44 protein-coding genes, 1 tRNA gene and 2 pseudogenes (1 of these 47 only partly in view) are annotated in these 55,086 nt (G+C 70.4%); 13 read left to right on the top strand and 34 right to left on the bottom strand.

From position 1 onward, the window contains the following. The 12 genes from AB0I94_RS37465 to AB0I94_RS37410 form a co-directional block, all read right to left on the bottom strand. Window positions 1–3,908, bottom strand: a 3,908-nt coding sequence (locus AB0I94_RS37465) for an amino acid adenylation domain-containing protein (protein ID WP_363314265.1), incomplete at its 3' end; no start/stop codon positions are given. Window positions 3,909–4,194: 286 nt separating this feature from the next. Then, window positions 4,195–5,700, bottom strand: a complete 1,506-nt coding sequence (locus AB0I94_RS37460) for a UbiD family decarboxylase (protein ID WP_363314264.1) — start codon at window positions 5,698–5,700, stop codon at window positions 4,195–4,197. Then, entirely contained in the window at window positions 5,697–6,479 is a 783-nt protein-coding gene (locus tag AB0I94_RS37455; RefSeq protein WP_363314263.1) for an indole-3-glycerol-phosphate synthase, read from the bottom strand. Before AB0I94_RS37455 ends, AB0I94_RS37460 begins: the two co-directional genes overlap by 4 nt. Then, complete coding sequence (locus tag AB0I94_RS37450; protein ID WP_363314262.1) at window positions 6,460–7,167, bottom strand: N-(5'-phosphoribosyl)anthranilate isomerase; 708 nt, start codon at window positions 7,165–7,167, stop codon at window positions 6,460–6,462. The genes AB0I94_RS37455 and AB0I94_RS37450 overlap by 20 nt, the downstream gene beginning before the upstream one ends. A gap of 4 nt (window positions 7,168–7,171) precedes the next feature. Then, entirely contained in the window at window positions 7,172–8,536 is a 1,365-nt protein-coding gene (locus tag AB0I94_RS37445; protein WP_363314261.1) for a TrpB-like pyridoxal phosphate-dependent enzyme, read from the bottom strand. Between the two features lie 59 nt (window positions 8,537–8,595). Further along, entirely contained in the window at window positions 8,596–9,270 is a 675-nt protein-coding gene (locus AB0I94_RS37440; protein WP_363314260.1) for a transglutaminase-like domain-containing protein, read from the bottom strand. A 58-nt stretch (window positions 9,271–9,328) separates the two neighbouring features. After that, entirely contained in the window at window positions 9,329–10,468 is a 1,140-nt protein-coding gene (locus AB0I94_RS37435; RefSeq protein WP_363314259.1) for an acyl-CoA dehydrogenase family protein, read from the bottom strand. A gap of 51 nt (window positions 10,469–10,519) precedes the next feature. After that, a complete protein-coding gene (locus tag AB0I94_RS37430) occupies window positions 10,520–10,894 on the bottom strand; it encodes an ectoine synthase (protein ID WP_160508959.1) in 375 nt (124 codons plus the stop codon). 42 nt (window positions 10,895–10,936) lie between these two features. Continuing rightward, on the bottom strand, window positions 10,937–11,773 hold the full coding sequence (gene trpA / locus AB0I94_RS37425; protein ID WP_363314258.1) for a tryptophan synthase subunit alpha: 837 nt from the start codon (window positions 11,771–11,773) through the stop codon (window positions 10,937–10,939). Continuing rightward, the gene (locus AB0I94_RS37420; RefSeq protein WP_363314257.1) at window positions 11,763–12,839 is read right to left on the bottom strand and encodes a hypothetical protein; all 1,077 of its coding nucleotides are present in this window, start codon (window positions 12,837–12,839) and stop codon (window positions 11,763–11,765) included. Before AB0I94_RS37420 ends, trpA begins: the two co-directional genes overlap by 11 nt. 2 nt (window positions 12,840–12,841) lie before the next feature. Beyond that, entirely contained in the window at window positions 12,842–13,102 is a 261-nt protein-coding gene (locus tag AB0I94_RS37415) for an acyl carrier protein (protein ID WP_160508957.1), read from the bottom strand. A 126-nt stretch (window positions 13,103–13,228) separates the two neighbouring features. Continuing rightward, on the bottom strand, window positions 13,229–14,755 hold the full coding sequence (locus AB0I94_RS37410; RefSeq protein WP_363314256.1) for an AMP-binding protein: 1,527 nt from the start codon (window positions 14,753–14,755) through the stop codon (window positions 13,229–13,231). 454 nt (window positions 14,756–15,209) lie between these two features. On the opposite strand from AB0I94_RS37410, the gene AB0I94_RS37405 reads away from it, so the two are divergent. Then, the gene (locus AB0I94_RS37405) at window positions 15,210–16,208 is read left to right on the top strand and encodes a helix-turn-helix transcriptional regulator (RefSeq protein ID WP_363314255.1); all 999 of its coding nucleotides are present in this window, start codon (window positions 15,210–15,212) and stop codon (window positions 16,206–16,208) included. A gap of 652 nt (window positions 16,209–16,860) precedes the next feature. Here AB0I94_RS37405 and AB0I94_RS37400 read toward each other — a convergent pair. Then, window positions 16,861–17,028: pseudogene (locus tag AB0I94_RS37400) on the bottom strand (VapC toxin family PIN domain ribonuclease); the annotation flags it as partial. A 105-nt stretch (window positions 17,029–17,133) separates the two neighbouring features. Between AB0I94_RS37400 and AB0I94_RS37395 the strand changes: the two are divergent. The 3 genes and pseudogenes from AB0I94_RS37395 to AB0I94_RS37385 all read left to right on the top strand — a co-directional run bounded on the left by AB0I94_RS37395 (window position 17,134) and on the right by AB0I94_RS37385 (window position 19,533). Next, window positions 17,134–18,819 (top strand): ribonuclease J, encoded by a 1,686-nt coding sequence (locus AB0I94_RS37395; protein WP_363314254.1) that lies wholly within the window; start codon window positions 17,134–17,136, stop codon window positions 18,817–18,819. Window positions 18,820–18,883: 64 nt separating this feature from the next. Continuing rightward, window positions 18,884–19,038 (top strand): annotated as a pseudogene (locus AB0I94_RS37390) (spermidine synthase); the annotation flags it as partial. 198 nt (window positions 19,039–19,236) lie between these two features. Next, window positions 19,237–19,533 carry a hypothetical protein gene (locus AB0I94_RS37385; RefSeq protein ID WP_363314253.1) on the top strand — a complete coding sequence of 99 codons (297 nt, stop codon included), beginning with the start codon at window positions 19,237–19,239 and terminating at the stop codon, window positions 19,531–19,533. 511 nt (window positions 19,534–20,044) lie between these two features. Here AB0I94_RS37385 and AB0I94_RS37380 read toward each other — a convergent pair. Beyond that, window positions 20,045–20,118 (bottom strand) — tRNA-Pro (locus tag AB0I94_RS37380). Between the two features lie 130 nt (window positions 20,119–20,248). Between AB0I94_RS37380 and AB0I94_RS37375 the strand changes: the two genes are divergently transcribed. Continuing rightward, window positions 20,249–20,968 carry a transketolase gene (locus AB0I94_RS37375; RefSeq protein WP_363314252.1) on the top strand — a complete coding sequence of 240 codons (720 nt, stop codon included), beginning with the start codon at window positions 20,249–20,251 and terminating at the stop codon, window positions 20,966–20,968. Between the two features lie 185 nt (window positions 20,969–21,153). Then, window positions 21,154–22,074 (top strand): transketolase, encoded by a 921-nt coding sequence (locus AB0I94_RS37370; protein ID WP_363314251.1) that lies wholly within the window; start codon window positions 21,154–21,156, stop codon window positions 22,072–22,074. Between the two features lie 124 nt (window positions 22,075–22,198). On the opposite strand, the gene AB0I94_RS37365 is transcribed toward AB0I94_RS37370, so the two are convergent. The 3 genes from AB0I94_RS37365 to AB0I94_RS37355 all read right to left on the bottom strand — a co-directional run bounded on the left by AB0I94_RS37365 (window position 22,199) and on the right by AB0I94_RS37355 (window position 25,453). Further along, complete coding sequence (locus AB0I94_RS37365) at window positions 22,199–23,467, bottom strand: MFS transporter (RefSeq protein ID WP_363314270.1); 1,269 nt, start codon at window positions 23,465–23,467, stop codon at window positions 22,199–22,201. 416 nt (window positions 23,468–23,883) lie between these two features. Continuing rightward, a complete protein-coding gene (locus AB0I94_RS37360) occupies window positions 23,884–24,264 on the bottom strand; it encodes an MmcQ/YjbR family DNA-binding protein (RefSeq protein WP_363314250.1) in 381 nt (126 codons plus the stop codon). Between the two features lie 106 nt (window positions 24,265–24,370). Then, on the bottom strand, window positions 24,371–25,453 hold the full coding sequence (locus tag AB0I94_RS37355; RefSeq protein ID WP_363314249.1) for an alpha/beta hydrolase: 1,083 nt from the start codon (window positions 25,451–25,453) through the stop codon (window positions 24,371–24,373). Window positions 25,454–25,942: 489 nt separating this feature from the next. Here AB0I94_RS37355 and AB0I94_RS37350 point away from each other — a divergent pair, with 489 nt between their 5' ends. After that, window positions 25,943–29,491 carry a ThuA domain-containing protein gene (locus tag AB0I94_RS37350; protein WP_363314248.1) on the top strand — a complete coding sequence of 1,183 codons (3,549 nt, stop codon included), beginning with the start codon at window positions 25,943–25,945 and terminating at the stop codon, window positions 29,489–29,491. Window positions 29,492–29,511: 20 nt separating this feature from the next. Continuing rightward, window positions 29,512–30,381: a sugar phosphate isomerase/epimerase gene (locus AB0I94_RS37345; RefSeq protein WP_363314247.1), complete on the top strand. Its 870-nt coding sequence runs from the start codon at window positions 29,512–29,514 to the stop codon at window positions 30,379–30,381. On the opposite strand, the gene AB0I94_RS37340 is transcribed toward AB0I94_RS37345, so the two are convergent. From AB0I94_RS37340 to AB0I94_RS37320, 5 genes are all read right to left on the bottom strand, one after another. Then, a complete protein-coding gene (locus AB0I94_RS37340) occupies window positions 30,351–30,947 on the bottom strand; it encodes a GNAT family N-acetyltransferase (protein WP_363314246.1) in 597 nt (198 codons plus the stop codon). The two genes, AB0I94_RS37345 and AB0I94_RS37340, sit on opposite strands and share 31 nt — an antisense overlap. Next, window positions 30,944–31,507, bottom strand: a complete 564-nt coding sequence (locus AB0I94_RS37335; RefSeq protein ID WP_363314245.1) for an XRE family transcriptional regulator — start codon at window positions 31,505–31,507, stop codon at window positions 30,944–30,946. The genes AB0I94_RS37340 and AB0I94_RS37335 overlap by 4 nt, the downstream gene beginning before the upstream one ends. 108 nt (window positions 31,508–31,615) lie before the next feature. After that, window positions 31,616–32,449 (bottom strand): ABC transporter ATP-binding protein, encoded by an 834-nt coding sequence (locus tag AB0I94_RS37330; protein ID WP_363314244.1) that lies wholly within the window; start codon window positions 32,447–32,449, stop codon window positions 31,616–31,618. 14 nt (window positions 32,450–32,463) lie between these two features. Beyond that, window positions 32,464–33,492, bottom strand: a complete 1,029-nt coding sequence (locus AB0I94_RS37325; RefSeq protein ID WP_363314269.1) for an ABC transporter substrate-binding protein — start codon at window positions 33,490–33,492, stop codon at window positions 32,464–32,466. Between the two features lie 135 nt (window positions 33,493–33,627). After that, window positions 33,628–34,491: an ABC transporter permease gene (locus AB0I94_RS37320; RefSeq protein ID WP_363314243.1), complete on the bottom strand. Its 864-nt coding sequence runs from the start codon at window positions 34,489–34,491 to the stop codon at window positions 33,628–33,630. 829 nt (window positions 34,492–35,320) lie between these two features. On the opposite strand from AB0I94_RS37320, the gene AB0I94_RS37315 reads away from it, so the two are divergent. Further along, complete coding sequence (locus tag AB0I94_RS37315) at window positions 35,321–36,319, top strand: LacI family DNA-binding transcriptional regulator (protein WP_363314242.1); 999 nt, start codon at window positions 35,321–35,323, stop codon at window positions 36,317–36,319. Window positions 36,320–36,388: 69 nt separating this feature from the next. On the opposite strand, the gene AB0I94_RS37310 is transcribed toward AB0I94_RS37315, so the two are convergent. After that, the gene (locus tag AB0I94_RS37310; protein WP_363314241.1) at window positions 36,389–37,309 is read right to left on the bottom strand and encodes a LysR family transcriptional regulator; all 921 of its coding nucleotides are present in this window, start codon (window positions 37,307–37,309) and stop codon (window positions 36,389–36,391) included. A gap of 84 nt (window positions 37,310–37,393) precedes the next feature. Here AB0I94_RS37310 and AB0I94_RS37305 point away from each other — a divergent pair, with 84 nt between their 5' ends. Next, window positions 37,394–38,155 (top strand): sulfite exporter TauE/SafE family protein, encoded by a 762-nt coding sequence (locus AB0I94_RS37305; RefSeq protein ID WP_363314240.1) that lies wholly within the window; start codon window positions 37,394–37,396, stop codon window positions 38,153–38,155. Window positions 38,156–38,165: 10 nt separating this feature from the next. Further along, the gene (locus tag AB0I94_RS37300) at window positions 38,166–38,801 is read left to right on the top strand and encodes a hypothetical protein (protein ID WP_363314239.1); all 636 of its coding nucleotides are present in this window, start codon (window positions 38,166–38,168) and stop codon (window positions 38,799–38,801) included. 263 nt (window positions 38,802–39,064) lie between these two features. On the opposite strand, the gene AB0I94_RS37295 is transcribed toward AB0I94_RS37300, so the two are convergent. The 6 genes from AB0I94_RS37295 to AB0I94_RS37270 form a co-directional block, all read right to left on the bottom strand. After that, window positions 39,065–39,964, bottom strand: coding sequence for a LysR family transcriptional regulator (locus AB0I94_RS37295; protein WP_363314238.1), 900 nt, complete (start codon window positions 39,962–39,964; stop codon window positions 39,065–39,067). A gap of 182 nt (window positions 39,965–40,146) precedes the next feature. After that, a complete protein-coding gene (locus tag AB0I94_RS37290) occupies window positions 40,147–41,355 on the bottom strand; it encodes a glycine C-acetyltransferase (RefSeq protein WP_363314237.1) in 1,209 nt (402 codons plus the stop codon). An 85-nt stretch (window positions 41,356–41,440) separates the two neighbouring features. Further along, complete coding sequence (gene tdh / locus AB0I94_RS37285) at window positions 41,441–42,469, bottom strand: L-threonine 3-dehydrogenase (RefSeq protein WP_363314236.1); 1,029 nt, start codon at window positions 42,467–42,469, stop codon at window positions 41,441–41,443. 135 nt (window positions 42,470–42,604) lie between these two features. Further along, complete coding sequence (locus AB0I94_RS37280) at window positions 42,605–43,825, bottom strand: Gfo/Idh/MocA family oxidoreductase (RefSeq protein WP_363314235.1); 1,221 nt, start codon at window positions 43,823–43,825, stop codon at window positions 42,605–42,607. Between the two features lie 57 nt (window positions 43,826–43,882). Beyond that, window positions 43,883–46,156 carry a right-handed parallel beta-helix repeat-containing protein gene (locus AB0I94_RS37275; RefSeq protein ID WP_363314234.1) on the bottom strand — a complete coding sequence of 758 codons (2,274 nt, stop codon included), beginning with the start codon at window positions 46,154–46,156 and terminating at the stop codon, window positions 43,883–43,885. After that, window positions 46,153–47,652 (bottom strand): M1 family metallopeptidase, encoded by a 1,500-nt coding sequence (locus tag AB0I94_RS37270; RefSeq protein ID WP_363314233.1) that lies wholly within the window; start codon window positions 47,650–47,652, stop codon window positions 46,153–46,155. Before AB0I94_RS37270 ends, AB0I94_RS37275 begins: the two co-directional genes overlap by 4 nt. A gap of 258 nt (window positions 47,653–47,910) precedes the next feature. Here AB0I94_RS37270 and AB0I94_RS37265 point away from each other — a divergent pair, with 258 nt between their 5' ends. Next, complete coding sequence (locus AB0I94_RS37265) at window positions 47,911–50,346, top strand: polysaccharide lyase 8 family protein (protein ID WP_363314232.1); 2,436 nt, start codon at window positions 47,911–47,913, stop codon at window positions 50,344–50,346. 51 nt (window positions 50,347–50,397) lie between these two features. Continuing rightward, complete coding sequence (locus tag AB0I94_RS37260) at window positions 50,398–52,284, top strand: DUF2264 domain-containing protein (protein ID WP_363314231.1); 1,887 nt, start codon at window positions 50,398–50,400, stop codon at window positions 52,282–52,284. 3 nt (window positions 52,285–52,287) lie between these two features. On the opposite strand, the gene AB0I94_RS37255 is transcribed toward AB0I94_RS37260, so the two are convergent. The 5 genes from AB0I94_RS37255 to AB0I94_RS37235 form a co-directional block, all read right to left on the bottom strand. Continuing rightward, a complete protein-coding gene (locus AB0I94_RS37255; protein ID WP_363314268.1) occupies window positions 52,288–52,815 on the bottom strand; it encodes a GAF domain-containing protein in 528 nt (175 codons plus the stop codon). Next, window positions 52,812–53,408, bottom strand: a complete 597-nt coding sequence (locus AB0I94_RS37250) for an ATP/GTP-binding protein (protein ID WP_363314230.1) — start codon at window positions 53,406–53,408, stop codon at window positions 52,812–52,814. The genes AB0I94_RS37255 and AB0I94_RS37250 overlap by 4 nt, the downstream gene beginning before the upstream one ends. After that, entirely contained in the window at window positions 53,386–53,757 is a 372-nt protein-coding gene (locus tag AB0I94_RS37245; RefSeq protein ID WP_363314229.1) for a DUF742 domain-containing protein, read from the bottom strand. Before AB0I94_RS37245 ends, AB0I94_RS37250 begins: the two co-directional genes overlap by 23 nt. Before the next feature lie 2 nt (window positions 53,758–53,759). Beyond that, on the bottom strand, window positions 53,760–54,194 hold the full coding sequence (locus AB0I94_RS37240) for a roadblock/LC7 domain-containing protein (protein WP_344524647.1): 435 nt from the start codon (window positions 54,192–54,194) through the stop codon (window positions 53,760–53,762). 67 nt (window positions 54,195–54,261) lie between these two features. Next, window positions 54,262–55,086, bottom strand: partial view of an ATP-binding protein gene (locus tag AB0I94_RS37235; protein ID WP_363314228.1) — the end only. The gene runs 957 nt beyond the window's last position; 825 of the gene's 1,782 nt are visible here — the last part of the coding sequence; the start codon falls outside the window, past its right edge; its stop codon occupies window positions 54,262–54,264.

The following is a 55,086-nucleotide window of genomic DNA, read 5'->3' as shown; positions in this document are numbered from 1 at the left end:
CTCGCCACACCCCGATGCGAAACCACCACACCCTTGGGCCGACCCGTCGACCCCGACGTATAAATCACATACGCCGGATGCGACAACAACAGCGGCTGAGCCCGCTCCTCATCGAGAACGTCGTGGTCAGCGTGGCTACTCAGCAAGGCCGAGGTCTCAGGGTCGTCGAGAACCACAAGCGGTACCTCGGTACCGGTGTCGGCGACCTGCCCGGCAACCGCGGCCGTGGTCAGCACCACCATCGGCTGTCCATCTTCGAGCATGTAGGCGATCCGGTCAGCCGGATACCCCGGGTCCACCGGCAGATACGCCGCACCCGTCTTCAACACCGCCAGCCACGCCACCACCATCTCCACCGACCGCGGCAACGCCAGAGCCACAAACCCCTCCGGCCCCACACCCCGGCCGATCAGATACCGCGCCAGCCGATTCGCCCGCCGATTCAACTCCCCATACGACAGCGAGACCTCACCGAAAACGACCGCCTCCGCACCCGGCGTCCGAACCACCTGAGCCTCAACCAGCCCCGGCAAAGCCAACCCCGCCACCTCACGCGACGTATCGACCCACTCCCCCAGCACCAGCCCACGCTCAACCCGCGACAACACCTCCACCGCACCCACCCGCACACCCGGATCAGAGACCAACGCCTCCACCACCCGCACCAACACCCCCACCAACCGCTCCACCGTCACCCGGTCGAACAGGTCCAGCGAGAACTGCACGCTGCCTTCGAGCCCGGCCGCGGCTCCCTCGGCACCGAAGCGCTCGACCACGTCGACGACCAGGTCGAAGGTGGCGGAACCGGAGTCGATCTCTTCCATGCGGGCGGTCAGACCCGGCATGTGGAGCTCGGCAAGGGGGCTTTCCTGGAAGGAGAGGAGGATCTGGAAGAGGGGGTGCCGGGCCAGCGACCGCGACGGGTTCAGTTCCTCCACCAGACGCTCGAACGGCACATCCTGATGCGCGAACGCCGCCAGATCCGTCTCCCGCACCCGACCCAGCAACTCCACGAACGTCGGATCCCCCGACGTATCCGTCCGCAGCACAAGGGTGTTCACGAAGAGTCCGACGAGGTCGTCGAGGGCTTCGTCGGCGCGGCCCGCGACCGGGGTGCCGATCGGGACGTCGGTGCCCGCGCCGAACCGGGTCAGCGCCACGGCCAGCGCCGACTGCAACACCATGAATGAGGTGACCCCGTGCTCCCGGGCCACCCCCCGGATCTGCTCATGCAAGGCGGCCGGCAGGTTCAGCGGGACCGAGCCACTGCGGAACGTGGGTCGGGCCGGGCGGGCCCGGTCCACCGGCAGGTCCAGCTGCTCCGGCAGGCCGGCCAGAGCCTCCCGCCAGAACACCAGCTGACGGGCGCCCAGGCTGCTTCCATCGCCTTCATCGCCGAGCACCGCACGCTGCCACAGCGCGAAGTCCGCGTACTGCACCGGCAACGGCACCCACGTGGGCGCCACGCCCGCGCACCGCGCCGCATACGCCTGCGAGAGGTCCCGGCCGAGCGGCTCGAGGGACCGGCCGTCACACGCGACGTGATGCACCACGAGCAGCAGCACATGCGCCTGCGGACCGACGTGGAACAGCTGGGCGCGGAGCGGGATCTCAGCGCCCAGGTCGAAGCCCCGGGTGGCGGCGGCCCGCAGGGCCGCGGGCAAGGCGGTTCTGCCGATACGGCCACCGTCGAGCAGGGCGGGGGCAGCCTCGCCGAACGGAAGCACCACCTGGTGCGGCGCGTCGGCCCCCTCGCGGAAGACCGTGCGCAGCACCTCGTGCCGCTCCACCACATCGCCCAGCGCGGCCCGCAGTGCCGCCATGTCGAGCGTGCCGTCGAGATGGAGGGCGAGCGGAACGCTGTAGAGCGCGCCGTCCCGCTCGGCAGCGGGGCCGTCGAAGCGATTGAGGAACCACTGACCGCGCTGCTGAGCCGAGAGCGGCAGCGGCCCTTCGTGCCCGGTGGCCCGGACCAGCGGCGGCATCTCCTGCCCGGCACCATCGACATCACCGGCGCCGCCACCGGTGCCACCGATGAGCGGAGCAAGACCGCGCACCGTCGGTGCGCCGAACAGAGCGGCCACCGTGGGCGCGCTGCCGTGCTCCTTGCGCACGGCACGCAGCAGCCGGACGGCCAGCAGGGAGTCGCCGCCCAGCGCGAAGAAGTCGTCGTCGACGCCGACTTGGGGCAGTCGCAGCGTCTCGGCGAACAGCCCGCAGAGCAGCTCTTCCAGCGGCGTACGCGGCGTACTCGGCGCGGGCCCGGAGCCGGCCGGGCTGCTCGCACCCGGCTCCGGCAGGGCCCCGCGGTCGAGCTTGCCGTTGGCGGTGAGCGGCAGCCGGTCGAGCAGGACCACGGCGGACGGCACCATGTAGGCGGGCAGCCCTGCCGCGGCGTGTTCGCGCAGCGCGGCGCCGGTCACGCCCTCGCGGGCCGGTACCGCATAGCCGACGAGGCGCTTGCTGCCCGGGATGTCCTCGCGTACGACGACGGCGGCATCGGCCACGTCCGGGTGCCCGGCGAGCACCGCTTCGATCTCGCCCGGCTCGATACGGAAGCCGCGGATCTTGACCTGCTGGTCGGCGCGCCCGAAGTACTCCAATTGCCCGTCGGCGGTGCGCCGGGCCAGGTCGCCCGACCGGTACATCCGGCTGCCGCTCTCACCGAAGTACGCGGCGAACGGGTCAGCGACGAACCGTTCGGCGGTCAGCGCGGGCCGGCCCAGATAGCCGCGGGCGACACCTGCCCCGGCGACGTACATCTCACCCGTGACACCCGGCGGTACCGGCCGCAACTCCTCGTCGAGAACGTAGACGCGCAGGTCGGGGATGTTGACGCCGATGCCGCTCGAGGTGCTCGCGGCGGCCGCCGCACGGTCGAGGGCGACGTACGAGACATGCACCGTGGTCTCGGTGATGCCGTACATGTTGACCAGGGTGGGCGTGTCGTCCGCGTGCCGCTCGTACCAGTCGGCGAGTCGGGCGGGTTCGAGGGCCTCACCGCCGAACACGACGTAGCGCAGGGCCAGTTCACTGGCCGGATGCTCGCGGTCGGCGGCTGCCAGCTGGTAGAACGCGGACGGTGTCTGGTTGAGGACCGTGACCTGCTCGCGGGCCAGCAGGGCGCGGAAGTCCGCGGGGTCGCGGCCGGTCAGATACGGCACCACCACGAGCCGCCCGCCGTGCAGCAGGGCGCCCCAGAACTCCCACACCGAGAAGTCGAAGGCGTAGGAGTGGAAGAGGGTCCACACATCCTGCTCGTCGAAGCCGAACCAGTGCTCGGTCGCCGAGAACAGCCGGGTCGCGTTGTGGTGGGTGACGGGGACGCCCTTGGGGCGGCCGGTGGAGCCCGAGGTGTAGATGACGTACGCCATGTCCTCGGCGTGCAGCGGCCGGGCGCGGTCCGCGTCGGTGAGTTCTTCCGGGCTGTACGCGGCGTGGTCCGAGCCGTCCACCAGGATCGCGGGCAGTGTGTTGGCGGGCAGTCCGGGAGCCGTCGCCGTGTCGGTGAGCAGCGCGGCGGGGGCCGCGTCCTGCAGCATGTGGGCGACGCGGTCGGCAGGGTAGTCCGGGTCCATGGGCAGATACGCGGCGCCCGAGGCGGCGACCGCGAGCAGGCCGACGACCAGGTCGAGGGAGCGGGGCAGGGCCAGGGCCACCAGCCGGCCGGGCCCGATGCCTCGCTCGGCAAGGAGGCGGGCCAGGCGGTTCGCCCGGGCGGCCACTTCGGCGTAGGTCAGCGCGTCGGTGCCGCAGCTGACGGCGGTGCGGTCCGGGTGGGCGCGGACGGTCTCCGCGAAGAGCGCGGGCAGCGTGGCGGCGGCCGGCTCCGTGCGGGCGGCGCCGGCCGCTCCGCCGTTCCACTCGACGATGGCGCGGTACTCGTCCTCGTTGAGGCTCTTCGACATGTCCCGGTGCTCCTTCGCGGACGACGCCCGCGCAACGTCTCGTTGTCGTCTGTTGATTCGTCTGCTGCCGGGCCGCGGCGCTGCGGCACGAGCGGGGGGCCGCCTGCGGATCCGCCGGCGTCAGCGGCTGCCGCGGGGTTCGTAGGACGCGGCGGCACAGGGCGCCACGTCCTGACGCGGGCGACTCGGCACGACGGCGTGCTGTTCAGGGCACCGGACAGTCGACCCTAGCCATGCACGGGCATGGTCGGGGTGATGCCGGGGTGCCACAAAGCGGCCATGGCCGCTACAGGCCAGGGGCCGGTCCGCCCGGCACTCGGTCGGGCCGGGGCGCGGGCACGGCGAAGCTGCGTCTGGTCGTCGCGCGCAGGGCGAAGGGGGTGGTCGCGTCGAGGGCCACCCGGCCGGGGATCCGGCCCGCCGCCCGGTGCTCGGCCCAGGCCTCGGTCTGGGAGGGGTCCATCGGTACGGGCCCCAGATCCGTCCACTCCGTACAGTCGGCCGCCAGATTCGAGCGGGTGGTCATCGCCCACAGCACGTCCTCCGTACAGGAGACGGCGATGTCCTCGTCGGTGAGGACGACCGTCTTGACGAAGGGGTGTTGGCGCAGAATCTCGCGGGCGAGGCCGGGCAGGGCGGTGTCCCCCGCGGCGGATGCCTTGCGCACCGCGACGGTGAGCAGCAGCATGCCGCCGCCGGCCGCGGCGAAGTGCAGGTCGTGGACGGCCAGGCCGGGGTGGTGCGGCAGGGAGAGTGCGACGGACAGCGCCCCGGCGGTGCCGAGGAGATACGACTGCTCCCGGCCGGGGCCGACGACCGCCTGGTAGAGGGGGTCGTGGCGGGTGGTGACCGCGGTCACGGTGAGCACCGGCAGGCCGGACCGGGCCCGGCCGTCGTAGCCGAGGAACTCCGGCAGCGAAAGCCCCGGTTCGGCGCCGTCGAGAGCCTCGTCCGCCACCTGGTCGTCGAGGTGTCCCTCGATGACGATCTCGGCCTGGGCGAGCGCGGGCACGGGCTGGGTCAGGCCCGGCGAGAGCTCGATCGCCTCGCCGGCCAGCGCCCCGGCGAGGGCCAGCTTGTCGATCGGGGGCTCGTCCGCCGACGGAGCGTCACCCGGCCCCAGGAAGGCCGTGTTGACCGCGGAGGCCACCATGACGGCGGGCGGCACCCCGATGCTGACGCTGACCGGGAGGCGATCGCCCCGCTCCAGGGCCCGCCGGTGCAGCTCGCCGAGCTTGCGGCCCGGCACCATCCACACGGTGAGCCGGGACCGGTCGAGCACCAGCATGCGGTGGCAGGAGAGCGCGGTCTCCCCGGTGACCGGGTCCTCGGCCCGGATCAGTGCGGTGGTCAGATACGGGCCCGCGTCCCGAGGCGTGCTGGTCAGTACGGGAAGCCGGAGCAGATCGACCTCGTCGCCGACGGCGGCCACCGCACGGCAGGGCGCGTCGGCCACCTCGCGCGGCGCCGTCCGGGCCGCCGCCGCGAGCAGCGGGACCACCGTGTCCGGGGCGGCCCGGTCCGGCAGACCCGGCAGCCAGCGCCGCAGCCGGGCCGCGTCACCGTACAGACCGAGCAGGACCGGGAGTTGGAATCCCTTGACGCCGCGGTAGAGCACCGCGGGCTCGCTGCGGGAGGCCCCGACGGCCGGTACGCCGGCGTGGGCGGCGGCGAAGTGGGCCGCCACCTCCGCCACGGGCATCGGCTCGGTGTACTCGTGCAGTGCCTCGGGCTCCTGGGTTCGCAGCTGGGCCAGTGCGGCGCGCACCGAAAGGCCGGGGTTGCCGGTCATGGAGTGCGCTCCTTACGGGAGTCGGCCCCGGTGGTGTCGTGCGCGCCCGGGGTCCGCAGGGCCCTGAGCTCGCCGAACCAGGCGTCGAGGTCGGCGGCCCGCAGCAGACCCGTACCGATCAGCAGCCCTCGATAGCCCGCGGACAGCAGTCCGGCCGCGTCGCCCGGGGTCTCGATGGCGCTGGCGCTGACCGGTACGGCGGTGCCCGTGGCGCGGACCCGGTCGATCAACCGATGGCTGCGCCCCAGGTCTCCGGTGTCGCGTTCGCGCTGCCGGATGTCCTTGTTGTTGACGGCGATGACACAGTCCTGCCCCTGTTCCACCGTGGCCAGTTCGGCCTCGGAGGCGATCTCGACGAACGGGGTCACGTCGTGCTCCAGACAGATCCCGATCAGCCGGCGCAGCACCGTGCGCGGCAGCACGGTCGCGGTGAGCAGGACCGCGGACGCCCCGGCCGCGGACGCGGCCGCGATCTGCTTCTCCTTGGTGAAGAAGTCCTTTACCAGCAGGGGCAGTGCGGTGGCCGCGGCCACCTCTTCGAGCAGCTCGGGTGTGCCGCCGAACCAGGATCCGGTGACCACGGAGAGCGCGGGCGCGCCGAGCTCCGTGTACCGCGCCACCAGTTCGCCGACCGGACGGCCTGCGAACAGGTCGGCGCCGTGCGCGCTGTTGCGCTTGAGCTCCATGATCACGGGGGTGTCGGCGGTGCGCAGCGCGGCACCGAAGCGTCCGCCGCCGGTGAGCTCGGCGGGTGCGGAGTCAGCTGACGGCGACGGCATGGCGCGGCTCCTCTGTGCGGCGGCGCAGTTCCTCGCTCCAGGCGTGCCGGATCCCATCGATGATCAGCGGGGCGAGCGTGCCGTCGGGCCTGCGCGCCCCGCTGTCCACATCGATGCCGAGGAACCCGTCGTGCCGCAGGGCCGCGCCGTGCTCCTTGGCCGCGTCGGCGGTCAGCCCGCCGGCGAGCAGGAACGGGATCCGTACCGTGTCGAGCACAGGCGCCAGGGCCGCGGGGTCAAGTGGCTTGCCGGTGCTGCCGATCCGCCCGTCGTCGCCCACCGAGTCGAACAGGAACAGGTCGGTGCCCGCACGCTCGAAGGCCGTGACGAAGGGCTTTTCAAGCACTTTGCCGCGGCGCACATGCACCACCTTGAGCAGCACGGCGTCCGGCAGGGCCGCCCGGACCGCGGCCACCTGCTGCGGCGTGGTGTAGCCGTGCAGCTGGACGCGGCGCACCCCCGAAGCCCGTACGGCATCGCGCAGTTGCTCCGGGTCGTCGAGGAGCGTGACCAGGACGGGCTCAAGACCGCGCTCCAGGGCGAGCCCCGCCAGCGTCGTCAGCTCGTCCCGCGTCAGGTCGGCCTTGCCGTCCGGCACTCCGTACCAGAGGCCGACCGTGGTCACCGGGGAGCTGCTCAGCAGTCTGATCTCGCTGGTGCGGGTGAGTCCGCACACCTTCAGCCACACGGGATCAGACCTGGCCGAAGGGAGCGGGGATGCGGGCCAACGAGCGGGCCACCAGCTCCTCGTCGTAGCCCTCGTCCGCCAGCTCATCGGCCATGTACTTCTCGTACGAGCCCAGGTCGAAGTGGCCGTGGCCGGACAGGCCGAACAGGATCGCCTCGGACCTGCCCTCCTCGCGGCAGCGCAGGGCCTCGTCGATGGCGGCGCGGATGGCGTGCGTCGACTCGGGGGCGGGCACGATGCCCTCGCTGCGGGCGAAGGTGAGGCCGGCCTCGAAGCAGGCGGTCTGCGGGACCGCCCGCGCCTCCATCAGACCGTCCTGCAGCGCCTGGCTGACCAGCGGGGCGATGCCGTGGTACCGCAGGCCACCGGCGTGGATGGACGGCGGGACGAAGGAGTGGCCGAGGGTGTGCATCTTGAGCAGCGGGGTGAGCTGTGCGGTGTCACCGAAGTCGTAGGCGACCTGCCCCTTGGTCAGGGTCGGGCAGGCTTCGGGCTCGGAGGCGATCACCCGTACCTGCTTGCCGCCGCGCAGCTGCTCGCCGAGGAACGGGAAGGTGAGACCGGCCAGGTTGCTGCCGCCGCCGGCGCAGCCGATCACGATGTCCGGGTAGTCGTCGGCCATGTCCATCTGCAGCAGAGCTTCCTGCCCGATGACCGTCTGGTGCAGCGCGACGTGGTTGAGCACGCTGCCACCGGCGTAGTTGGTGAACGGGTCGTTCATGGCGACCTCGATCGCCTCCGAGGTCGCGATGCCGAGCGCGCCGGGGCAGTCCGGGTCCTCGGCGAGGATGGCGCGGCCCGCCGCGGTCTCGGTGGAGGGGCTGGGCACACAGGTGGCGCCGTAGGTGTGCATCAGGGCCCTGCGGTACGGCTTCTGGTGATAACTCACCTTCACCATGAAGACCTTGACCTCGAGGCCGAAGAACGCGCCGGCCAGGGCGAGGGACGAGCCCCACTGGCCGGCGCCGGTCTCGGTGGCCAGACGGCGGATGCCCGCTTCCTTGTTGTAGAAGCCCTGCGCGATACCCGTGTTCGGCTTGTGGCTGCCGGCCGGGCTGCCGCCCTCGTACTTGTAGTAGATGCGCGCCGGGGTGCCGAGCGCCTGCTCGAGGCGGCGGGCACGGAACAGCGGCGAGGGACGCCACTGCGCATAGATCTGCCGCACGGTGGCGGGGATCTCGATGTCCCGCTCCAGGGTCAGCTCCTGCTCGGCGAGCTCCTTGGGCATGATGCCGGTCAGGTCGTCGACGGTGGCGGGCTGCCCGGTGCCCGGGTGCAGCGGCGGGTCGACCCGCGGGAGATCGGCGGCGATGTTGTACCAGCTGGTGGGTATCTGGTCGTCACGGAGCTGGTACTTGATGGTGTCCACGTCGGCAGTCCTCGTGATAGCTGTGAAATAGGTTATGTGAAAAGCGAATTGATGAATTGTCAGATGAGCTCGGCGGCGGCATCGGCCACCAGGGACCCGTCGGCGAACCGGGTCCGGTCGGGGCCGGCGAAGATCTTCGGGTGCGCGCTGCGCATGCCGTCGAGGATCTGCTGGTAGGGCAGATCGTCGAACTCGCCGTGCTCTCTGAGAAACTCCATGTGCACCTTCCCCTGGCCGTCATAGGGGTGGTAGACGCTGTCGGCGGTGCCGTCGAAGTCGAGCGGCCGCATGCCGTAGAGGCGGCAGAGCAGCCGGTTGAACACCGGGGTGGCCCGCATCCAACGGCCGTCGAGCCGTACGGAGGTGAGCGCGTGGTAGTGGAAGACGTCACCGCCGATGAACTCCCGGATCTTCGGCGACGACAGATGGTTGCGTACGTCGGTGAGCACGAGCCGGGCCGGAATGCCGACCGAGCGCAGCGCGGAGGCGTACAGGACGGACTTGTGGATGCACAGTCCCTTGCCTGCCTTGACGACCTGCGACGCGGTCAGCCCCTCGCGGGAGAAGTCGGCGCCGTAGATCTCGTAGCCGATTTTGTCGCGGACCGCGTAGTACAGGCGCACCGCCCGGTCCCGGTCGTCGGCCCCGCCATCGGGCAGCACCTCGTCGACGAACCCGGTCACCTCGGCGGAGCCGTGGTCGAGGAAGTCAGTGACGGCGAGTGTGGGTTGCATGGTCGTTCTCCCTGTCACAGCTGTTCTCCCGCTTCTCCGCTTCTCCCGCTCCTCCGGCTCACAGGCCGAGCATCGAGGCGATGCGGCTGTACTGGACTTCGGTGGTACCGGAGTAGATGGTTCCGGCGACGGCTCCGCGCAGCTCCTGCTCCAGGCCGTACTCGGCCATGTAGCCGTTGCCGCCGAAGATCTGGACGGCGCTCAGCGCTGATTCGAGCGCGGCCCGGCTGGCGATCAGCTTCGCCGTGGCCAGATCGACCGTGACCTTCTGCCCGGTGGTGACCTTCTGTGCGGTGTCGTACAGCCACTTGCGGGAGGTCTCGAGACCTATCTTCATGTCGACGATCCGGTTGGCCACCGACTGGAAGCCACCGATCGGCTGCCCGAACGCCGTGCGCTCACCGGCGTACGCGATACAGCTCTCCAGGCGGCGCTGCATCTCGCCCGTGCCGACGATGAAGGAGCAGAGGATCTCCCACTTCATCACGTGATCGAGCACCAGGAAGCCGGTGCCGACCCGGCCGATCACATTCGCCTTGGGCACCCGACAGTCGTCGAAGTACAGCTCGCACAGCGGCGAGGCCTTCAGGCCCATCTTCTCGATGGGATTGCCGACGGTGAGCCCAGGGGTGTCCCGCTCCACCAGGAACGCGGTCACCCCGAGCGGGCCCGCCGTCGGGTCCGTCTTGGCGTAGACGACGATCAGGTCGGCCACCGGGCCGTTGCTGACGAAGGTCTTGCTGCCGTTGAGCACGAAGTGATCGCCGTCGGCGACGGCGGTGGTGCGCATGTTCATCGCGTCCGAGCCGCTGCCCGGTTCGCTGATCGCATGCGCGCCGATGGTCGTTCCTTCGCAGACGCCCGGCAGATGACGCCGCTTTAGCTCGGCCGAGCCGAACCGCTGCAGCGACACGCCGGTGCTGACCATGTGGGTGGTGACGGAGAAGTTGAGTCCGCCATTGCGACAGCCGTGGCCGAGTCCTTCGAGGACGTACATGGTGGTGAGCAGCGACTGTCCGAGCCCGCCCCACTCCTCGCCGAACGGCAGCCGGAGCAGCCCGGACCGGGCCACGGCGTCCCACGGCACGCGGGGGAACTCGGCCTGCTTGTCGTAACGGAAGTGGTCGTCGCCGAACTTCTCGAACCACGGGGTGAGGCCGTCGCGCAGGTCACGCTGGTGGCTTGACCATTCGATCACGGTGGAACTCCTGGAAGGTGGTGGCGGTGCGCGGCACGGTGGTGGGGTGCGTCAGTAGTGGGACGAGGCCGCGCCGTCCAGCGAATGGACCTCGTCACCGTTGAGGGCCGGGGTGAAGACACAGACGAGGCGCAGGTCCTCCTCCGGCCAGGCGATCAGCCAGTGCGCGTCGTGCTCGTCGAGGGCGTAGAGCGTGCCCGGCTCGATGAGGTGGCTCTCCCCCGCCATGTCGACGACCTCGCCACGGCCCGAGATGCAGTAGCAGGCTTCGAGATGGCGGCGGTACTCGAGCAGGGACTTGGACCCGGCGGCCACGACGGTGTCGGTGACCGTGTACCCCATGTTGTCGGCCTCGAGGAGGAATCTGCGGCTGACGCCGTTCCCCCAGTCCACGGTCTTCACGTCCTCCAGCTTGCGTATGATCACGGATTCCCCCCAACGACTCTGCTGCGAATACGTAGTTGACTGTCAGAGCACCGGTTCCGGGCGCAGCCCTTCGACGAACCGGCCGACCTCGGCGAGCAGGTCGCCGCCGGCGTTCTGCGCCTGCTCGACGCGGTCCACCAGGGCTGTGCCGACAATCGCCGCGTCGGCACCGAGTGCGCCCATCGTCCGGACGTCCGCACCGGTCCGCACCCCGAAGCCCACGGCGATCGGCGCGGCCGTGCTGCCCCGCAGGGTGGCGAGGACCGGCCTCAGCGCGTCCGCCCGCGGCGGCGGGGCTGTACCGGAACGCCCGTAGTGGGCGACGAGATAGAGGTAGGCGGTGGCATGCCGGGCCGCCTGCGCCAGTACGTCGGGTTCCGACCCGGCGTAACAGCTGGTGACGACGGGCTGGCCGATCCGCTCGGCAGCCTCCAGATAGCCCGGGGCCGCCCGTGGCGGCAGTCCGTGCAACAGGACGCCGTCAGCGCCGCAGTCACGGGACTTGGCCACGAACTCCTTGATCCCCACGGGCCGTACGGAGTGCCGCCAGTCCGCGAGCAACGCCACCTTGGTGCGCCGCAGCCGGGGCCGCACCGCCGCGATGAACCCCAGGACGGCGTCCAGGTCCGTCCCCCTGTCCAGGGCCCGGCGGGCGGAGCGCCGGATGACCGGGCCGTCGGTGACCGAGTCCGGGAAGGGCACCGCGAGCTCCAGGCAGTCCACGCCCGCCTCGTCCAGGAGCAGGACGAGGTCGCGCAGCCGGTCCAGGCCCGGGTCGCCGGCGTTCACGAAGAGCGCGAGCCCCGGGTCCGACGGTCCGCGCCCCGCGAAGAACCGCCGCTGCGACGCGCCTGCTACGTGGGTCGGTTCAGCCGACACGTGCCATCACCGGCTTCCCCTGGTTGCCCGCCGGGTGCGACTGCGCCCGGCGAAATGCGCGCAGCCGCTCGACCAACTCGAGCGCGGCGCCCGAGTGCACCGCGTCCTGAGCGGCTCGGAAGGCTTCCGCCCAATCGGTGCGGGTGCCCGAAGCGACCGCCGCCGCGGCCGCGTTCAGGCAGATGCTCTGCACGGCGGCGTCGGGCCCGTCCCCGCCGAGCAGCGCGAGCAGCTGCGGGACCGGTGACCCTGCGTCGTCGTAACTCGGACCCAGTTCGGCGAGCGTGCCCGGGTGGAGGCACACCCCTTCCAGAGTTCCGGGCTCGATCGTCAGGTCCGGGCTGCCTGCCCCGGTACGGATCGTGTTCCTCGCGAACCCGATCAGCTCGTCCACCCCGTGGTTGTTGTGGAGCAGCCAGACCTCGCGCCCCGACAGCGAGTCCGCCACCTCCGCCAGGGCCGGCACGAGCGCCGCGTCGGAGACTCCCGTCAGCTGGGCGCCGACCGGAACGGCCGCCAGGAAGGGGCCGAGGACGTTGAAGATCCGGCCGACCTGCTTCATGCCGTACGGGAGGATCGCCCGCGCCAGACGGCCTAGCTCCGCCGGGTAGACGAACCCGCCCGCGAAGGCGATGCCATGGGCGTCGAGCATGTCCTCGCACTCGGCGTACGAGGAGGCGGTGGGGATGCCGAGGCGTTCGAGAAGGTCGAGGGAGCCGAATCGGCTGGTGTAGCCGCGCGACCCGGTCTTCACGACCTTGACGCCGGTGGCGGCCGCGACCAGGACCGAAGCGGTGGTCAGGTTGAAAGTGGCAGGGCCACCCCCGGTGCCGACCACGTTGACCGTGCCCGGCCAGGACGCCGGCTGCTCGCGCCGTGCGTCCAGCGAGGCCACGAGCGCCACCGCGGTCTGCGCCTGCGGCATCCGGGCGGACAGCGCACTGACCGTGGCGAGGGCCTCTCCGGGGTGCGGTTCCTTGTGCCGCAGCCGGTCCCAGAAGCCGTCCCATTCCTGGACGGTCACCGGCCGGGTGCGGGCCACGAGGCTGTGGAGCAGCTCGGTCACGGCTACTTGGCTCCGGCCGGCACGTCGCCCGAGGCCACGAACGTCTCGATGTCGCCGACCGAACGGAAGTTGTCCGGGGCGATCTCCATCGCGTCGATGTCAAGGCGGTAGCGGTCCTCGAGCCAGCTGACCAGGGTGAGCAGGCCGAGGCTGTCGATCACGCCGTTGGCCAGCAGGTCGTAGTCGTCGGCCAGCTCGTCGGCGGGGATGTCGAGCAGGAACTCCTCGACCAGGTACTTCTTGATGTCGTCGATACGTGCCATGTCGGCCTCCTGAAACAGTGACGGGTTCATACGGGAAACGGGAATCGGACGGGTCGCACGGGCGAGCCGGGCGAGCCCGCAGGGCAGCCGGACGGCGCGCCGCAGCGGGGTGGGTTCGTACGGGAGTCAGGCGCTCTGCCCGGGCAGCTGTCCCAGCACGGCCTTGCGGTCGAGCTTTCCGGTGGGGGTGCGGGGCAGCGCGGTGTCCACCAGTTCGACCTTCGAGGGAATGGCGACTCTGGCCAACAACTTGGCAGCGTGTTCGCGGAGTTGAAGCCCGTTGAGCGCAGAATGCTCGGTGCGCTGCACGACCGCGTGCAGCCGTTTGCCCGCCCGCTCGTCAGGGAGGGCGAGCACCGCCGCGTCCGCCACCTCCGGATGCCGGCGCAGCGCCTCTTCCACCTCGGCGGTGTTGATGCGTACTCCGCGGACCTTGACCACGAAGTCGCGCCGGCCCTCGAGCGTCAGCGTCCCGTCCGGGTGGCGTCGGACCAGGTCACCGGTGCGGTACCAGCGCCCGGCCGCGCCCGGCTCGGCAGCGCCGTCGCCGGGGTGCGGGACGAACACGCCGTCGTCCAGGGTGGGGTCGAGGTATCCGGCGCTCTGGAAGGGCGTACGGACCATGAGTTCACCCCGGCCCGCACCGGTGAGGACGGCGCCCTCCTCATCGAGGACGAGCGCGTCGGCGCCGGTGACGGGGCGGCCGATCGGCACCGAACCGTAGCGCCCCGGATCCACGGCCGGGTCGATCTCGTGGACGAAGCTGTCGTTGGTCTCCGTACAGCCGTAGACGTTGTGCAGCCTGGCCTTCGGAAAGAGCCCCGGCAGGGCTCCGATCCCCTTCGCGGAGATTGCGTCGCCGGTCAGCAGGACGTGCTCGACCTGCGCGAACTCATCGCCGCGGGAGCGCCGTTCGGCCTGTCCGAGCAGCTGGAAGAGCATCGGTACGCCCTGCACCACCTGGACCGGGCGGGCCTGGAACTGCTGCAGCAGATGGTCCGGGTTGACCGCCAGGTCCTGGTCCACGAGGGCCGCGCAGCCGCCGCTCGCCAGGGTCGTCCAGATGTCGAGGAGACACAGGTCGAAGTTGAGCGGGGCGTAGTTGAGCACGGTGGATCCCGGTCCGATCCCGAACCACTGCCCGGCCCAGGCGGTGAAGCGGTCGAGGGCGGCGGCGGACACGGGCACGGCCTTGGGCAGTCCGGTCGAGCCAGAGGTGGTCAGCAGGAAAGTGGTGTCCTCGGGCAGGGCCGCACACCTGGAGCCCTCGGGGCCGGCCGGCTCGCCGAGCACGAGGCCGGAGTGTGCCGCCTGGTCCGTCAACTCCGAGGGACTGGGCAGGCATTGAGCGCCGGCCCGGGCGAGAAGTTCGCCCAGCGTCTCCTTACCCAGCTCGGCGGAAGGGATGAGCACGGGCTGACGCAGGGCAAGACAGGCGAGCAGGACCGCGACGGCCTGTGGAGATTTCTTGGCCACCATGGCTACCGGGCCCTCGCCCGGTAGCCCCAGCGCTTCGAGGCCCCGGCGAGCCGTGCCGGCCAGGCCACTCAGCTCGGCGTAGCCGATCTCCTGCCCGTGCCAGAGCAGGGCCGGGGCGTCCGGGCACTGCTCGGCCTGTGTGCCGACGCGTTCCGGCAACGTGGTCCATGCCATCGCGCAGTCATCCCCCCTGTAATGCAAAAGACGTGATCCGGTCGGGGCCATGCCCCCCGAAATTCCCCGGAGCTCTCCGGGCAGCGCCATCGCTGCGCCAGGAGAGGAAGAATCCGGTGCGCCGGGCGAGCTCTTCCCGATAAACGGGCCATGGTTCGCACAAACACCGGGCGGAAACCCTTGGCCGCCTTTCAGCTGCCACCGGGCATCGACATCACGATCCTTTCTGATTCAACCTGCAAGAGTCCAGCGGGAACCGTGGCCACTCAGTGCCATGTCCATAAGCGGAAGTCATGAGTTAACGTGCAGCAGCGGGTCCGAAGGGCCCGGCTGGGGGGGCAAGTCAGTTTCAAACTTAAACCGTTGAAAGTTGTGGTAACCCGCCAGCTCGCCCGATATCGAGGGGCCCATGCACCAGGAAAACGCAGTCGACGCTCACAAACTCTTCCGCCATATGTTGGCCGAATCAGGGAGGAGCACCTCGGCGGCCCGGACCCGCCTCAAGCTGAGCGACCAGAGCTTCGAAGCAGCCGAGGCGCTTCTGCTCGAGCTGGGTCTCATCCGGCCCACCGCCGCCGGCGACACCTTCGTCGCCGTCCACCCGGAGACGGCCCTGGCGCAGCTGCTCGCCCTCGAGCAGCAGGCGATACGCGAGCGGCTCACGCTCAACGAAGAGCTGTCGGAGACCATGGCGATCCTGGGCTCCAATCTCCTCGCCCTGCAGTCGAGGACGGAGAGCGACGCCCAGCTCAATCTGCTGATCGGCGAGGACAGCATCGCCGCCGCGCTGCACGGCGCGGCCATCAAGGCGCAGAACGAGATCCTGAGCATGCACCCGGGCTCGCCCCTGCCGCAGCGCATGCTCCAGGAGAGCATGGAACGCAATCAGACCGCTCTGCACAGGGGCGTCACCATGCGGGCCATCCACCTCAACTCGATGGCGAGCCTGCCCCACGGCCGCGCCCATCTGGCCGCCCTGAAGGACGCCGGCTGCGAGGTTCGACTCGCCTCCGTGCTGCCGTTCCGGATGATCCTCGTGGACAACGCCCTTGCCTACATGTCCGCTTCACCCCGTGACGGACAGATGACCGCACTGGAGGCCCGCGGCCCCGACATCTGCCAGCTGCTGCGCGGCACCTTCCAGCACTGCTGGGTGCACGGCACGGTGCCGCCCGACGCCACGGCGGCCTCCAAGGGCGCCGTGGACACCCCCGGCGAAGTGGAACTGGACGAGCGCGAGACGGCAGTGATCAAGCTGCTCGCCAACGGCAGCAAGGACGACTCGATCGCCCGGGCCCTCGGCATCTCGCCGCGCACCCTGCGCCGCATGACCACGTCGATCATGGAGAAGCTCGACGCCGAGAGCCGATTCGAGGCTGGCGTGAAAGCGGCGGCCCTACAGCTTGTCGATGTACCCGGCGCCCACCAGGAGAACGATCACAACGCTCCGTAATCGGCGTTGACAGTTCTGCCACCGAGCCATAATCTACCGACATACAGAAACATTTTTCCGCATTGTGGAAAAGTGGGCGGGGGGACCGCGAGCGTTTCGGTTTGCGAACGGGGCATTGAACCGGTGCGGACACTCAATGAAGAGGCTTTCCGTCCACACCTCTCCCTGATGCGATTGCTTATGCTCGTGCACCACCAGGGGGAGTGATGAGTGCAAGACTGCACATGACCATATCCACGAAGTGCAAAACCCGCTGCCGTGACCTGGCCTGGGGGTTCTGGTAAACGACGCGGCACTCTTTTGGTGCGGGGTCAGAGATGTTCCGGAAATATCCCGGGGCCGGAGCCAGACCACTTCGCGGTTCTGATATTCCGCTTTCACCAGGCGGTTCTTCCTGCGATGACGCCGCCGGCGCGAGAAGCTGCGCGCCATCCACGATCACACGATCCGGCTCAGCCGCTGATCCTGTGAGCGAGCGGGTATTGGCGGTGGTTCCCGTCATCGCGTCCGGGGTGTACTTCGGCACAATCACGATGCGTGCGCAGGTGCGTTCGGCCGATGCGCGGTGCCCACACTGCCGCGGGATGCCGACCTCGGTCGCGGTGGCGGTGCCGGCCCGCCCGGTTGGGACCCATCGAGCCCAGCGGGACCATCTCCGCAGGTGGTCAACTACCCCACTCCCGGTTCGCGCGAAGCCGTTGTCCACGTGGAGCACCGTGTGATCGTGGTGGGTCGCTGTCTCACACACCGATAGATCGACGACCCCGGCGGCGCGGTGCCGCCCTTGCCGCGTGAGCTTGTACTGCGCGGTATCGACCCAGCAAGGCCCCGCAGTCAGCCGCACAGGAAACCCCCGACCACCGAGAAGCAGAGAGATCGCCTGGGTCATGATTCAGCTCTTTCAAGCCTCCGGTAACGTCGCGGTATGAGCCATCCTCACCCCGAACTGAAGCCCGCCCCTCCGCTGTCCGAAGGAGGGCTCCGCGTCGTCGCCCTGGGCGGCCTGGGCGAAATCGGCCGCAACATGACCGTCTTCGAGCACGCCGGCAAGCTGCTCATCGTCGACTGCGGAGTGCTGTTCCCCGAGGAGAACCAGCCCGGCGTCGACGTGATCCTGCCTGACTTCACCTCGATCCGGCACCGGCTGGACGATGTCGTGGCCGTAGTGCTCACCCACGGCCACGAGGACCACATCGGCGGCGTGCCCTATCTGCTGCGTGAACGGTCCGACATCCCCGTCGTCGGATCGAAGCTGACGCTGGCCTTTCTCGAGGCCAAGCTCAAGGAGCACGGCATCCGGCCGCGCACCGTCCGTGTGCGCGAGGGAGACCGGCGCGGATTCGGTCCCTTCGACTGCGAATTCGTCGCGGTCAACCACTCCATCCCCGACGGGCTCGCCGTCGCCATCCGAACGGGTGCCGGAATGGTGCTCCATACCGGTGACTTCAAGATGGACCAGTTTCCGCTGGACGACCGCATCACCGACCTGCGCGCCTTCGCCCGCCTCGGCGAGGAGGGCGTGGACCTGTTCCTCACCGACTCCACCAACGCAGAGGTACCCGGATTCACCACCTCCGAGCGCGAACTCAACCCCGCGATCGAGCAGGTCCTGCGTACGGCCCCGCGCCGGGTCATCGTCTCCAGCTTCGCCAGCCACGTGCACCGCATCCAGCAGGTCCTGGACGCCGCCCACCAGCACGGCCGCAAGGTCGCCTTCGTCGGCCGCTCCATGGTCCGCAACATGGGCATCGCCCGTGACCTGGGTTACCTGAAGGTCCCCTCGGGCCTGGTCGTCAGCATGAAGGAACTGGAGAAACTGCCGGACCACAAGATCACCCTGGTGTGCACCGGCTCCCAGGGCGAACCGATGGCCGCACTGTCGCGGATGGCCAACCGTGACCACATGATCCGGATCGGCAAAGGCGACACCGTGCTGCTCGCCAGCTCGCTGATCCCCGGCAACGAGACCGCGATCTACCGCGTGATCAACGGGCTGACCCGGTGGGGCGCGAACGTCGTCCACAAGGGCAACGCCAAGGTGCACGTCTCCGGACATGCCAGCGCCGGTGAGCTCGTCTACTGCTACAACATCGTCAAGCCCCGCAACGTCATGCCCGTACACGGCGAGTGGAAGCACCTGAAGGCCAACGCCGACCTGGCCATCCGTACCGGCGTCGACCCCGATCGGGTGGTCATCGCCGAGGACGGCGTCGTCGTCGACCTCGTCGACGGCCGCGCCTCCATCACCGGCAAGGTCCCCGCGGGCAACGTCTACGTGGACGGCATGACCGTCGGCGGCGCCACCGAAGCCTCACTCAAGGACCGACTCACGCTGGCCGAGGAGGGCGTCGTCACCGTGGTCGCCATCGTCGATGCCGACACGGGCGCGCTGGCCGAGGCCCCCGACTTCCTGGCCCGCGGCTTCGTCCACGACGACACCACCTTCGAGTCCGTCATCCCGGTGATCGAGAAGACCCTGGCCACTGCGGCCGAGGAGGGGGTCGGCGACGCCCACCAACTCGAACAGCTCATCGCCCGCGCCGTGGCGAACTGGGCGTACCGGACACACCGCCGTAAGCCCCTGATCATCCCGGTCATCATCGACGCCTGACCCCGCGCCGGTGTCGGTCCTGCTGCTCGGAGACCGCTAGAAGACTCCTCGGAAAGGTAAAGGGATGAGCGTGCTTTTCGAGGAGATCGACTGGCGGCCGACATCGGCGGGGACATCAGTCTGCGGCGGCGACGGGACCCGGTCTTGGGTGACGATGTGTACGCGGTGAAGCTCGGGGCCGAGTTCTTGATGTCCAGCCTCTTCGCCGCCGGCGAGATCGGGTGACTGTGGTCGTAGCCATCCCGCGCAACGATGCCTACAGCTGTTCGAATTCTTGGGCGCGCCCCGTCCTTGCGCCTGCCGAGAATGCCATCCATGCAGGCCAGGCGCCTGGTCGGTGGTGCGGCAGGATGAGCACTCGTGCTGCAGCGTCTTGTCTGCTTGACCACCGTCCGCGCTGCGCTGCGATCGCTACCGATGAGCGACCGCGACAAGGACGCGGAGGTTCTCGCTCTGCGCCATCACCTCACCGTCCTGGAACGGCAACTCGGGGCGGACCGGATCAAGCTCACTGCGGAAGACCGGGCATTCCTTGCCGCTCTGCTGGCATCACTCCCCCGTCAGGTTCTGCGCCGACTACGGCTACTGGTCCGGCCCGACACCGTGCCGCGCCGGCACCGCGACCTGATCAAACGGCGCCACGCCCGCACGCGCCGACCGGGGGGCCGGGCCGGCCGGGCCGGCCGCCCACAGTCCGCTCAATCCGCGTACTGATCCTGCGCCTGGTCCGGGAGAACCCGTCCTGGGGCTACCGCCGAGTGCACGGCGAACTCGCCACCCTCGGCATCCAGATCACCGCCTCCACCCTCTGGGAGATCTTCACAGCCGAGGGCATCGACGCCGCGCCCGACCGAACCGCCACTACCTGGGCCCACTTCTTGCGCTCCCAGGCCGATGCCTACCGGGACGCGAAATACCCAGCCACCTTCGACGAAACTCTGTGCCGCGCAGGCATCCAAGTCGTGCGCACCGGCATATGGCTCCCGCGCATGAACGCCATCATGGAGCGGTGGGTCCAGACCTGCCGCCACGAACTCCTGGACCGCACCCTCGTCTGGAACGGTGCGCCGGAGAGACCGCCTCGGCGGAGTCCTCCACGAGTACCAGCATGCCGCTTGAACTGCACGGACGGAGTTTTCGGCAGGCGCAGGCTTCCCGCTCCCAGATTCACTCCCAACACGAAGTAGGGGCCATCCGAAGATGGCCCCTACCTGCGACGTTTCCGTCGGGACGACAGGATTTGAACCTGCGACCCCTTGACCCCCAGTCAAGTGCGCTACCAAGCTGCGCCACGTCCCGGTGCCCGTGTGACCTGGGGTTTCCCCTGGCCGAACGTGCACCGAAACAATACCGCACTCGGAGCCGTGATCGCTCACGCCTTTCGTGGGCTGTTGACCTCAAGCGGGCTTGAGGTTGCACTCTCGGGGGCATGACGACGACCAATGACCTCGCGCTCGGGCCTGCGACTGGATACGGGTACGCAGACCTGTCCCACCTCATGCGGCTCATGACGGGGGACGAGAAGCACGGGCCCGCCGCGACATCCACCCTTGACGCCCTCTGGGTCCTCTACGACCGGGTGCTCAGGGTCACACCCGGGCGCATGGAGGACCCGGGGCGCGACCGGTTCCTGCTGTCCAAGGGGCACGGGCCCATGGCGTACTACGCCGTCCTCGCCGCCAAGGGCTTCGTTCCCGTCGACTGGCTGGAGGGGTTCGGGGCATACGACTCGCCGCTGGGGCACCATCCCGACCGGGTGCTCGTACCGGGGGTCGAGATCGGGAGCGGGTCGCTCGGGCACGGGCTGCCGATCGCGGTCGGGACGACGCTGGGGCTGAGGGCACGGGGGATCACGGAGTCCCGGGTATGGGTGCTCGTCGGGGACGCCGAGCTGGACGAGGGCAGCAATCACGAGGCCATCGCCTTCGCCGGGCCCGCCGGGCTCGAACGGTTGCACACCGTCGTGATCGACAACGCCTCCGCCCGCCACGCCAGGCCCGGCGGCATCGCCGCCCGCTTCGAGGCCGCCGGGTGGTCAACCGAGACCGTTGACGGGCGCGATCACGACGCGTTGTACGCGGCCTTCACCGCGCCGCATCCCGGGCAGCCGCGGGTCGTCGTGGCCCGTGTCGAGTCGAAGGGTCCGTGAGCCCGGACTTCCGTTCCAGGCCTGATCAGCCCCCCGGCCCGATCAGCTCTGCTTCCCAGGCCCAATCAGCTCTGCTTCAGTCCTGCTCCAGCCCCGCTTCGGCCCAGTCCAACCTGGAAGGCGGCTTGGTGGTGGGCCTCAGGTCGTTCCTCTCGCTCTTTCGTTCTCCGTCGGAGGTCTTTGTCATGGACACCATGCGTGATCGCTTCTCCCCCGTCCTCTCGCGCCTGCTCGACGAAGATCCGCGCGTCGCCGTCGTCCTCGCCGTGATCGGCGCGGACGGGTTCGCGGAAGCCCGGCGCAAGCACCCGGAGCGGGTCATCGATGTCGGTATCCGGGAGCAGCTGCTCGTCGGGGCCGGCGCCGGGCTCGCGCTGGCCGGGCTGCGGCCCGTCATGCACACCTTCGCGAGCTTCCTCGTGGAGCGGCCGTTCGAGCAGGTGAAGCTGGACTTCGGGCATCAGGGCGTGGGGGGCGTCCTGGTGAGCGCCGCCGCCTCCTTCGACTGGCCCGCCGGCGGCTTCACGCACATGTCGCCGGGCGATGTGGCGTTGCTCGACACGCTCGACGGCTGGACCGTGCATGTGCCCGGGCATCCGGACGAGGCCGAGACGCTGCTGCGGCACGCGGTCGCCGCGGGCGACGACAAGGTGTACGTGCGGCTCTCCGTGCAGTCGAACGCCCGGGCGCTGCCTGTCGACGGGTCTCGCTTCCGCACTGTGCGCGAAGGCCGTGGCGGGGTGGTCGTCGCCGTCGGGCCCATGTTGGACAACGTCCTCGCCGCGAGCGAGGGGCTCGATCTCACCGTGCTGTACGCGACCACCGTGCGGCCCTTTGACGCGGAGGCGCTGCGGCGCGCGACGGGGGCAGGAACGGTCGCCGACGTCGTGGTGGTGGAGCCCTACCTCGCCGGGACCTCCACCACCGCCGCGAACGACGCGCTCGCCGATGTTCCGCACCGGGTGCTCGGGCTCGGCGTCGGCCGCGCCGAGCTGCGCCGCTACGGGCAGATCGACGAGCACATGGCCGCGCACGGGCTCGATGTCCGCTCGCTGCGGCAGCGGATCACCGGCTTCCTGGGGGCGTCACGGCAGGCTCTCGTATAGCCCGTCACGTCACGGCAGGCTCTCGTACAGCCCGTCCCTTCTGCCCCGCCCGCTCTGGCTGCCTCGCCTGCCTCTCCCGTCCCGCCTCTGCCCGCCTGCCACGCCCGCCCCGGCGTGGCCCTGATCATCGTCGGGCGCCGCGGCCTGTCGGCTGTGTCCGGTCGGGACGGCCGGCCTCCACTCCCCCGCTCTGGACCGGTGCTCTCCCGTCCACCCGCACCAGCCCACGTATCGCGGGCACCGAGAGCAGCGCCAGGCAGACGACGACCGTCGTCACCGCGCCCGTGATCAGCACCTGCTCCGCTCCGAACGTGCTCGCGGCGGGGCCGGCGAGGGCCTGGCCGACCGGCAGCAGGGCGATCGATCCCGCGACGTCGTAGGCGTGGATGCGGTTGAGGACGTCGGGGGGCACCTGCGTCTGGACGCTCGTCGCCCACATGACTCCCCAGAAGGAGACCCCCGCGCCCGCGACCGCGGCGCCCGCAGCCATCAGCGGGACGCCCAGCTGGGCGCCTACGGACGCCGGGAACGCGCAGTAGCCGATCAGCGCGAAGGAACCGGCGCGGAGCATGCGGCGGGGGCGCAGGCGCAGGGCGACGAGGCCGCCGAGCACGGTGCCGGCGCCCAGGGCGGAGTTCACCAGGCCGTACGCCCCCGAGCCGTGCTCCTGGACGATGAGCGTGGCGACGAGAGGTACCAGCGGACCCGTGGTCGTGATCATCAGGACGCAGAAGATGGCGATGACGCCCCACAGCCACGTGCGGGACCTGAACTCACGCCAGCCCTGCACCAGATCGGCCCGGAAGCCGTTGCTGTGCGGCAGCGAGCCGGGGAGCGCGGGCGGCAGCCGGAGCAGGACCAGACACAGGGCGCTCAGGCCGTACGTCCCCGCGTGCGCGGCGAAGACGGCGCCGGGCGAGGCAAAGGCGACGAGGACGCCCGCCACGGCCGGGCCCGCCAGGGCCGCGGCCGATTCGGCCACGCGTATCGCGCCGTTGGCCTTCTGGACGTCGGTCGCCAGGCGCGGGACCGTGCTGGCGACGCCGGGCTGGAAGAGGGCGCCCGCCGCGCCGTTGACCGCTCCGATCACGCATATCTGCCAGAGGACGACGTGGCCGGCGAAGAAGAGAACCGCCGCGACCGACTGCGTGCCGAGCCGGGCCACGTCCGCGCCGATCATGAGCAGGCGGGTGCTGAACCGATCGGCGAAGACCCCGCCGAAGATCACAAGACCCGCGAAGCAGGCCGTCGTGGCGGCCATGGCAAGACCGACGGCGCCCGCGCCGTGCCCATGCTGGAGGAGCCCCGCGGCAAGGGCGACGGGCAGCATCGTGTCGCCGAGCTTGGCGACGGTCCGCGCGCCGAAGAAGAATCCGAAGTCCCGCGACCAGATGCTCCTGCGGTCTGCACGGTTTGCACGGTCTGCGGTCGTGGATTTCGACTCGGGGCCGGGCGAAGTGCGCTCACTCTGCGTCACGGCCGCGGGAACCTGGCCGCGCCCGCCCTCGCCGTCCCCGTCACGCCTCGCGGCCGGCACCTGGCCACGTCTGCTCTCACCAGCCCCGCCCTCGCCGCGCCCACCCCCTGGAACGCCGTCCCCGCCCTCGCTGCTTCCGCCCTCTGAAACCCCGTCCCCTGACGGCACCCCTGTCCCCTCCCCTGGCGACGTTTTCCCCCGGCGACAGCGAGAGCCCCTCACGCCACGAGCCCCCGCCCTTGCCCGGCTGCCCGGCTGCCCGGCTGCCCGGCTGCCCGGCTGCCCGATCATGCCACGGGACATGACAACAGACGGGCCCCCGCCGAGTTCGCTCAGTTCGTCGGCGGTAGCCCCAACTCCGGATACGCGTCCAGGAGTCGGGTGGGGGCTGCCTGGCGCCATGAGTCGGCGAGGATGTCGCTCAGTTCGTCCTTGTCGAGCGCCGAGAGCCGTGCGCGCACCCAGGCGAACATCGCCTCGTGGTCGGCGATCCAGAACTTGTCCGGCTCCGCCAGGACCAACTCGTCACGCTCCTCCTTCGGGCACCGCACGGCGATGGACGTCTCGTCCTCGGGGAGCGTGGCGAACATTTTCCCTGCCACCCGGAAGGTGGGCATGCTCCAGGCGATCTTCTCCGTCGTATCCGGAAGGGCCAGTGCGATACGCCGGACGTCGTCACCCGTGACCTGGGCCGTGGCATGAGCTCGAGACATGCCCAGAACGGTAGCCAACACCACTGACAGCGGCCCCTGAACCACTGACAGCGGCCTTCCCGGATGTCAGCACGGATCTCACAGCACGGATGTCACAGCACGGATGTCACAGCACCCGCTTGTCCATCCAGGTCAGCAGATCCTCCTGCACCTCGTCCCGGTTCGTCTCGTTGAGGATCTCGTGGCGCGCCCCCTCGTACCCCCTCCAGGTGAGGTCGTCGAGGCCCACGTACCGGTAGTCCTCCACCAGTTCATGGACCAGCGTCATGCCCTGGTTGCAAGGGTCCTCGGTGCCGACGGCGATGTGGACGGGCAGGTCCGCCGGGACCCGGGCCAGGTTCCGCGGGTCATTCATCTTGCGCACGGCACGCACCCAGTCCAGGCAGAGCCCGGCGGAGAAGGGGAAGCCGCAGCGCTCGTCGGCGACGTACGCGTCCACCTCGGACTCGTCACGGGAGAGCCATTCGAAACCGGTGCGGTGCGGGTACGCGTCGTTGAAGGCCGCGAAGAGTTCGGGGAGGTAGGAGGAGAGCGCCTCACGGCCGCCCTCGGCGATCTCGCGCTCCAGGCGGGCGATCGACTCGTCGATACCGACCCCGGGGAGGGAACGGAAGGTGCCGGAGAGGATCACGCCCGCGAGGCCGTCCGGATACTCCTGCGCATAGTCCCTGGCCAGGTGCGAGCCCATGCTGTGGCCGAGCAGGAAGAGCGGGGTTCCGGGATGCAGGGTGCGTACCTGGTCGCCGATCGCCTTGAGGTCGTCGACGATGGCGCGCCAGCTGTCGAACGAGGCGGACACGCCAGAAGCGCCGGACGGAGCGTCGGACGCGGCGCCGGACCCAGCACCAGACAGGGCGTCGGCCGCAGCGTCAGACGGGGCCTCGGACCCAGCGCCGGACAGCGCGTCGGAGGACGAGCCCGTCACCCCGTAACCCCCGGTCGCCTGAGCCGTCGCGCCATGGCCGCGGTGGTCCGACGCGATCACCCCATAGCCGTGCTCCATCAGATGGCGGGCGAAGCGGTCGTAGCGCAGGGCGTGTTCACCCGCGCCGTGTGCGATCTGCACGAAGGCGCGCGGCCTCCCGCCGTCGGGCAGCCAGGTGTACGTGGCGACGGGGACACCGTCCGCCGCGTTCACGAGTCCTGCGGTGTACGCGGCGGGGGCGGGCGTCGAAGCGTGGTCAGGCATTGCGGAATGCTCCCCTGTACGGCATCTGGAACGGGTTCTGGGCCGGCTTCCCTGGAGCTGGATCGCTCAGAGCTGGATCCCTCAGAGTTAGACCTCTCGGAGTTAGCCCCCTCAGGACTGAACCGCTCAGGGCTGGATCACTCAGGACTGAACCCCTCAGGACTGAACCCCTCAGGGCTGGATCACTCAGAGCTCGATCCCCTCGGTCGGCCTCTGCAGAGCTGGGTTCCCTGCTCCTGAAACCCTCCCCCGCACAGGCGCCCTCATACCAGCGCCTCTCCGTGACCCCCTTCTCACGCCAGGCGCTTCCGACCCATTGACCCCCCGTCAGAGCGGAACCTACGCTGAACACGCGCAGGAGAAAGCGCTTTCTAGGCCCTAGGCCCCGCACGCCGAGGCCCGGGCAAGCACCGAACGCACCCGCGCAACTCGCACTCACCGCACACCCGGCTACCGGCAGCCGTCCACCCGCCCAGCCCAGGGAGCGCCATGAGTTCCACGAGTCCCGCCGCGCCCAGACGCGGCCCCACCCCATCGAGACCTGGTCCCACCACGCCGAGCCCCTGGCTCGCGCTCATCGCCCTGCTGGCCCTCGTCATCGGCCTCGGGCTCACCGCACCGCCCCGCGCGGCGGCGGCAGCAGCAGCGCCAGAAGTCCCCGCCCCGGCCCCGGCCGCAGCCGCCCCTTACCGCGTCCTCGTCTTCTCCAAGGTCACGAACTTCCCCCACGACTCGATCCCCGCGGGCGTCGAGGCCATCAAGAAGCTCGGCAGCGAGAACGGCTTCGAGGTGGAGGCCACCGACGACGCCACGGCCTTCACCGACGCCAATCTCGCCCGCTTCCAGGCCATCGTCTTCAACAACACCAACTCCACCCCGGAGAAGGGCGACCTGCTCGACGCCGACCAGCGTGCGGCCTTCCAGAAGTACGTCCGCGGGGGCGGCGGCTGGGTCGGTCTGCACGCGGCGTCGGCCAGCGAGCGGGACTGGGGCTGGTACGAGGGTCTCGTCGGCGCGATCTTCGACAAGCACCCCGAGGTGCAGACCGGGCGCGTGAAGGTGCTCGATCACGCGCACCCCTCCACGAAGGGCCTTCCGGAGCTCTGGGAGCGCACGGAGGAGTGGTACAACTGGCGCGCCAATCCGACAGGCAAGGTGCACACGCTCGCGCAGGTCAAGGTGCGCGACGGCGTCACCGGACTCGACGAGGGCGTCGACCAGCCGTGGTCCTGGTGCCAGAACTATGACGGCGGCCGCTCCTGGTACACCGCGGGCGGGCACGCCAAGTCGGCCTTCCAGGAGGAGGGCTTCCTGAAGCACCTGCTCGGCGGCATCGAGTGGGCCGCGGGCAGCAAGCCCGGCGACTGCACCGCCACCAAGACAGGCTCCTTCCAGCGCACACCGCTCGCCACGAACGATCTGGCCGACCCCTTCGAACTGGCCGTCGCCCCCGACCGGCGGGTGTTCTTCATCCAGCGCACCGGAAAGCTGAAGATCATCGACCAGGAGACGCTGAAGGTCTCCACGGCACTCGACTTCGACTACACCCCCGAGATGACGAGCCAGTCGGACGGACTGCTCGGTCTCGCGCTGGACCCGAAGTTCCAGGACAACCACTGGGTTTATCTCCTGAACTCCGACAAGACCGAGAAACGCATCAATCTCTCCCGCTTCACCGAAGCGGGCGGAAAGGTCGATCCGGCCACGGAGAAGCGGATTCTGACCATTCCCACCTTCCGTGGCGAAGGCCGGGCCAACTCGCACATGGCAGGCTCGATCGCCTTCGACAAGAAGGGCGACCTGTATGTCGCGACGGGCGACAACACCGACCCGTTCGCGTCGGACGGATTCACCCCGATCGACGAGCGCGAAGGCCGCCGCGCCTGGGACGCGCAAGGCACCTCGGGCAACACCAACGACCTGCGCGGCAAGGTGCTGCGGGTCACGCCGAAGGACGACGGGACGTACTCCGTGCCCGAAGGCAATCTCTTCGCTCCAGGAACGGACAAGACCCGCTCCGAGATCTACGCCATGGGCATGCGCAACCCCTTCCGGATCACCACCGACCCGGTGAGTGGCGCCCTGCTCACGGCCGACTACGGGCCAGACGCGAGGGCGGCCGTCACCGACCGCGGCCCCGAGGGGACCGTCGAGTTCAACCGCATCACCAAGGCGGGCAACTACGGCTGGCCCTACTGCGTCGGTGACAACACCCCGTTCAACGACTACGACTTCGCGACGAAGAAGTCGGGCGCTAAATTCGACTGCGCGAAGATCGTGAACGACTCACCGAACAACACGGGCCTGCGTGAGCTGCCTGCGGCCAAGGCCGCGGATGTCTGGTACGCCTACTCGGCCTCGGAGAAGTTCCCCGAACTCGGCACAGGCGGCGGTGGCCCGATGAGCGGTCCCGTCTATGACTACGACGCCGCCAACACGTACAAGACCAAGTTCCCCGAGTACTTCGAGGGGAAGTGGTTCAACTACGAGCTGACACGGCAGTGGTTCAAGGTCTTCTCGATGCAGGAGAAGGACCAGACGTTCACCGACCCGCGCTTCGAGCCCGCCAAGGCGGGTGATCTCCAGTCGATCAACTCCATTTTCGGCGACATGAAATGGAATCAGCCTTTCGATGCCGACTTCGGTCCTGACGGTGCCATGTACGTCATCGACTTCGGGCTCGGCAGCGGCACGGGCCGCGGCGGCGGCAACGAAGGCGCGGGCATTTACCGCATCGACTACGTCAAGGACGGACGGCTGCCCGACGCCCGGGTCACGGCCACTCCGGACACCGGCAGCACGCCTCTCGAGGTCAAGTTCTCCAGCGAGGGTTCCGGGCTGCTGCCCGGCGGCAAGCCCGTCACGTACGCGTGGGACTTCGACGGCAACGGCACGACCGACTCGACCGAGGCCAACCCGACACACACATACACCAAGAAGGGGCAGTTCACCGCGCGGCTGAAGGTCACGGGCCCGGACGAGCTGAGCAGCCTGGCCGTGCAGGAGATCACCGCCGGGAACACCCGGCCCGTGGTCACCATCCAACAGCCGCCCAACGGCGGGACGTTCAGCTTCGGCGACACCATCCCCTTCAAGATCAAGGTGACGGACAAGGAGGACGGGAAGATCGACTGCAAGCGGGTCGTCGTCCAGTCCCAGCTCGGGCACGACACCCATCTGCATCCGCTGGACAACTACACCGGCTGCACGGGCGAGATCGTGACGGACGCCGGCGACAGCCACGGACCCGGCCAGAATCTCTACTACGGGATCACGGCCCAGTACGAGGACAAGGGCGCGTCCGGTGTACCCGCCCTGACGGGTTCCTCCTCACTGACGTTGCGGACCTCCTTCCGGGAGGCCGAGCACCGTACCGCCACCGGCGGCGCACACGACGGCGTGAGCATCGGTGACCGCGCGGACGCGTCCGGCGGCAAGCGGCTCATCGAGATCGAGGACGGTGACTGGGTCGCCTTCGACCCGGTGCACCTCAAGGGCGTCGACTCCGTGACGGTGGGCGCGTCTTCGGGCGGGCTCGGCGGCGACATCGAGTTCCGCGCCGGGTCTCCCACGGGCGAACTGCTCGGCAAGGTGAGCGTGCCGAGAACAGGCGGCTGGAGCAACTTCGTCTCGCCCACCACCGAACTGGCCGACCACGACGGCGCCACGAAGCTGTACGCCGTGTTCACCAACCCTGAGTGGTCGCCCGACAAGGAGGACCTCCTCAGCGTCGACTGGCTGCACTTCAACGGCCCCGGAGTCGAGAAGAAGGCCGGTGCGAAGGTGACGGTCAAGGCGGCCCCGGCCGACGGCACCGCGCCGCTGGCCGTCAAGCTCACGAGCACGGTGAAGCTCCCCGCGGGCCGCACGGCGGCCTCGTACCACTGGGACTTCGGCGACAACGTCAAGCCGACCGGCACGGAGAGCGGCACCGCCGAGCACACCTACGCGCGCAAGGGCTCGTACACGGCGCGTCTGACCGTCACCGACGACAAGGGCGACACGACGACCGGCGCGTTCCGGATCACGGCGAAGTGAGGCGAAGTGAGGGGTCAGCCATGAAGAGAACCGGTCTGAACGGCACGAGACGCGCCTTTTTCGGTACGTCGCTGGGGCTGGCGGCAGCGTTCGCCACCGCACTGCCCGCGCGCGCGGATGACGCGTCCCGGTGCCGGCGCATCCCGCGCGGCGGCATCGGCATGCACCTCTACACGATGCGCGGCCCCCTGGCGCAGGACTTCGCGGGCACGCTGGAGCAGCTCGCCGACATCGGCTACGCGACGGTGGGCGTGAGCGGCAGGCACGGGAACAGTGCGGCCGAGATCCGGCGGATGCTCGACGCCGTGGACCTGAAGGCGGTCCTCGAGCACGTCTCGTACGACGTCCTCAAGGGCAGCGGACTCCCGCAGGCGCTCGAGGACCTGCACACCCTCGGCGCGAAGTGGCCGGTGGTGCCGAGTCTGCCCGGCGCGCTGCACACGCCGGACGGATTCCGGGAGGCCGCACGGCAGTTCAACCGCATCGGGCAGGCGTCGCGCGACGCCGGTCTCGGTCCGGTGCTCTTCCACAACCACGGCACGGACCATGTGGTGGTGGACGGCACGAGCCTGTACGACATCCTCGTCACCGAGACCGACCCGCATCTGGTCGGCTTCGAACTGGACGTGTACTGGGCGGCGAAGGGCGGCGCGGATCCGGCGACGTACTTCGTGCGGCACAGGCGACGCTTCCCGGCGCTCCATGTGAAGGACATGGCACCGGACGGCGGTTTCGCCGACGTCGGCTCGGGGACGCTGGACTTCGCCGCGATGTTCGACGACGCGCACGTGGGCGGCGTCAAGCAGTGGCTGGTGGAGCACGACAGCCCCGCCGATCCGTTCGCCACGGCCCGCAACAGTTACGCGTATCTGGCCGCGCTGCGGTACTGATGTGCCGAGTCCGGCCGGGGAGCGTCCGAACCGACCACCTTCTTGAAGAAGAGGGTGGTCGGGTGGAGCACCCCGGCCGGGTCGGCCGCGTAGTCCGGAATGACCCCGGCAGCCGTCCAACCGCCGTTCCGGTAGAGGGACTCGGCGGGGCTGCCGGTCTCCGTGTCCAGGATCAGGAGGGTCACGCCCGCGTCGGCCGCCGCCTGTTCCGCCGCGGCCAGGAGGGTGCGAGCGAGGCCCCGGCCGCGTGCGGAGCCGTGGACCATCAGCTTGAGGATTTCGGCGCGGTGCCTGCCGTTGGGCTTGTCGACGAAGCCGACGCTGACGGTCCCGGTCACCCGCTCGCCGTCGCGCGCCACCCAGACGGCGAGCCGCCCGGCGGCCACCGCAGGGGCCAGGCTCCGCCACCAGTCGGCGGCGGCCGTCCTGTCCAGCGGCGCGAGGAAGCCGAGGGACGAACCGCCGTCCACGACATCGGCGAGCAGGGCCGCCAAGTCCTCTGATGCCGCCAGGAGTTGCTCGGCGGAGAGCCGCGTCACCACCTGCGCCGCTCGCCCGACGCTCATCGCGCGACCACCACCAGCGCGTACCGCACGGCCCGCTCCCCGACGCACCGGAACCGCGTCGGCCCCCACAGCCTGAAGCGCAGACAGTCCCCGGCGCCCAGGGCGTGCGTCTCACCCTGCACGGTCACGTCAAGGCGCCCGTCGAGGACCCAGATGTGCTGTTCGATGCCGGGTACGGGAGGCCGGTCGTACGCCACGTCGGCGCCCGGTTCCAGCCTGCCCTCGACGAGTTCGCCGCGCAGCCCGGCGTGCGGTGGCGACACCGACCGCCGTACGAAGCCGGACGCGCTGTCGGTCCACACGCTCTGCTCGGCGGCGCGCACCAGTTGCGCGGGCTCGGCCTCCACCTCGCTCAGGAGCTGCGACATGGTGCGTTCGTAAACGGCACAGAGCCGGTTCAGGAGGGACGCGGTGGGGCTGATCTCCGCGCGCTCGGCCCGCGACAGGGTGGAGCGGCTCACGCCGCTCCGGTCCGCCAGCTCGCCGAGGGACCAGCCGCGTTCCGCCCGCAGTTCGGCGAGGCGGGCGGCGAGTCGGTCATCGACTCCGTCGTGTTCCATATTTGGCACGCTATCCCGAATATGAAACGCCGGGCAAGCGCTGCCTCTGTGGATGAGGCCTCCGCCGCCTCTGTGGATCAGGCCTCACTCGGACCCGGCCCTCACGCCTCACTCGTGCGCCGACACCGCCCCCAGCAGTTCACGGACGCGCCCGGTGGCCCCACGGAACTCGGCTGTCGCCAGCGTCGTCGCGTACGAGCGCTCGGCGGGGAGGCCGACCTCGATGATCTCCTCGACCGTGCCGGGGCGCGGGCTCATCACGACGACACGATCCGCAAGATAGACGGCCTCCGGGATCGAGTGGGTCACCAGGAGCACGGTGGTCCCCGTCTCGCGCCAGATCCGGTTCAACTCGACGTTCATCTGCTCGCGCGTGAGGGCGTCGAGCGCCCCGAAGGGCTCGTCCATGAGCAGCACGGGCGGCTCGTGGAGGAGGGCGCGACAGAGCGCCACGCGCTGTTGCATGCCGCCGGACAGCTCGTGCGGATAGGCGTCCTCGAAGCCGCCGAGTCCCGTCATGCGGATCAGGTCGTCGGCACGCGCGCGTGCCTCGGCTCCGGGAATTCCTCGCATCTCGGCCTGGAGCAGGATGTTGCGGCGTGCCGTGCGCCAGTCCAGAAGGGCGGCCCGCTGGAAGACGTAACCGATGTCGCGGCGCGGTCCGCTCACCCGCTCGCCGCCGAGAAGCACACCGCCCGACGAGGGCGCGAGCAACCCGGCGATCAGCTTCAGGAGGGTCGACTTGCCGCAGCCCGAAGGCCCGACGATCGCCACGAACTCGCCCGCGCCGACGTTCAGCGAGACGTCCCGCAACGCGGTGACGTCCTTCTTCTTCGTACGGAAGCGGACGGCGACGTCATCGAGGCGCACGGCCGACGGCCTCGCCTCCCCCGCCGGCGCGCGTGGCTCGTCACTCGTCTTGAGAGTCGCATCCTTCGTCATCGTCCTGCCGCCCCTCAGCCCTTGATCCCCTTGGCCGCGTCCCAGTACTCCGCGACGGGCTTGGCCTTCTTGACCATGCCCGCATCCGAGAAGACGTCGATGGTCTGCTGCCAGTCCGCCTCGGTGTTGGCGCCCGGCGCCTTGCCCTTGGTCGCGTCGGTGTGCAGGAGGGTCAGCGTCGTCTTGAACTGCTCGGACAGCACGTCCTTGGGCGGCAGTTGCTCGGACGCGCCGTCCATCGAGGCGACCGCGGGCTCCGGGCTCTTCTCGGCCGCCGCCCACGACTCGCTCACCGCGGCGGTCATGCGCTTGGCCAGGTCTCCCCTGCCCTGCAGGGTCTTGGGCCCCGCGATGAGGCCGTTGGAGTAGAAGTTGAGGCCGTTCTCGGAGAAGCGCAGATACGAGACGCCCTTCTTGGCCTTGTTCTGCATGGTGGGGCCCTGGTCGCTCGCGTACCCGAGCAGGGCGTCCGTCTTGCCGGAGATCACCGCGGCGATCTTGCCCGCCGGGTCGGTGTTCTGGACCTTGACGTCGGAGAGCTCCATGTCGTTCTTCGCCAGGAAGATCGGGAAGGTCTTGGTGAGCGCGTCGCCGGCCGTGCCGGCGATCGTCTTGCCCTTGAGGTCGGCGGGCGACTTGATGCCCTCGGCCTCGAAGTACTGCACCGAGGCGGGCGTCGTCTGCAGGAAGACGCCCAGGCTCTTCACCTTCACGCCCTGGTCCACGCCCGCGAGGACCGCCGGGGTGTCCGCCCAGCCGAAGTCGGTCTGCCCTGCCCCGGTGGCCTGCACGGTCTTCTGCGACCCCTGGCCCGCCCTGATGTCGAGGTCGATGCCGTGCTTCTCGAAGACCTTCTGCTGCTTGCCGTAGTAGAACGGCGCGTGTTCGCCGTACGGGTACCAGTTGAGCGTCAGCGTCACCTTGTCGAGCTTCTTGCCGGAGTCACTGGTGCTCGTCTTGTCGTCATCGCCGCCACAGGCCGTCGCGGTCACCGCGACGAAGGCCAGGGGGACGAGGCCGGTGAGCAGTCTGCGCGCGTGCATGGGACGGCCCTTCTCGCGTACGACGGTCATGGCTGGGGCGGTGCATTGCGGGGCGGGGCGGGGCGGCTCGGGGCGCGGGGGTCGGCGCGTGGGGCTCCGTGCGTGGGGCTTGGGTCGCGGGGCTCGGGTCGCGGGTCAGTAGGCCGTGGTGGCGGCCGCGTCCCTGCGGCTCGCGTGCCACGGGAGCAGCAGCTTCTCCGCGATCTCGACGAGCACGAAGAGGACGACGCCGATCAGTGACATGACGAGCAGTCCCGCGAAGAGCATCGGGGTGTCGAGGTTTCCGTTGGCCTGGAGGATCACATAGCCGAGGCCTTCGTTCGCGCCGACGAACTCGCCCACGACGGCGCCGGTCACGGCGAGCGTGACGGCCACCTTCAGGCCGGAGAACAGGTGCGGCAGCGACGCCGGGAAGCGGATCTTGAGGAAGGTCTGCCAGGGCCGCGCGCCCATGGTGGCGGAGAGCTGGAGCATCTCCGGGTCGACGGCCTTGAGCCCGGTCACCATCGAGATGACGACAGGGAAGAAGGCGATGAGCACGGCGATGAGAATTTTCGGGGCGATCCCGAAGCCGAGCCAGACCACGAACAGCGGGGCGATTGCGATCTTCGGCACGACCTGGGCGAAGAGGAGGATCGGGTAGAGCGTCTTCTCGATGGTCGTCGAGTAAACCATCAGGACGGCGGCGAGGATGCCGACGGCCACGGCGATGACGAAGCCGAGCAAAGTCTCGTAGGTGGTGACCCAGCTGTGCTGCCAGAGGTAGTCCGGCTTGTCGAGGATGACGTCGAGGGTGGCGCCGGGCGAGGGCACGAGATACGCCTCGACCATCTCGGTGGCGGCGATCAGCCACCAGGCCCCGAAGCAGACGAGCAGCAGGACGAGCGGGCGCCAGCTCTTCTCGGCCGCGTCGGCGGCTCGTTGGCGCAGGGTGGGGCGGCGGCGGTCGACAACACCTGCCGTTTGCACGTGAGTTGCCTGCAGTGCGCTCTGGCTCACGGTGAACTCCCCTGGCGTCAGCGAACTTCGGAGGCAGTTGCGGAGCGACGGTGGTGCGGAAACCGCTTTCAGAAAGCGCTTTCTGATAAGGTGTCCGCCACGCTAATGACTGGCTGACCGCAGGGTCAATAGGTCGGCTCGAAGTTTCGCGGCGCGAGACGAGGGGGGCGCGGTGCGGGCGCTTGGGCGCGAGCAGGAACCGGGGGGCGGGAGTCCGTGCGGGGCGGAGGCCGGGAGTCCGTGCGGGGCGGAGGCCGGGGGCGGGCGGACGCTTGCGGGGTCGTCCGGATCGGGGCGAGCGGGCGGGGAGGAGCCTCGGTCGGGGGGAACGCGTGGGGAGGAACCTGGCGCGGGGCAAGAGTGCGGGGAGGGCCCTGGAGCGGGGCAGGCGCATGGGGAGGGGCTTGGACCGGGGGGAGCCCGCGAGCAGCTACCCGGTCCGGATCGGGCACAACAGCAACCCGCATTCGGGCACGGGCACGAACCGCAAGCCGCACCCGGGTGCGGCAGCGCACCTGAACCCACACACGGCCGAAAGCGCGAACCGCAGGCCACACTTGAGCGGGGACGCGAACCGCAGGCAGCGCCCAGGAGAGAGAGCGAACCGCAGGCAGCGCCCAGACGAGGACGCGCACCACAACCCTCACCCAAGCGCGGGAGCCAACCGCAACCCACACCCGAGCGAGGGCCCAAACCACAGCCTGCGCCCAAGCAAGAACGCGCACCGCAACCCACACCCAAACGCGGGAGCCAACCACGACCCGCACCCAGGCGAGGTAGCGGACCGCACCCCGGGCGCGGGAGTGGGCCTCATGTCACCCTCCACGCGGTGGCCCGTACCGCCGGGGTCTCTCCGGCCACCGCGTCCCGGGCCCTCAACGGCACGACGCGCGTACGCGAGGATCTGCGGCGCAGGGTGCTCGAAGCGGCGGATCAGCTGGGTTACATCCCCAACGCCCATGCGCAGGCGCTCGCCAGTTCCTCGAACAACACCGTCGGCGTCATCTGTCACGACGTCGGTGACCCCTACTTCGCGGCGATCGCGAGCGGAGTGATGGCGGCGGCGGCCGAGCAGGACCTCCTGGTCATGCTGGCCAGCACCTTCCGCGCCCCGGCGCGGGAGATCGCGTACGTATCGATGCTGCGGGCGCAGCGGGCCCGCGCGATCCTGCTGATCGGCTCGGGGTTCCAGGACCCCGCGTGGGAAAGGGCGTTGGAGTCGGAGCTCGCTCCCTACATGCGTGCCGGAGGCCGCGTCGCCGTGGTCAGCCGGCACCGCAGCCTTCGCGTGGACACGGTGCAACCTCAGAACCGTGCGGGAGCGGGCGCCCTGGCGCGGGCCCTACTCACCCTGGGCCACCGGGAGTTCGCCGTCCTCACCGGTCCCGAGCGACTCACCACGGTCGCGGACCGCCTGGCCGGGTTCCGCGGGGCGCTGGCCGACGCGGGGGTCACCCTGCCCCCGGAGCGGGTCGTCGAGGGCGCCTTCACTCGTGACGGCGGTCATGCGGCGGCGGTCGAACTGCTGCGGCGGGGGCAGCGGCCGACATGCGTCTTCGCGGTGACGGACGTGATGGCCGTGGGAGCGTTGGGCGCGCTGCGGGAGCAAGGGCTCCGGGTGCCTGACGACGTGTCGCTCGCGGGCTTCGACGACATCCCTCTGGTCGGTGAACTCACGCCGCCGCTGACTACCGTGGCGCTGCCGCTGACGCGGATGGGGCGGGACGTGCTCGCCCTCGCTCTTCGTGAGCGGGGCTCGAGGTCGCGGGTGGAGAGGGTGAGGGGCGAGGTCGTACTGCGGGCCAGCACGGCCCGCCCCACGCCCTGAAGGGCAATGCCCCGTGAGCCCCGACATCGCACCCTCACTCCCCGATCCCCCGCTCCCAACCCCCGAACCTCACCCCCACCCATCCCCCCGCACGACAGGCTCGGCGAGCGACGCCTTGCGCAGATGGTCGGCCAGTGACTTCGCCGCCGGGGACGCCGGGCCGTTCTTGGCGCCCCATGCCAGCACGTGGTGGCGGCGGGACCAGGGGTCCTGCAAGGCGCAGACGGCCAAGGGCTGGGTGGGGTCGATGACGCGGCGAGGGACTATGGCGAGGCCGACGCCTGCCGCTGCCAGGGCGACCAGGACGTTGAGGTCGGCGACCGTCGTGCGGTAGCGCACCACCGGCGCGTGAGGGCCCACGTGCCGCTCGATCCAGCGGCGCAGCGAGGCGTCGGCGTCGAGGCCGACGAGCGGGTGCTCGGCAGCCTCGCTGTAGGTCAGGGAGGCGCGGCCGGCAAGGATTCCGCCGACCTGGCCGACCACCACGAGGGAGTCGTCACCGAGGGGTTCCATCTCCAGACCGCAGTCGCGGGCCTCGTCGTCGAGGACGATTCCCAGGTCCGCCTCGCCGTCGGCCAGCATCCGCACGATCCGTGGCGTGCGGTTCTCGAAGACGCGGACGTCGACGTCCGGGTGCGCCCTGAGGAACGAGACCAGGGCCCGCGGCACGAGCCGGTGCACCGCGGATCCGCCGCCCAGCAGGGTCAGCGGCGCGGTCGGGGATCTCGTATAGCTCGCGACCGCGCTCTCAAGGCGCACGGTCTGGGCGATGACCTCGCGCGCGTGCCGGGCCAGAGTGGTCCCCGCCGGGGTGGGACGCACGCCCCTGCGGCCACGGATCAGCAGTGCCACACCGGCCTGTTGTTCCAGGGAGCGGACCCTGGCACTGGCCGAGGGCAGGCTCAGGTGCATCCGGCGGGCGCCTGCCGTGATCGACCCCTCCGTCACGATGCCGAGGAAGAGCCGCAGATCGTCCAGGTCATAGCGCACCCTCGCCAGCCTAAGGCACAGCCTTAGGCTGGGTACAGCGATAACGCATTGTGGGCCCACCGGCCACGGGGCGATGCTCGGCGGGTGTCAGACATACTCCTCGTGCTGGTGGCAGGCGTCGCCGCCGGAGCATTGAACTCCGTCGGCGGCGGAGGCACGTTCGTGGCGCTGCCCGCCCTGGTGGCGGTCGGCCTGTCCCCCGTGACGGCGAACGCGTCGTCGACCATCGCCCTCGTACCGGGAGCCGTCGCCAGTGGATGGGTCTACCGACGCGAACTCGCCCCGCTCGGGGAGACATCCACGAGAGCGCTGACGACGGTCAGCGTGGTCGGGGGCGGGTTCGGCGCCGTCCTGCTCCTCACACTGCCCGCCGCGTCGTTCGATGCCGCGGTGCCCTGGCTGCTCGCGTTCGCCACGCTGGTTCTCGCCTTCGGCCGCCGCCTTTCCCGTACGGTGAGCGGCGCGCTCGGCCGCCGGATCGGCATCAGCCCCCGGGCCGTCCTGATCGCCCAGTTCTTCCTCGCTCTGTACGGCGGGTACTTCGGCGGTGCCGTAGGCATCATGATGTTCGCGCTGTGGGGCATCGGGCTCGGCCTCGACGCCGCGGTCAGCAATCCGATGCGGGTCACCCAGATCGCGGCCATCAATCTCAGCGCGACCGCCCTGCTCCTCATTGCCTCCGACGCACTCAGCGCCCCGCTCGTCCTCGCCGCGATGTTCGCCGGTGCGCTGGCCGGCGGCTTCACCGGCGCCCTTTTCGCGCGCCGCCTCTCCGACCGGCTGCTACGCGGCATCATCCTGACCACTGCCGTGACGATGACCGTCCTCTACTTCGTGCGCGGTTGAGGCGGCCGACATGAGCGACAAGGACTTCGATGCCGCCGCGCCACCGGACACGGAATCGGCGTACGCGGAATCGCCGTACACGGAGGTGGCCCGAGCCCGGTTGGCGATGGCTTACGAAGCGTGCGAGTTGGCCGAGATCGCGCGGGCCGCCGTACCGATCGGTGAACACGAGCTGCGTGCCGACGGCGCCGCGGACTCCCCCGGCTCGCTGCTTGCCGACGCCGCCCACGTGCTCCGCGCCGCGCAACGGTTCTTCGAGGCCGCCGCCGTCTGCGAGCGGCTCGGCGGCGCGAGCTGGCAGGTCATCGGCCAGGTCCTGGGCGTGGACGCCTCGATTGCGCGGGCACGCTTCGCGGCGGCCGAGGCCTGTTTCCGGGAGGAACTGCGCGCCGCCGAGCCGGCCCCGGTCACCGGCGCTCCCGACCGTGCGGGCTGGTGGCGGGCGTACGCGACCGGCAATCCGCTGGAAGCGGCACGTGACCTCGACGACTGGGTCCTGCGCCACGAGGACGGGGGCGGCGACCTCGGTTCCACGCCGGTCTCCGGCGGCTTGACGAGGAGCGGCGGCCCCGAGAGCAAGGCGGGCTCCGCACAGGGCAGTCGAGGCCGCCGCCCGGGTGAAACCCGCTCCCGGCACAGCAGTTGAGGCCGCGTCACGCGTGACATCCCGCCACGCGTGAGGCCCCGCACCTTCGCACCCCAAGCGTCCCGCGCTGCCCCGGCTTTCGCGTCAACGCGTGTTCTGCCGGGACAAGTTGACGCCACGACGCCTGGGGCGACGCCCGGGCGGACGAGGCCGCCCCAAGCCTCGTTGATCGCGGGGTAAATAGCAGCCGAGGCCCGTCGGCCTACCCGCGACCGGACAGCCCCTCAGCCACAAGCCACAAACCCGGCCGCAGAACCCAGCCGCTATCCCGCCGCCGACCCCAGCGCGTCAAGCACCGGGCGGATCAGCGGATGTTCCTCCGCTCCGCACCGCACCGCCGCGAAGACCCGGCGGGTGGGGGCGACGCCCTCCACCGGGCGGATCACCACCCCCGAGACGTCCATCCCCCGCAGCGCCGACCGGGGCACCAGCGCCACGCCCGCTCCGGCCGAGGCCAGGGCGACGACCGCGCGGAAGTCGTCCGACCAGTGTTCGAGCAGGGGCTGGAAGCCCGCCGCCTCGCAGGCGAGAATCACCACGTCGTGGCAGGGGTTTCCGGCGAAGGGCCCGATCCACGCGTCCTTGGCCAGGTCAGCGAGCGGCACGCGCTCGGCCGCCGCGAGGCGATGCGTCTCGGGGAGCACCGCGTCGAACGGCTCCGCGTACAGCGGAACGCGCGTCAGCCGCGGATCGTCCGCCCCAGGGGCGCCCCGGTACTCCACGGCCACGGCGACGTCCACCTGCCGGTCGAGCACCATCGGCAGGCTCGCGTCACCCTCCGCGTCCTGGACCCGCACCCGGATGCCGGGGGCATCGCTCGACAGCCGGGCCAGGGCGGGGCCGACCACCAGGGCTATCCCCGTGGCGAAGGACGCCACGGTCACCGTCCCCGCCGCGCCCGAGCTGTACGCGGCGAGCTCCGCCTCGGCCCGTTCCAGCTGGGCCAGGACCGCGTTCGTGTGGGAGAGCAGGATCTCGCCCGCCGGCGTCAGCCGAACCCCGCGGGCACCCCGCTCGACCAGGCGGTGGCCCGTCTCCTGCTCCAGGGCGGTCAGCTGCTGGGAGACCGCGGAGGGCGTGAGATAGAGCGCGGCGGCCGCAGCCGTGACCGTGCGGTGGTCGGCCACCGCACGGAGGATGTGCAGCCGCCGAGCTTCAATCATGAGGTCGATTGTCCCAAACCACAGGCCACACCGACACCAGCGGTCCGGCCAGGTCCCTCAGACACCTACGGACCTTCGGGCACCCGTAGTACCACAGAACCCGTGGCCCCACAGTCACCCAGGGCCCCACAGACACTCATAGCCCCTCAGGCACCCGTGGCCCCACAGACACCCGTCGGTCTTCAGCCACCCGCAGCGTCCAGCTCCGCCCGCGCCGCCACGAAGGCGTCCACCGCGCGGTTCACGTCCTGCGTGGAGTGCGCGGCCGACAGCTGGACGCGGATACGGGCCGCGCCCTGCGGCACCACCGGGTACGAGAAGCCGATCACGTACACGCCGCGCTCCAGGAGCAGCTCGGCCATGCGGCCCGCGACCGAGGCGTCCCCGATCATCACCGGGGCGATCGCGTGGTCGCCCGGCAGGATGTCGAAGCCTTCCCGCGTCATCCGCGAGCGGAACAACGCCGTGTTCGCGGCGAGCCGCTCCCGCAGGTCACCGGCCGACTCCAGGAGGTCGAGGACCTTCAGCGAGGCCGCCGCGATCACCGGGGCGAGCGTGTTCGAGAAGAGGTACGGGCGCGAGCGCTGGCGCAGCAGCGCGACGATCTCGGCGCGGGCCGCGACGTAACCGCCGGAGGCGCCGCCGAGCGCCTTGCCGAGCGTGCCCGTGATGATGTCGACGCGGTCCATGACGCCGTGCAGCTCGGGGGTGCCGCGTCCGCCGGGGCCGACGAAGCCGACGGCGTGCGAGTCGTCGACCATCACCATCGCGTCGTAGCGGTCGGCGAGGTCGCAGATCTCCCGCAGCGGGGCGACGTAGCCGTCCATGGAGAAGACGCCGTCGGTGACGATCAGCTTCCGGCGTGCGCCGCCCTCGGCGGCCTCCTTCAGCCGCTGCTCCAGGTCTGCCATGTCGCGGTTGGCGTACCGGAAGCGGCGGGCCTTGCTCAGCCGGATGCCGTCGATGATCGACGCGTGGTTCAGCGCGTCGGAGATGACCGCGTCCTCCGCGCCGAGCAGCGTCTCGAAGACTCCGCCGTTGGCGTCGAAGCAGGACGAGTAGAGGATCGTGTCCTCCTGGCCGAGGAAGGCGGAGAGGCGCCCCTCCAGCTCCTTGTGCACCTCCTGCGTGCCGCAGATGAAGCGTACGGACGCCATGCCGTAGCCCCAGCGGTCCAGGGCCTCGTGCGCGGCGGCGACCACTTCGGGGTGGTCGGCGAGACCGAGGTAGTTGTTCGCGCAGAAGTTCAGTACCTCGCCGGGCCGGCCTCCCGCGGTGACGGCGACCGTGGCGGACTGCGGGGTGCCGATGACGCGCTCGGGCTTGTGCAGTCCGGCGGCGCGGATCTCGTCGAGGGTGGTGCGCAGGTCGTCGCGTACGGAGTCGAACATGCTTGGTTCCTTCAGCAGCTGAGGCGGTCGGGACAGGGACGGTCGGGACGGTCAGGACAGCCGGGACGGTCGGGACAGTCGGGGTTCAGGAGGTCCAGTCGAGGATGACCTTGCCGCCGCGACCGCTCGCCGCGTCGTCGAAGGCCGCCTCGAAGTCACGGTGGCCGTAGCGTCCCGTGATCACGGGGGCGAGGTCGAGGCCGCCTTCGAGCAGCACGGACATCGAGTACCAGGTCTCGAACATCTCGCGGCCGTAGATGCCCTTGATCGTGATCATGGAGGTGACGATCCTGGACCAGTCGACGGCGAAGTCCTCGGACGGCAGACCGAGCATGGCGATCTTGCCGCCATGGGTCATGTTGGCGAGCATGTCGCGCATCGCGACGGGGTTGCCGGACATCTCCAGGCCGACGTCGAAGCCCTCGCGCAGGCCAAGTCCGCGCTGGCCTTCGGCGATCGAGGTCTCGGCGACGTTCAGCGCCAGGCTCGCACCGACCTTGCGGGCGAGCTCCAGGCGTTCTTCGCTGACATCCGTGATGACGACGTTGCGGGCACCCGCGTGCCGGGCCACGGCCGCGGCCATCAGGCCGATCGGTCCCGCCCCGGTGATCAGGACGTCCTCGCCGACCAGCGGGAAGGACAGCGCGGTGTGCACCGCGTTGCCGAACGGGTCGAAGATCGCGGCCACGTCGAGGTCCACGGGGACGCGGTGCACCCACACGTTGGCGGCGGGCAGCGCGACGTACTCCGCGAACGCCCCGTCCCTGCCGACGCCGAGGCCCACCGTGGCGCGGCACAGGTGACGGCGGCCTGCCTGACAGTTGCGGCACTTGCCGCAGACGAGGTGACCCTCGCCGCTGACCCGGTCGCCGATCTTGATGTCGGCCACGTCACGCCCGGTCTCCACGACCTCGCCGACGAACTCGTGCCCGACGACCAGCGGCGCCTCGATGGCCTGCTGCGCCCAGCCGTCCCAGGCCCGGATGTGCAGATCGGTGCCGCAGATCCCGGTGCGCAGCACCTTGATCAGGACGTCCCCGTGGCCGATGACCGGCTCCGGTACGTCCATCAGCCGGAGACCCGGCTCCGCCTTCTCCTTGACCAGCGCCTTCAACGCAACGGCTCCTGTCGTACGTCGCTTGTTCCACCGACGACACAGGAATCTTCCCTACGGCGGCGCCCTGGTCCATCGAGAGTTTCTTAAGCGCCGCCGCAGCTTTCCTTCAGGCCCGGTCCAGGGCCCTGCCCGCTAGGCCCCTTCCCGCGGAGATCCGCCGGAAGGGCGCTGACGGGTCTGACCCCGCTCGAAGTACGCAACGAGCTCCGGGTCCAGGCCCGGCACCTCGCGCGAAGTGCCCCCGTCACGCAGCGACTGCGTGGCCCGCACGCCTGCCGCCACCGCCATCCGGGCCGCGACGGGCGACGTGTCGGTGCGCCCGCCCTCGCGCACGAAACGTACGAACTCCTCGATGAGCAGGGGGTCGGAGCCGCCGTGCCCGCCCTCGTCCTGGGCGTCCGGCACCGGGTACTCGGCGTCGGCTTCCGGGCGGTAGGACGAGCGGCGCGCGTTCCAGACCTTCACCACTCCACCGGGGCCGTCGCCGAAGTTCTCCAGGCGGCCCGCGTCCCCGATGACGGTGTAGTTGCGCCAGTAGTCAGGGGTGAAGTGGCACTGCTGGTAGGAGGCCAGCACCCCGTTGTCGAGGCGCATGTTGACCAGGGAGACGTCCTCGACGTCGATGACGGGATTGAGGTCGCGCTGGGTGTGCGGCGGCCAGTGGCCGTCCTTGGTGTACCAGTCGTCCGTCTTCGGCTCGCCCGGCTCGCGGCGGTGCGGGTTGTCGCCGTAGACCATGAGGTCGCCCAGCGCCTGCACCTGGCGGGTGTAACCGCCGGCCAGCCAGTGCAGGACATCGATGTCGTGGGCCGCCTTCTGGAGCAACAGGCCGGTGGTGTGCCGCCGTTCGGCGTGCCAGTCCTTGAAGTACCAGTCGCCTCCGTAGGCGACGAAGTGGCGTACCCAGACCGTCTTGACCTCGCCGATCTCCCCGCGCGCGATGATGTCGCGCATCAGCCTGACCACGGGCATGTGGCGCATGTTGTGACCTACGTAGAGGCGGGTTCCCGTCTCGTGGGCGGTCCGCAGGATCGCGTCGCAGGCCTCGATGCCGATGTCGAGGGGCTTCTCCACGAAGACGGGCTTCTTCTCGCGCAGCGCCTCGCAGGCGAGCCGCGCGTGCGTGTGGTCGGGGGTGAGGATCACGACGGCGTCGACGTCCGGGTCCTCGACGACCTTGCGGTGGTCGGTGGATATCAGGGCGCCGGGGAAGGCCTCGGCCGCCTCCGTCCGCGCGGTGACGTCATGGTCGGCGAGCGCGGTGACGCGGGAGCCCGCGCCGGGCCGGTGTGCGGTGCGGGCGAGCGAACCGCGCAAGCCGTAGCCGAGGACGCCGAGACGGAGGTCGGTCATGGTGTGCCTTTCCGTGCCAATAGCTGTGCACAAGCACCCGCGCGCGTGCGGGTGTTGCTATGTACGTGCAGGGTGCACGAGTACGTGGGCGAGCGCCACGCGTCCCGCGCCGGTGAGCTTGATCCTGATGTATCTGACTTCCGTGTCCGGGTTCGTGTCCGTGGCCGTGTCGAGGAGTGTGGGCCGAAGTGCTCGTCCGTCGACGCGCAGGGTCGTCGCGTCGGAGAAGTCCGCGGTCCTCGCGAGCTGCACGTCGAAGTCGGCCGTGGTCATGGAGGCGTTGTTCCAGATCTCGACCTGTCCCACGCGCCGCGCCTCGCCGAGGTCGACCTGCCACCAGGCGCCCGGTTCGGACAGCGTGCGGGTGTCGGTGGACGTGTCCCCGTCGGTCGCGTCGGCCGCCGGGGCCGCGCCGTCCGTGGACGACTGGGACGCGGTGCCCGCGCGGGCGAGGTCGGGGCGCAGCTGTTCGGCCGGCGCTCCGTGCGCACCTGTGCGGGCCGCCACGGCGAGCGCCCGCGAAGGCAGCCGGTCGAGCTTGGTGTGATTGCCCTCCATCGTCGATCCGGTGCCGGTGAGGGCCGGTGCGTCGGTGTCGGTCCAGTTGCCGGTCACGTGGTTCTGGATGCCGTAATCGGCCCAGTTGGAGACCCACTTGTAGCCGACGCGGGTGATCACGTTTCCTTCGACGCGGATGTACGAGGACTGCTCGTCGAGGTAGATGCCGTTGCCGTCGCGCTCGGTGTTCCCGTAGGCGGAGCGGTTGATGTAGTTGCCGGAGACGACCGTGCCGGGCTGGGCGCCCTGGGTGTAGATGGCGCCGCCGTCGTGCTGGGCGTGCTCGACCCGCATCACGTTCGTGATCCGGTTGTTCGTGATCCTGTTGTCCCGCAGGACGGACTTCTGGGCCTCGGGCTGGTTCCAGCCCCAGCCGACGGAGATCCCCGAGTAGGGCAGGTCGTCGAGAGTGTTGTGGTCCACGGTCAGCTCGGCCTCGTATCCGGCCCAGATGCCCACCGCGTCGGTGTACTCGACGCCGGCACCGCGGATCGTGTTGTACGCGACGGTGTTCCGCTCGCCCGCGAGTTCCGCCGTCGGCTTCGGCTCGGTGTCGCCGACGTACACGGCGCCGGACGACAGGTCCGTGAAACGGGAGCGGGTGACCGACGACTCCTTGGTGCCCGCCTCCAGGATGACTCCGGCGCCGCCCAGATGCGTGAACTCCGCTCCGCTGACCGACACATGGCGTCCGCCCCGGATCGTCAGTGCCGCGCTCGGCTTGGTGTAGTGGCGGCCCGCGTGGTCGACCGGGCCGCTCGCTCCGGTGAGGGTGAGGCCTGCCTGGGTGCCCGCATATCCCTCGTCGGTGGACGGCCGGCCGTACGCGGCATGGGCGAAGCCGATACCGCGCACGCGCACGTCATGGGCGCCGTCGACGACCATGAGGCGCTCGGTCACCGGGGTGAGCACGTCCGCGCTCCGCATGTCCTCGCCCTTGCGCGGGAGATAGGTGACCGTGCGGTCCTCGGCGTCCCAGACGAACTCGCCCGGCTGGTCCAGGAGTTCGCGAGCGTTCTCGAAGAAGGCGACGCCGGAGTAGCGCGACGAGTCGACGGTGGTGGAGTCCCAGGCGGGGCCCGTGCGGTCCGTTCCGCTCGCGGAGTTGGTCCAGCAGGGCTGCGCGAAGGTCATCCGGTCGCCGTCCACGGAGGCGATCCGGCAGTGGTAGTCGCGCCAGCGGATCTTGACGACGGCCTCCGCGCCGGTGGGGCGCCGCCACTTGTCGATGCCGGTGGCGGTGGCACCCGTCATGCCGGTCTTCGTCGCGTCGCAGGTGCTCGCCGCGCAGGCCTCACCCCGCGCGCGCACGGCGCGCTCCCCGTCCACGAACAGCTGACGTGGGGTGATCCCCGCGGGAACATCGGCCGTCCAGGTGCCGTCGGCGCCCTTCTCCCACCCTGTCAGCGCCCTGCCCCCGGACAGGACGGGGCGGGCGCCGCGCTCGGTGGTCCAGGTGACGGTGTGCCCGTCGCGTCCGGAGTCGGCCGCGCCCAGCCTCAGCGGCTCGCTCATCTCGTAGGTGCCGTCGGCGAGTTCGACGCGTATGTCCCGTCCGCTCACGGTGCGTGCCACGTCACGGGCGGCCCGCGGAGTGCAGGGTCGGGTGGCGGCGCAGGCCTTTCCCGAGCCGTCGGGGGCCGCGTGGAGGATCTTGGGGCCCTGGGCGGCCTGAGCCGCGCTCAGGGGGGTGATCACCGCTCCGAGGGCCGCGATGGCGATGACTCCCGCGGTGACGCGTGGGCGGGTCAGGGCGCTCAGTTGCCGCTTCACTTGGCGACACCCCAGTCCGGGTGGCCCGGCATGGGCGGGTTGTCGAGGTCGAACAGCCAGTGGTTCAGGAACGTGCCGACCGAGTCGTCGCCGGTGACCTCGACGGCGTTGTCGATGAAGTCCTCGGTGGAGGCGTTGCCGTGCCGGTGTTCGGTCAGCCACGACTTCATGACGGCGTCGAACTTCTCCTGTCCTATCTGCTGGTTGAGGGCGTAGAGGGAGACAGCCGCGCCGTCGTAGATGTTGAAACCACCGAGCCCGGTGGGCTTTCCGGGGGGTCCGTCGGTCTTGCGGACCGCGTCGAGCTTGGCGTACGCGGTCCGCATCTTCTCCTCGATGGTCTTGAAGCCCTTCTGGTCCGCCCACACGGCCGCGTAGTAGACGGCAGGTCCTTCGTTCAGCCATGCGTCCTGCCAGGTGGTGGGGGTGACGGAGTCGCCGAACCACTGGTGGGTCAGTTCGTGGACCATGGTGGTCGAGTAGGTGGGCCGGTCGAACCACGAAGGGCCGAAGAGGGACAGGGTCTGGTTCTCCAACGCGTCGCTGTACCCGTCGCGCACGATCTGCACCCCGTACGTGTCGAACGGGTAGCGCACGCCGAGGGTCTTCTCCAGCCACGCGAGCTGCCCGCCGGTCTCCTCGGCGATGGGCTTGTACTTCGCCTGCTGGTCCTCGGGGATGAGGTGGCGCAGCTTCACTCCGTGCGGGCCGCGTCCGTACGCGTAGGCCTGCTTGTTGACGGAGATCCCCAACAGCTCGGGTGCCATGGGGGACTTGAGGGAGAAGTCCCAGGTCTTGTCGGTCCCTGCGTCGCGGGTGCCGGTGAGGTTGCCGTTGGCGCCGGGCGTCCAGCCGTCGGGGGCGGTGAGGTGGAAGGACCAGGTGGCCTTGTCCGAAGGGTGGTCGTTGACCGGCGCGAAGGTGTCGGCGCGGGAGGCCTGGGCCGCGGAGGCGAAGCCGCCGTCGGACATGTAGCGCCAGCCGGGCTGGCCGATCGGCTTGGTCTTGCCGTTGCCGTGGTAGGTCAGTTCGACGTCGAAGGCCCGGTGGTCGCGCAGAGCACCCGCCGGGGTGACCGTGAGCTCCTGGCCGGTCCGTCCGGGCGCGATCGTCCACGTGGCCTTCTTGCCGTTGACCTTGACCGCCTCGATGGCCAGCGAGTCGACATCGAGGTTGAAGGACGACAGGTCCTGGGTGGCTCTCGCCTTGATCTTCATGGTGCCGGTGAAGTCGTACGTCACCGGCGTGAAGTCGAAGGAGAGGTCGTAATGGCGGACGTCGTAGCCGCCGTTGCCGAGCGTCGGGAACAGCGGGTCACCGACGCCGTCCGCCCCCGGGGCCGGGTCGAAGGGTGCCGCGTGGGCGGGGAGGACGAGCGCGAGAGCGGAGGCCGCGGCTGCGGTCGCTGTCGCGGCGCGGAGGGTCGTCCGGGCACTGCGAGCACGGACTGTCCGGGTACTGCGAGCACGTACGGTTCGGGTCCTGTTCTCAGCCATGGGGTCGCAACGTAGTAATCGCTTACTGTGAGCGTCAATACCCCCACCAGCCGCCCGTTGCCGGAACCCTCGCCAAGTCCCTGGCGCATGGGGCCCACCAGTACACGCTTACTGCGCCAGAGGCGGGCCACAGAAAAAGCGTAGAAAGATTCCAGACCCTCTTGCGTCACATAGCAACCGCTTACATGCTGTCGCGGAATCGCTCACGCACGCCTCACTCCCCCACTCCGATGCCCCGACGCCTCACGGGAGTTCCCCATGCGCACGCCACGCTCCGGCTCCACCGGTCCCAGCCGCCGTACGCTCCTCGCCGCGAGTGCCGCAACCGCCCTCGCGGCATCGTCGGTCGGCGGCACGGCGTGGGCCGCCGCGGACGCGGACCCGTACGAGACCCTCCTCGCCCGCGCGGCGGCGCAGCTCACCGGCGGCGCGTTCGACCCCACCGACCCGGACTTCGCGGCGGCGCTGAAGGTCCTGGACACTCAGGCGTCGGGCTGGTGGCGGGATCTGGACCGGTCCGCGGGCCGCACCGCCCTGTGGGCCGACCTCTCCCCCGCCAAGGACGCGGGCAACTTCGGCCAGAGCTACACCCGCCTGCGCACGCTCGCCACGGCCTGGGCCACGCCCGGCACCTCCCTCAGCGGCAGTGCCGAAGCGGCGGACGCCCTGCTCGAAGCGCTGCGCTTCCTGCACGACGACGCCTACCACCCCGGCCGCCCCGAGACCGGCAACTGGTGGTTCTGGGAGATCGGCGCGCCCCGCGCCCTGATGGACACGTGTGTCCTGCTGCGGGAGAAGGTCCCGGCGGCCGACCTGACGGCGTACGTCGCCGCGGTGGCGAAGTTCTGCCCGAACCCCGACCGCCGCACCAACGCCCCGACCCTGTCCGAGACGGGCGCCAACCGCGCGGACAAGGCGGTCATCGTGGCGCTGCGCGGGCTGCTCGCGCGCGACACGGCCACGCTGGCGCTGGCCCGCGACGGTCTGTCCGACGTCCGGGACAAGGGCAGGAACAGCCTGTTCACGTACGTCACTTCGGGCGACGGGTTCTACGAGGACGGGTCGTTCGTGCAGCACGGCTCCGTGGCCTACACGGGGACGTACGGCAGTGTCCTGCTCGGCAGCGCCGGCCAGTTGATCGCGCTGCTCGCGGACTCCGAGTGGGCCGTCACCGATCCCAAGACCTCCGTGCTGTACGAGGCGGTGGACCGGAGCTTCTCGCCGGTGATCTTCGACGGTCTGATGATGGACGCGGTGCGCGGCCGTGCGACCTCCCGCGAGAAGGCACCGGACCACAAGGACGGCGCGGCGGCCCTCACCCACATCCTGCAACTGGCGGGCGGGGCCCCCGCCGCGTACGCCGAACGCTGGCGCGCGCTCGCCAAGGGCTGCATCCGCCGCAACACGTCCCACCCCTACCTGAGCCTGGTGGGCGTGCCGGCACTCGCCCGCGCCAAGGCAGTCCTCGACGATCCCGCCGTGCCCGCCGCCGACCGGCTCACCGGGCACTTCGCGTTCGCGGACATGGACCGGGTGGTGCACCGGCGTCCCGGCTGGGCGCTCACGCTCTCGCTCTCCTCGAAGCGCATCGCCGCGTACGAGGCGGGCAACGGCGAGAACCTGCACGGCTGGTACACCGGCGACGGCATGACGTACCTGTACGACGACGACGACCTGGGGCAGTTCGGGGACGGCTTCTGGGCGACCGTCGATCCGTACCGCCTGCCGGGCACCACCGTGGACACCCGCGAGCGCGCCGACATCGGCTCGGGCGCGGGGACGGGGACCTACCGGCCGAAGAACGCCGTCGCGGGCGGTGCGGTGCTCGACGACAGGTTCGGCGCGGCCGCGATGGAACTCCTCGCCGACGGCAGCACGTTGCGGGCCAGGAAGGCGTGGTTCCTCCTGGACAACGCGGTCGTCGCTCTGGGCGCAGACATCACGGCGAGCGACGGCCGGAGCATCGAGACGGTCGTCGAGAACCGGAATCTGTACGAGGACGGGGCGCCCCGCTTCACGGTCGACGGACGGCGGCAGCCCTCGCGCACCGGCTGGTCGGCGCCCCTGCCCGGCGCCCGCTGGGCCCACCTGGAAGGCAGCGGCGGCTACGTCTTCCCCGACGACCCGGGACGCAGAGCAGACGGCGGCGCTCACCTGCACGCCCTGCGCGAGGAGCGGACCGGCACCTGGCGCGCGATCAACACCGGAGCGGACACCGGAGGCAGCACCACTGCGCTCACCCGCCGCTATCTGACCCTGTGGCTCGACCACGGTGTCTCCCCCGCCGCGTCCTCGTACGCCTACGTCGTCCTTCCTGGAGCGAGCGCCACCGAGACCGCCGTCTGGGCCCGTTCACGGCCGGTCCGCGTCGTCGCCAACAATGCCACCGCCCAGGCCGTCGAGGCCCGCCGCCACGGGCTCCTCGCCGCGCACTTCTGGGGGCCGGGCAGCGCGGCCGGGATCACGGCGTCGGGCCCCTGCACCGTGATCGCCCGACGCGGCGGCGACGGCCTGTCGCTGGCCGTGGCCGACCCGGGCCGCACCGGCACGACGGTCACCCTGGAACTGCCCTTCCCCGTACGGAAGGTGGTCCGCGCCGACGACTCGGTGACCGTCACCCCCGGCCGCCGCCCCCTCGTCACCGTCCGCGTCCAGGGCTCGCGAGGCCACACGCACACCGCACACCTGAGGTGACCGGCACGCCTTCGCCCAGAAGACCCCACCCATAGGAAGCACGGACCCGTCATGCCCGCACCGCATCTGGCCCTGCCGCCCACCGACCGGGTCATCTCCCCGCTCACGGGCTGGACCCGCCGCCACTGGGAGGCGCTCGCCGACCGGCAGTTGGAGGCGCTCGTCCCGTACGCGACACCCCGCTTCGCGCAGTACCGGCTGCCGGGGCGGGGCAGTTGGTCGGGGGTCGTGTCGGACGGCCTCGAGGGGTACGCACGGTCATTCCTCCTCGCCTCCTTCCGGATCGCGGGAGCGGGCGGCGAGGTGGACCCTCACCTCATCGAACGCTACGCGCAGGGTCTGACAACGGGCACGGACCGTGACGCCCCGGGCGGCGAGGCCTGGCCCGCACTCAGCGACTGCTCCCAGCAGATGGTGGAGGCCGCGTCGATCGCGATCGCTCTGCACGAGACCCGCCCCTGGATCTGGGACAAGCTCGGCACCCGGGTCCAGGAGCGGGTCGTCGACTGGTTCTCCGGCTTCGTCGGCGGCAGGACCTGGGACAACAACTGGCGCCTCTTCCAAGTGGTGTCCGAGCAGTTCCTGGCTTCCGTCGGCGCCCCGTACAGCAAGGCGGACATCGACGGCGGGCTCGACCGCATCGAGGACTGGTACCGCGGCGACGGCTGGTACAGCGACGGGGACGGACGCAACTTCGACTACTACATCGGCTGGGCGATGCATCTGTACCCGCTGCTCTGGGCCCGCATGGCGGGCCCCGACGGCGAGGAGCGCGCCAAGGTCTACCGCGAGCGGCTGTCCCGGTTCCTCGCCACCTACCCGCACTTCTTCGGCGCCGACGGCGCCCCCGTCCACCAGGGCCGCTCCCTGACGTACCGCTTCGCGACGACCGCCCCCGTCTGGATGGGCGCCCTCGCGCACTGCACGCCCTTGGCTCCCGGCCTCACCCGGCGCCTCGCGTCCGGCACCGCCCGGCACTTCGTGGAGCGCGGTGTCCCCGACGAGCGCGGACTGCTTCCGCTCGGCTGGTACGGGACTTTCCTGCCGTCCACCCAGGCCTACTCGGGGCCGGCGTCACCGTACTGGGCGAGCAAGGGTTTCCTCGGCCTGCTCCTGCCCGCCGACCACCCGGTGTGGACGGAACGCGAACTCCCGCTCCCTGTCGAGGAGTCCGACCAGTACACGGCGCTCCCCGAGCCCGGCTGGCTCCTGCACGGCACGCGGCACGACGGCATCGTCCGGCTGATCAACCACGGCAGCGACCACAACCCTCTCGAAGGTCCCGCGGCCGACGACCCGCACTACGCCAAGTTCGGCTACTCCACGGCCACCGCACCGGAGACCGCCCCGAGCGCGTGGGAACGCACCGTGGACAACCACCTCGCGCTCCTCGCGCCGGACGGCACTCCCTCACGCCGCCGCCGGATCCACCCGGTGCGCTGCGAGGGTCGCGTGGCAGCCTCCCGGCACGACGCGCAACTGCCGGGCGTGGAAGGCGCGTTCCCCGTAGAGACGACCAGTGTCCTGCACGGCTCATGGGAGATCCGCGTCCACCGGGTCCAGGCCCCGGCGGGCGCGGTGGTCCGGGAGGGCGGCTACGCGGTCGCCGACGAGGCGCAGCCGTACGCCGAGCAGGGGCGCGGCTGGGCGCTGACCCGTACGGAATCGGGGCTCACCAGCGCCGTCGTCGCGCTCCACGGCTGGGACGAAGGGGCGGGCATCGCCCGCGACGTGGCGGCCAACGCGTACGGGCCGCATTCGGCGACGCCCTATCTGACGTTCGCCGGACACCCGGGAGGAGCCAGTACCCACGTCACGCTCGTCGCACTGTCCCGGGACGTCGTGCGGCCGACGGCTTTGCGGGAGGCCATCACGTGCGCGGTCGAGGGTGAAACCGTCCGCATCCGCTTCCCTGACGGCACCCGATCGGAGATCTGAGCGTCAGATCCCGCCGTCCTCCCGGCGGTGGATCTGCTCGATCAGCTCCGCCGCCATCGTCTTGATCGTGTCGAGCCCCGCCCTGCCCCAGGGCCGGGGCTCGACGTCCACCACGCAGACCGTGCCGAGCGCGATGCCCGTACGGTCGATGAGCGGGGCGCCCAGATAGGAGCGGATCCCGACTTCGTCGACCACCGGGTTCCCCGCGAACCGCGGAAAGTCGCGGACGTCCTCGAGGACGAGGGCCTTGCGCCGCACGATCACATGCGGGCAGTACCCGTGATCGCGCTCCATGTAGCGGTGCACCGTGGCATCAGGGGTGTGCAGACCCGCGAAGAACTGCCGGTTCTCGTCGATGAAGTTGACCATGGAGTACGGCGCGCCCGTGACCTCGGCGAGCCGGTCGGCGAAGGCGTCGAAGGCCGGCTCCGGGCGCAGGCCTATGCCGAGCCTGCGCAGTCGGCGCACCCGGCGCGGCGCCTCCTTGTCGACGGGGGTGAGCAGCAGGGGCGCGGTCGAGTCGTACATCAGGTGTGGGCTCCGTGGCTCGGGGCGGCCGGCGCGTGGGCGAGGAGGTGTTTGACGAGGGTGAGGAGGGTCGCGATGCCCGAGCTGGAGATCCGCGCGTCGCACCGCACGACGGGCACCTGCGGATCCAGGTCGATGGCGGAACGCACCTCTTCGGGCTCATAGCGATGGGCACCGTCGAATTCGTTGATCGCGACGATGAATCCCATGCCGCGCTGCTCGAAGAAGTCCACCGCCGCGAAGCAGTCCTCCAGGCGGCGCGTGTCGGCGAGGACCACCGCGCCGAGGGCGCCTTCGGAGAGTTCGTCCCACATGAACCAGAAGCGTTCCTGGCCGGGCGTTCCGAAGAGGTAGAGCACGTGTTCCGGGTCGAGGGTGATGCGTCCGAAGTCCATGGCCACGGTCGTCGTGGTCTTGTTCTCGACGCCCGACAGATCGTCGGTGCCCTCGCTGACCGTGGTGAGGAGCTCCTCCGTGCTGAGCGGCGCGATCTCGCTCACCGCGCCCGTGAAGGTCGTCTTGCCGACCCCGAAACCTCCCGCGACGAGGATCTTGAGCGCGGTGGGGAAGGGGTCAGAGCTGTCGTCGTAGTCCATCGAGCACTGCCTCCAACAGGGACCGGTCGGTGGGGTTGTGATAAAAGTCCGGGGCTCTGAGGGTGAGCGCCCCGCAGTCGACGAGATCGGAGAGCAGCACCTTGGTGACGACCGCGGGCAGCTTCAGCTGCGCCGCGACCTCCGCGACCGACGTGGGTGCCGTGCAGAGTCCGAGAGCCTGGGTGTGTTCGAGCCCGAGGTAACCGGTGACCGGGCCTCCGGTGGCCAGCACCTGGGTCAGGAGGTCGAGTTGGGCGGTCGGCCGGGTCCGCCCGCCGCTGACCGTGTAGGGCCGGACGAGCCGACCGGCGGATTCGTCGAGCCATGGCCCGTCGTGCGGGGCCGCCACGCTCAGTGCCTCATCGGGGCGGGTTCGCCGACGGGTTGCCGGGGCGCGGTGAGCAGGTAGGGGCGCACGCTCTTGACCAGCATGGTCATTTCGTAGCCGAGCACCGCGGCGTCCGCGTCGCGTCCGGCGAGTACCGCGAGACAGGTACCGGAGCCCGCCGTGGAGACGAACAGGAGGGTGGAGTCGAGTTCCACGACGACCTGGCGCACGTCACCGCCGTCCCCGAACCGGATGCCCGCGCTGCGTCCCAGTGAGTAGAGCCCGGAGGCGAGGGCCGCCATGTGGTCGGCGCTGTCCGGGTCGAGGCCGTGGACCGACTTCACGAGTCCGTCGGAGGAGAGCAGGACCGCGCTGTGGGTGTGCGGCACGCGCTGCACGAGTCCGCTCATCAGCCAGTCGAGGTCGGATACCTGCCCGGTCGGCGCATCGCTCGCCATGGTGGATCGACTCCTTGGGGTACGAGGGTCTGCCGGGGCAGACATGGTGCTGGTGGAGTGGTGCGGTTCAGCCACCCTGGTCGCCCCCGTCGCGGGGGGCGTCGAGGTCGGGCCCGGGCGCCGGGTCGCGCGTCTCCTGTGCGGCGGCGAGTCCGATGCCGCGCTGGAAGGCGGCCATCAGGCCCGGGTCGTGGCCGATGTGGTGTTCGCTCTCCGGGCGGGGCGCGGGCGCCTCGCGCAGCTGGGGCGCGATGTGTTCCTGGGCGCGCCGCTTGGGCAGTTGGGGCTTCCCCACCCGGCCGCGTACGGCGTCGGCAACCAGCGGGGTCGGCAGTGCCCCGGTGTTCTCGATCGCGGCCCGCCGGTCCTCGGGCCGGATGCCCGGCACGGCTTCGGCCGGCGTCGGCCTGCCCTCCCTGCCCCGCACGGGCAGCGGGGACGGCCCGGAGCCGTGCGTCACGGGAGCGGTCGGCGGCCCGCTCCGCGGCACGTCCCGCTGCGGCTGCCGCGGCACGGCCGCCGGCTCCGGGCGGGGGTCCGGGGCGGGCGTCCGCGCGGGTTCCCGTACGCCGACGGAGGCGGTCGGCGGCCCGGCTTCCGGGGTCCGCTGCGGGCGGCCGGCGGTGACGGGCTCGCTCTGGGGCTCGGCGCCGAGGAGACCCTGCGGCAGGATCAGTACGGCCTGTACGCCTCCGTAGATGTTGGTCTGGAGGCGGACCGCGATGCCGTGGCGGCGGGCGAGCGCGGAGACGACGTAGAGGCCGATCCGCCCGTCCTGGAGGAGGCTCGCCACATTGACCTGGTCCGGGTCGGCGAGCAGGTGGTTCATCTTGTTCTGCTCGGTCAGCGGCATGCCGAGGCCGCGGTCCTCGACCTCGACGGCGAGACCGGC

Origin of the sequence: Streptomyces sp. NPDC050147 (assembly GCF_040660195.1) — a bacterium.
In the GTDB taxonomy this organism is placed as follows: Bacteria; Actinomycetota; Actinomycetes; order Streptomycetales; family Streptomycetaceae; genus Streptomyces.
The sequence above is the reverse complement of the archived record's forward strand: the minus strand, read 5'-3'. Positions and strand labels throughout refer to the sequence as shown.

Coding starts and splice junctions, on each gene's coding strand:
- AB0I94_RS37460 (WP_363314264.1), bottom strand. CDS start 5,700: ATGACCGGCAACCCCGGCCTTTCGGTGCGCGCCGCACTGGCCCAGCTG.
- AB0I94_RS37455 (WP_363314263.1), bottom strand. CDS start 6,479: ATGCCGTCGCCGTCAGCTGACTCCGCACCCGCCGAGCTCACCGGCGGC.
- AB0I94_RS37440 (WP_363314260.1), bottom strand. CDS start 9,270: ATGCAACCCACACTCGCCGTCACTGACTTCCTCGACCACGGCTCCGCC.
- AB0I94_RS37415 (WP_160508957.1), bottom strand. CDS start 13,102: ATGGCACGTATCGACGACATCAAGAAGTACCTGGTCGAGGAGTTCCTG.
- AB0I94_RS37410 (WP_363314256.1), bottom strand. CDS start 14,755: ATGGCATGGACCACGTTGCCGGAACGCGTCGGCACACAGGCCGAGCAG.
- AB0I94_RS37405 (WP_363314255.1), top strand. CDS start 15,210: ATGTTGGCCGAATCAGGGAGGAGCACCTCGGCGGCCCGGACCCGCCTC.
- AB0I94_RS37395 (WP_363314254.1), top strand. CDS start 17,134: ATGAGCCATCCTCACCCCGAACTGAAGCCCGCCCCTCCGCTGTCCGAA.
- AB0I94_RS37385 (WP_363314253.1), top strand. CDS start 19,237: ATGAGCGACCGCGACAAGGACGCGGAGGTTCTCGCTCTGCGCCATCAC.
- AB0I94_RS37375 (WP_363314252.1), top strand. CDS start 20,249: ATGACGACGACCAATGACCTCGCGCTCGGGCCTGCGACTGGATACGGG.
- AB0I94_RS37370 (WP_363314251.1), top strand. CDS start 21,154: ATGGACACCATGCGTGATCGCTTCTCCCCCGTCCTCTCGCGCCTGCTC.
- AB0I94_RS37360 (WP_363314250.1), bottom strand. CDS start 24,264: ATGTCTCGAGCTCATGCCACGGCCCAGGTCACGGGTGACGACGTCCGG.
- AB0I94_RS37355 (WP_363314249.1), bottom strand. CDS start 25,453: ATGCCTGACCACGCTTCGACGCCCGCCCCCGCCGCGTACACCGCAGGA.
- AB0I94_RS37350 (WP_363314248.1), top strand. CDS start 25,943: ATGAGTTCCACGAGTCCCGCCGCGCCCAGACGCGGCCCCACCCCATCG.
- AB0I94_RS37345 (WP_363314247.1), top strand. CDS start 29,512: ATGAAGAGAACCGGTCTGAACGGCACGAGACGCGCCTTTTTCGGTACG.
- AB0I94_RS37340 (WP_363314246.1), bottom strand. CDS start 30,947: ATGAGCGTCGGGCGAGCGGCGCAGGTGGTGACGCGGCTCTCCGCCGAG.
- AB0I94_RS37335 (WP_363314245.1), bottom strand. CDS start 31,507: ATGGAACACGACGGAGTCGATGACCGACTCGCCGCCCGCCTCGCCGAA.
- AB0I94_RS37330 (WP_363314244.1), bottom strand. CDS start 32,449: ATGACGAAGGATGCGACTCTCAAGACGAGTGACGAGCCACGCGCGCCG.
- AB0I94_RS37325 (WP_363314269.1), bottom strand. CDS start 33,492: ATGCACGCGCGCAGACTGCTCACCGGCCTCGTCCCCCTGGCCTTCGTC.
- AB0I94_RS37300 (WP_363314239.1), top strand. CDS start 38,166: ATGAGCGACAAGGACTTCGATGCCGCCGCGCCACCGGACACGGAATCG.
- AB0I94_RS37295 (WP_363314238.1), bottom strand. CDS start 39,964: ATGATTGAAGCTCGGCGGCTGCACATCCTCCGTGCGGTGGCCGACCAC.
- AB0I94_RS37290 (WP_363314237.1), bottom strand. CDS start 41,355: ATGTTCGACTCCGTACGCGACGACCTGCGCACCACCCTCGACGAGATC.
- AB0I94_RS37280 (WP_363314235.1), bottom strand. CDS start 43,825: ATGACCGACCTCCGTCTCGGCGTCCTCGGCTACGGCTTGCGCGGTTCG.
- AB0I94_RS37270 (WP_363314233.1), bottom strand. CDS start 47,652: ATGGCTGAGAACAGGACCCGAACCGTACGTGCTCGCAGTACCCGGACA.
- AB0I94_RS37265 (WP_363314232.1), top strand. CDS start 47,911: ATGCGCACGCCACGCTCCGGCTCCACCGGTCCCAGCCGCCGTACGCTC.
- AB0I94_RS37260 (WP_363314231.1), top strand. CDS start 50,398: ATGCCCGCACCGCATCTGGCCCTGCCGCCCACCGACCGGGTCATCTCC.
- AB0I94_RS37250 (WP_363314230.1), bottom strand. CDS start 53,408: ATGGACTACGACGACAGCTCTGACCCCTTCCCCACCGCGCTCAAGATC.
- AB0I94_RS37240 (WP_344524647.1), bottom strand. CDS start 54,194: ATGGCGAGCGATGCGCCGACCGGGCAGGTATCCGACCTCGACTGGCTG.